We start from the raw sequence: 57,671 nt of genomic DNA, 5'->3' as shown, positions 1-57,671 counted from the left end.
ATGCTTCAGGCGGCAGCCAGTATGCCTGGTACGATAATCCAGGGTTTACCGGCGTTCCGTCCACATTGAACTGTAACGATTGCGCCGGCCCGCAGGCATTGCCCCCGCTGGGTGTCAACAATTACTATGTCGTGATCACCAGTTCCGAAGGGTGTAAAGACACGCTAAAATCGGAGATCACAGTCAATCCCAAGCCGACAATAGAATCTTTCCCTGTCGACACCACCATCAAATATGGCAGCAGCATTGCGCTGCAGGCTTTCGGCGGCACCTTCTATACCTGGACGCCCAGCGGTACCCTCAGCGACGGCTTATCTGCCAGTCCTATGGCCACACCTAAGGAAACGACCGCTTATGTGGTTACCGGCGCCAATGAATTTGGCTGCCTTGCGATGGACACGTCGCTTATCCGGATAGACTTCAGGAGCCCGGTGCTGGTACCCAATGCTTTTTCACCCAATGGTGACGGGCTTAATGATGTGTTCGGCGTACAGAATTTCAAATTCCAGAAGCTGCTTGAGTTCCGCGTCTTCGATCGCTGGGGCAAGCAGGTGTTTGAGACCACCAATCCTGCTAAAGGCTGGGACGGCACCATCAATGGCAAGCCTGCCAACCAGGACGTGTACTACTACTATATCCGGCTCGGGTATGCCGACGACTATGTCGAAACCTTCAGGGGCGATGTGACCCTGATCCGGTAAAACTGATATTAAGCCATGAGAACTGCCCTGCAGCCCGGTGTGACTGTGGGGCTTTTCTTTTGTTGCCACCTGCATACAGGAACCTACGGCCACCGTAAGGGGCAGGCTGCTAACGCTTCACAGATGATTCCCCGAGCAGGGCCTCAATTTTCTTTTTAAGTCAATAGCCTTATATTTGACGGCGTTAAAAAAACGGCACGCCGTTTTGTATTTCCATTCAAAAAATTAATTGCAGAAATGTATCAGACCCTTAAGACAGAACTGGCCGAAGGTATCTATATCATTACGATCAACCGCCCCGACAAGCTGAACGCCCTGAATAAAGACGTGATCAACGAGCTGGGACAAGCGTTGGAAGAGGTATATACCAATGCAGATATCCGCTCGGCCATTATTACCGGCGAAGGCGCCAAGGCGTTCGTGGCCGGAGCCGATATTACCGAATTCACTGATCTGGATGCTCAGGGTGGCTCAGCGCTGGCACAGGTGGGACAGGACAAAGTATTCAGCAAGATCGAAAACGCACCCAAGCCCGTGGTGGCTGCTGTAAACGGCTTTGCCCTGGGCGGCGGCTGCGAGCTGGCGATGGCCTGTCATTTCCGCACGGCGAGCGAAATGGCCAGGTTCGGCCAACCGGAAGTGAACCTCGGCCTTATTCCCGGCTACGGCGGCACACAGCGCCTGGTGCAGCTTATCGGCAAAGGCAAGGCTATGGAGCTGCTGATGACCGCCGATATGATCAAAGCCGACGAAGCCAAAAAACTGGGGTTGGTCAACCACGTATTCGGCGCAGAAGAGCTGCTGTCCAAAACCCGCGAGCTGCTGCTGAAGATCCAGGGCAAAGCTCCCCTGGCTATAGCCAGGATCATTGCTTTGGTCAATGAAGCGGCAACTGCCAGCAGCACCGGCTACAGCAACGAGATCAAGGCTTTCGGCGAATGCTTCGGTACGGAAGATAAAAAAGAAGGCACTGCGGCTTTTCTCGAAAAGAGAACGGCAGTATTCACCGGTAAATAAAGCGGCCTATAGCCCCTTATATATCTTATTTATCCTTACAGGAGCCGGCCGGGCAAAAAAGGCCGGCTCCTTTTGTAAACCGCCCGGGACAAAGGCTGCGGGAAACCCAACGACCACTACATTTTTCCTCGTCTTCCTTTGTACTTTAAACTTTTTTTTATAATCTTGAGAAAAATTTTCCAGTACATGCAGAAAGGATTTCTACCTTCCGTTTTATTGGCCTCGGCCGTTGCCTTAGTTACGTTACAAGGATGTAAAAAAGACAATGGGATCGGTGTAGATAACGATAAGGTGGTGAAGACGCCTTACAGTCTTTACGTTGCCGACGATAAGGGCTGGCTGGTGAACAGCTCGGATGGTACCACTTTTTCCAGCATATTTCCGCCTGACGGCTTTGCGCCCAACCTGATCCTCACCTCGCGCACCAACCTGCTGATGCTGAAGCAGAACCTGCACCTCAGCGCCAACAACGGGAAGAACTTCAATCCGGTATTCTCCGATGTGAAACATTTTCCCTGGCAGACCATGGCTTACGATTTTCCGGGACAGAATACCGTCTTTATCTGCAGCAATACCGAAAGAGGTATTTCCATAAGCAAGGACAACGGAAAGACCTGGCAGGAAGACCGCGCATGGGAAGACAACCCGCCGCCGGTGTTCAATATCTCCAGCTTTTCCGGGCTGGGTAACAATGCCGTGTTTGCCTACTCCAACCTCAACAACCTGATGTTCCGTAAAGACGCTCCAGACGCTAACTGGAGAACAGTCGTTATGGAAGGCGACTTCCTGCGGACAGAAGGCACAGAATTTTTCCTGACCTCCAATCCCAATACCCTTTTCCTTACCGACTACCTGGGACGCGGCGGTGTATGGTACAGCAGCAACGAAGGCCTGAACTGGACCCGTATCGGCCAGGGCGCCCTGCCCTTCTTTCATCACTGGAATTGCGCACTCTCACCTGATGGCGGCAACAGCCTGCTGGTGGGTACCGATACTATGGGCGTCTATCGTGTAGAGAACGGCTCTTTTGTTTCAGCTACGGTAGGCCTGGAAAAGAACACCAGCGTGTACCGGATGGCATTGAAAAAGAATATTTACAAGAATGACGCGGTACGCTCCTATGTGTTCATTGCAACCAACAAGGGTGTTTACCGCAGCGAGGACAGCGGCCGCACCTGGGATAAGATGACTTTTGGCTCATTCGACGCTTCCTACAAAGCAGCCTATTAAAACCAGATCTTTTCTGATAAAGGCCTGCCACCAGCGCAGGCCTTATTTTTGCCCGTTTTTTTGAAAAGATTTTGAGAATTAAAAACAGCCCCTTATCTTTGCACTCCTTTCGACAGAGAAAGGGAATAATTGAAACGTTGGATTGGTAGTTCAGTTGGTTAGAATGCCGCCCTGTCACGGCGGAGGTCGCGGGTTCGAGTCCCGTCCAGTCCGCGAAAGGCCTCACAGCAATGTGAGGCCTTTTTGTTTTTTTTCTCTCGCGGCGAAAATGCGGCAGAGCGATCCGCAGCCCCTATTCTTTGCGCCTTGACGCCAATGGCGGTTGCGGGGCAAACGTAAAACGTAAGTACTTCGGAAGAGGCTGAATGTAATCTTAGCACCTAAAATATTTGTTCCCGGTTTATAGCTGGTTAGTTATCGACCTGTCACGGGGTTCGAATCTCAATCTAGTGACAATTACCCATTTAGCCGTCCGGGCTAAATGGGGTTAAAATATAGGATTCTTAACTATGCCCATGAATTACAAGATTTAGGACACTATTTACAGACTAGCTGATGGGGTAGGGGCCGTCCGTAAAGCGCTCTGCATGATATCCTTTTGAGCCGGTTAATTGTGCAAGTGGGCTGTGTAAACTTTCTCCTGCGTTTATACGTGCTACTACGTAAGCGAAATCATATGTTGGCTCCCACCCTAGCTCTTTCCTCGCTTTCTCATTTACATATATCCGGTCTATGCTTTGGTGCATCTTCCATCCGCGATGACTATACGCTGTTGTATAAGCCGGTACGGTGCGCAGTACTACCTCCGGCGCATTGTGACGCAGGCCATGCAGATCTGCAGGGTTGAACGGCGTAGTAGCGCTGATAATATAAACGCCCCATCCTATGGAGGGAGCCTTTTCTGCCGCCAGCAAATGTGCATTTACCGCGTCTTCCAGCTCTACCCTGCGAAACAAGAATTCGTTGGCCTTCAGGTTCTCGTCCTGAAATGTTTCCCGCATATATTTGTCATCGTCTTTTTCAGGAAAGAAACGGGAAGTGCGGAGTACGATGCAGGACAGGCCGAAATTTCTGTAGAAGAGCTGACAAAGATCTTCCGCTGCTTTTTTGGTCACCCCGTAAATATTCTTGGGTTGTGGCTTTACTTCTTCCGTAATCCAGGCGGCAGGCGCTCCGGCAGGCGGCACTAAAGCATCCCCAAAAACACTGGTCGTGCTGGTAAAAACAAAACGCCGCACGCCAGCAGCCACTGCTTCCTGCAGGAGGTTAAGCGTGCCGGTAATGTTGGTCTCTACGAATTGCTGCATAGTATGCGTGGCCACATGGGGCTTATGCAGCGTGGCCGCATGTAAAACGGTGGTTACTCCTTTCATACAATCGCTGACAAAGGAGCGGTCAGTAATGGAGCCTACATTAGTCGTAAATGCAGAGGGCCGGATATCCAACCCGATCACTTCAGCAGAATTTTGTCTTAATGTGCGTACCAGCGCCTCTCCAAGATGCCCGGCGCTGCCAGTTACCAAAACTTTCATGTCTCTATTTTTATGGGAATGCTACAAAATTGAAAAAAAATCCCGCTCCTGGGCAGGACAATTGTCCCGCCAGTATTCCCTAAAACAACATTGAAGTATTGAATACGGCAGGCCGAAAGGCTACGCTCCAATAAGACGGCCAAAAGGAAAAAGATCTGTTTTTTTATTCGAGAGTATCAACATTTTACGGAAGAAGTCATCGGCCATGAAGGGAACATTAAATGTTGAACCAGGGAATCCCAGAGGTTCTGCCGCGCGCTCATTAAATACTTCACAGATAAGTGTCTGCAATTTAGATGTGAAAGCTCTGGTCGTAATCATCGCGATAACTGACACTGCCGTAGCCGATATTACCGAAGTATGCGGATGCAACCCATTACGGTCTCTTAGATCTGCTTAAAGCCGCGCTATCCTCTAGTTCAATGCGCGTAATAAAGGCATGATAGACCAACCCCAACAACTTGTACTTCCCCGTAGTATTTCCTCGACAAATCCCACTTCACATAATTTATCGATTAGTGCAACCTAATTTTGCGCCGATATTAAATGATATGACTATGAAAATCATCTTTCCTGCGACAATTTTTGTCACTTTATCTGCAATCACAGGCACATTGTATGGACAATCCCCCGTCACAGGCGTTTTTACAGATTACCACGGATTCTGGTCTTCCAGCGCTGCTTCAGTAAGTTCCGTACAACCGGATAGCAGTCACCAGCTGTTAGCTTTCACGTACAACGGAACTACTTTCGCTACCGGCGTCAGCAATGCTGTTCTGACCGATAACGCTGTCGCTTTTCAACCGGCAGTTTTCAATTCGTTTACATTGGCCAACAATTCCATTACACCTGGCACCGGCACGGTTATTGGGGTAGGTAATTTATATGGCGGCGGCAGCGGCAATGTACTCCCTTTGCCTGTTACCAATAATCTCAGCCAATATCTCAGCGATGGCGTCAACGGCCTGGACCTCGGGACAGCTATTTTCAACGTCCCATCGTCAAAGATGAATTATAATGTTTCCAGCTTAAATACAGGCTCTATTGGTGACAATACACCCGATATTATCGTAACACAGGTTGGACAACCGCCGGCAGCCGGCAGCCTCGATACCTTCTCCTTCGAAAATGCCTCTGGTGTAGTAGTAGGCCATCCCATAGCTGTAAGCCTCTCCAATATCAGTGTGGTCGCTAATGGCAGCTGGAAATTCTACGACCCGGGAAATCCGCCAACTTATAATGCAGGCCTCCAGGGCTTGCGGCCGCTGAGAATGGTTGGTTTCGATCTGGCTGATTTCGGTATTACCGGCGCCAATATCGGTTCAGTTGCCCGCTTTGTACATAAATTGAGTGGAAACAGCGATCAGGCTTTCCTGGCTTATAATACGGCGTCCTTTAATGCCAATACCGGTGTGGTGCTTCCTGTTACCCTTATAGATTTTACGGCCCGGAAGTCGGGAAGCTCGGTTCGCCTTGCCTGGAAGGCAGGAAGCGCCAGGCTCTTCTCTCATTTTGAATTACAACGCAGCGCTCCCGACGACAAGCATTTCGAAAGCATTGTCAGCATTCCGTTTCGCGAAGCAGACGGATGGCAGGAGTACGGCTATGACGATATAAACCCTGCTAAAGGGCTGAATTATTATCGCCTTAAAATGGTTGACCAGGACGGCGCTGCAGCCTACAGCACCGTTCAGCAGATAAGCCTCAGTAATGACAACAGCGATGTGATCATTTTTCCTAATCCCTCGACCACCAGGTTTTCGATCCGTGCCACAGATGTCATAACAGCGGTTACCGTTTATGATCTCAGTGGCAAAGCAGTACATCCTCTTATCACAGGCAGCGGTAATTCCATAACCATCGATGCAGCAAAGCTTTCACCTGGCAATTATACAATCCATCTGCAGGCAGGCAACACTACCGTTGTAAGGAAAGTAACGAAAAAGTAACCCTACACTGAATCTGAGCTTTCTAAGGACGCGCTCACTAATTGTCAAATATGAAATGGACGAGGTGATTGATCACCTCGTCCATTTTTACGAACACTATTATTTATTTGTTTAAACGAAAGATAAATTATTACGTCGGAACTTTCAAAAACGGAACATGCGGATGCGTATATCCCGGATCTTGAAGGTATCACTGATCATAAAAGAAATGATCAAACAACCATGATAGGATCAGGCAATAATGAACCATGATGCGAACTACCAACTTATAGACTTTCAAAATGCACTGAAATAGTGAAGAAACGTAACAGACTACACAGGACTGACCCCGTTCCCAGATAACCATTTAAAAATGCAAGGCCTTTTTAAATCAGGTGAAGCAAATACCCGAGCACGGCGCCGCCAGCTACAATATATGCTGTATTAAGATTTTTGAAAAGAAAAATAAGAGCAAGGCTAACGACTGCAATTAAGACGGTACGCCAATCCTGGATTGAATAGTTGAACAGTTCTGCACATACAGCAAAAACAATCGCTACCGATGCTGCATTTACAGCGTCCAGAAAGGCAGCCATTATTTTTGATTGGCGCAGTCGCGGCATAAAAGGGTTCACTAATGCAACAAACAAAAAAGAAGGCAGGAAGATCCCGACTGTAGCCGCTAAAGCACCGCCAATCCCTGACAGCTGCCAGCCGATAAAGGTTGCGGAGGAGAATACAGGACCAGGCGTAAACTGCCCGACGGCTATAGCATCTGCCAGCACTTGTTTTGTGATCATTCCTTTACGGACAAGCTCGGCGTCAAGAAAGGCAAACAGCACATAACCGCTGCCATATAAGATTGAACCGATCTTAAGAAAAACCCAGAATACCTGGGTATTCGTAAAGGGTGCGATTATCATAGGCATGATACTGTTCAAAGTATTTTTCGCCTGTACCAGGTGCAAACAAATGCCAGCAAGACCGGCGCCGAACAGAACGGCAATTTCATTAGCTCCCATCAAGACGGCAACCGTGCAAAGAATACCCACAATCCATAATACGGTTGTCTTGAATGCTTTCCTGCCGAGCGAATACATGGCCGATAGTACTACCGCAATTATTGCCGGTTTGATGCCATACAGGAAGGGGGCGACTTCCGGTAAGTTGCCGTATTTACGGTATGCCCAGGCAAATACAGCAGTTATGATCACTGCAGGAAGTATAAAACATAAACCAGCTATAATAAGTCCTTTCCATCCTGCACGTTCCTGCCCGCAATGCATGGTCATTTCAGTTGAATTAGGCCCCGGTATCAGGTTCGTTGCGCCCACCAGGTCAAGAAAGTGTTCCGGGCTCATCCATTTCTTTTTCCGGACGACTTCCTTTTCCATCATGGCTATATGGACGGCAGGGCCGCCAAAGCCGATGCAGCCAAGCTTGAAGAACAGCTTAGCCAATTCCCACAGATGGTTGTCTTTTTTCAACACGATACAGATTCTGATTTCATAGAAAAGTAAGGAATTCAAATACCTTTTAACCAGTTTTGGTGTTATCGTTTTTTGAATATACTGAGCGGGGCCAGGAAAGCGCCGACCGGTAATTTTCAGAAAGGCGGCTACCAGGAAGTGTATCTTCAGGAGCATCCCTCGAAACCTTCCGAATACTCACCGGCCACCTACAGAATTGCATGGTCTCAGAAGGCCTCCTTCAGCTCGAAGCTCATCCTGGCTCCGGATACCGGGTGTATAAATTCAAGACAGGCGGCATGCAGGTACAGCCTTTCGGCGGCAGTACCATACAGGTCATCACCCACAATAGGCGCATTAAGACCCAGCTCGTGCGCGGCATGCATCCGCAGCTGGTGCGTGCGGCCGGTAAGGGGCCAGAAGTGGATCTTAGTCCGGCCGTCTTTATGTTCTATCACTTTCCACCGGGTTACGGCTTTCTTACCCATCTCAAAACAGACCAGCTGCCTCGGACGGTTGTCCGGGTCGCCACGCAGGGGCAGGCTGATCTCGCCTTCCCGGTTTTGCACTTCGCAGTTGAGCAATGCAGTATAGCGTTTGGTCACGGTGCGCTTCAGGAACTGTTGCTGGATATGCTTGTGCGCCGCCCTTGTTTTGGCCACGACCAGCAAACCCGAGGTAGCCATGTCGAGCCGGTGGATCATCATCGGCTCGATGGTTTTAAAAGCCTGCTTCAACCGCAGGTAAACCGAATCGCGGATATGGATGCCGGGCACCGAAAGCAGGCCATGCGGCTTGTTAACGACCACAAAATGATCGTCTTCAAAGAGGACATCGAGCGCCTTGAGCGCGCCAGGATTGATTAACAAAGGGTCCTCGTCCAGCGCCATTCCTTCCAGCATATGCTTCAGTATGGGTTTGCATTTCCCGGTACATGCAGGATAAAACTGCCCATGCACCCTGATCTCCGATCTGGGTGATGCGCCCCACCAGAACTCAGCCATCGCAAGAGGCTTGTATCCCTTAAGGAAGGCATATTGCAGCAGCTTCGGCGTAGCGCATTCCCCGGCAGCTGAAGGCACGCCTAAAACCGTTTCGCTGAAAATATCCTGCAGGCTCCGCCTGTGTCCGTATTGATTGAGGAAAGTATATTGCTCAAAAAGCTGCTGCTGCAACGCTGCCGATTTTTCCTTACGCGCTTTCTTTAATGCTGCTATGCGGCCGTCATACGGCGCCATACGGCTGCGCAGCTGGCTTAACCGCGCTTCACATACCGCATTGAGCACCGCCAGGCGATGCTTATCGTGTAGGCTGGACTTGATCATCAGGGCCTCAAATCCGGCGTACGCTTCCGGGGACAGGCTGTTTCTTTGCTCTTCGCGTTGCCTTTTACGATCCAGCTTGTTGGCTTTGAGCAAGGTCTTAAAGCCGGATATTTCTTTTTCCACCTGCAGGATCAGGCCTTTCAGCTCCTGCTGCAGGGCGGTGTAGCTTTCGCTGGTCTCGATGTCCTTAACCTGGCGATTGATGTCGTTCAATATATACTGCTCCTTAAGGAAGAAGCTATCTTCTGCCAGCATATCAAAAACAGGCGGCACAAAGCGAAGATGGCTGTTCGAATTGCCCAGCTTCCCGGAAAAGGCAGATAAATAGCCCAACCTTCCCCCGCCATCCTGCACGACCAGGATGCCAAACATTTTGCCGATGGCCATGCCATGCGCATCCCTGTCAAGACCGAAATTATGATCAAGCCCGGTCTGCGTTTCCAGGAGGTGCTTCAGCTCCTCAGCCGCTATCTTGGCCAATGGGTGGGGCTCATAATAAAAAGGAAACGTAAAACGCTCCGGCATGGCTATGCCCCGAATGTCGTTTTCCTTAAAATAAATAACCTTGTCGGCCATATTTCTTCCTCTGATTTCCTGCAAAAGTAAATGAAGATTTTCTTCTGCACCGAGCCCTCTTACGGGTAGTTGCGCAACCCCGCAAAAGCAGAACAGGCCGGGTTGATACGACAAAGCTATCGTCAGTGCCGGTACGGCAAGGTGCAATACAGATTTTAACTACGGCAGAATCAGACAAATTGCAGCGTACAGGGGTACGGTATTGGTACTCTGGAAAGGCTATGCCCATAATTGCTTATATTTGTTTACATGAAATGGCTGTCCCTGGTCCTGGCAATACTGGTACTGACCTTAAGCTGCATTCCCTGCAGCGACAGGCAGACCCTGGGACAGGAACAGCAGCTGCAGCCGCTGCACAGGATAACCGGACATCCGGATGCTGCCGCACATAACGATACTTGTTCTCCTCTTTGCCAGTGTGCCTGCTGCGTTGTCGCCTTTACCCTCCCCGCGCCCGCTTTGCCCGGCGCTCTATGGCTGCCACCAGAGCAGGATATTCTTTTTCCTCTTCACCGCGATCGCTTTCCCAACAATATTATGCTGTCCATATGGCAGCCGCCTCGCTTGTCCTGATCTGCTTTAAGGGTACCGGGCAGACCTGCGGAAAAGAGTCCCGCACCAAAGTGGCCTTTCGCCGGTGATGCCTGCTTTTCTCATTTCTTTACAAGACAATCATGCAAAAAATAAAAATAGCGCTGGAGCTGGTACTACCTGGTGTTCCCGATGAAAAGGATGCTTGTATCCGGCGGCTCGTTACAGCCCTGCAAGAGCGGAAAGGGCTTGAAAAAGTACACCTTGCCAAAGGCGGGGACAAAGAACCCGCGCAGCTGTGCTTCCACTTCGATCCTTTGGTCATCAGCCTGGAGCAGATCAGGGGTATAGCCCTCAAAGAAGGCGCTGCGATCACGCAACGTTACGGCCACCTGCTTACCGAGGTCCAACGGATAAGAGAGATCAACGAAGCCACAGCGTTGGAAAACCTGCTCAGGAAACATCCGGGCGTGCTCGACATATCGGTATCGGCCACGGGCAATGCCCGTATAGAATACGACAAGACCCTGACCGATGCAGGTCGCATCTTGCAAGCCATACAGCAAAGCGGATTCCCGCTTCTTTCTACAAAAGGTAAAGACCATGGACATGAAGGGCATGACCATAAAGACGGCCACCAGCATGGGGCAGCTGCCGGCGAAAGGGCAGCCTGGAAAATATATGCGCCCACGGCGGTCAGCCTGCTTATGCTGCTGCTGGGCGTTGCCGCCGACAATTTTATACACCCTGGCTTTTTCAAAGGCTGGACGCGTCCCTTGTGGTACGGACTGGCCTATCTTCCTGTCGGCCTGCCGGTAGCCTGGCAAGGGGTAAGACTGATCGTAAAGGGCGATGTGTTCACCGAATTCCTGCTGATGACCCTGGCCACGGTAGGCGCTTTTTTCATTGGCGAGTATCCTGAAGGGGTGGCTGTCATGCTGTTCTATGCGATCGGGGAATTGTTCCAGGATGCCGCGGTAAACCGTGCCAAACGCAGCATCAAGGCCCTGCTGGATATACGGCCTGCCTCGGCCTGGGTACAGCGGAACGGCAGTTTTGAAGAAGTGCCGCCGGACAACGTGTTGGTCGGCGATATTGTACAGATCAGGGCCGGGGACAAGGTACCGCTGGATGGCGAGATGCTGAGTCCCGGCAGCGTCTTTAACACCGCAGCGCTCACAGGCGAAAGCAAGCCCGCCAGCATCAGCAAAGGAGAAACCGTATTGGCCGGCATGATTAACCAGGACAAGGTAGTGGAGCTGAGGGTAACCAAGTTGTACAACGACAGCTCCCTGGCCCGCATCCTGTCTATGGTGCAGGAAGCCACTACGCGTAAGGCCAGAACGGAACAATTTATCCGGAGGTTCTCCCGCATCTACACGCCGGTCGTGGTTTTCCTGGCGATCGGCATCGTGCTGCTCCCCTACTTTTTCGTGCAGCCCTATAATGTTAACCAATGGCTGTACCGTGCGCTCATCTTCCTGGTCATCTCCTGTCCCTGCGCTCTCGTGATCTCTATTCCCCTGGGTTACTTCGGCGGCATCGGCGCTGCTTCCCGCCACGGCATTCTTTTCAAGGGCTCCAATTATCTCGACCTGATGCAGAAGGTCAATATGGTCATTATGGATAAGACCGGCACGTTGACCAAAGGCGTTTTCAAGGTGCAGGAAGTCAAAAGCCTGGTGCTGCCCGAAGCCGACTGGCTGCCGCTGGTCGCCGCGCTGGAAGCGGCATCCACCCACCCTGTCGCCCGGGCCGTGGTCGCCTATGCCGGCGATGCAGCCAGGGAACTGCGCGTCGAAGGGCTTGAAGAGATCGGCGGGCATGGCATCAAAGGCCTTATCGGCAGCAGGACCGTACTGGCCGGCAACCTCAAGCTGATGGATAAAATGGGTATCGGCGACACAGATGCGTTGCGCGACATCAGCGATACCATCGTGATCGCTGCTGTTGACGGCCGGCTGGCCGGCTATCTTACCATTGCCGACGAGATCAAAGAAGATAGTCTCCAGGCCATCGCAGAGCTGCAGCGGGAAGGGATCGCGACGATGATGCTTTCCGGTGACAAACAATCGGTCGTTGATAAGGTTGCCCGGGCATTGCATATCGACAAGGCTTTCGGCGATCTGCTGCCCGATGGCAAAGTGCAGAAGGTAACGGAGCAGCAGCAGGATAAAAGTAAAGTGATCGCCTTCGTAGGCGATGGCATCAACGATGCACCCGTACTGGCCCTCAGCGATGTGGGTATGGCTATGGGCGGACTGGGCAGCGATGCTGCTATCGAAACAGCGGATGTCATTATCCAGACCGATCAGCCCTCCCGCATTCCGAAGGCTATCCGGATCGGCAAGGCGACCAACCGGGTGGTGTGGCAAAACATTATCCTGGCTTTCTTGGTCAAAGGCATTGTGCTTATCCTGGGCGCAGGCGGACTGGCTACGATGTGGGAAGCCGTCTTTGCCGATGTTGGTGTGGCGCTGCTGGCCATCTTCAATGCAATGCGGATACAGCGGATACGTTTCTAAGTCAAGCCGGAAGTGCTTCACAACGGTACGCTGCCGGGTCTTCTCTCTGAAGTTTATTATTACGTCGGCAGCAGCATACTGAGTCCCCGCCAGTCCTTCAGCGCTCCCGGAATGCCCAGCTGGTTGCCGATCAGGGTAAAGACAGCCGAAGGTGTTTTCCCCTCCCGGCGCAGGTAGCGCACAGAAGTGGCGCCGGCCGATTTGGATAGCTTGCTGCCATCGGGCAATATCAGCAAAGGGTGATGGTAAAACAAGCTGCGTTGAAAAGCATCATTACCCAATACACATGCAAGGTAAAGCTGCGCTATGGTAGACGCATAAAGGTCCTGTCCCCTTACGATAAAGTTGATGCCGAAATGGGCATCGTCCACTACCGACGACAATTGATAGGCTGGACAACCGTCCTTTTTCCGTACAACAAAGTATTGCTGATCTTCCGGTAAAGCAACAGCAACGGCCCCTTGCAGTGTGTTCATCATAAGCGGTTCCGGCTTCCTGGTATCGAGCCGCCAGGAAAGGCCGGGCTGACCGGGATCCAGGTTGCGATCCAGGCAGGCGCCGGTGTACCGGCCTGAGATGTCGAGCTGCAGGATGTCCTTGCGGGAGCAGTTGCAGGCAAATGCCTTGCCCCGGTCCTTTAGCTGCTCTAATGCCTGCCTGTATAAAGGCATGCGGTGCCGCTGCGCATATTCGCCGGCAAAGGAAGCGGCATCGCGGGGGCCTTCGTGCCAGGGCAACTCCAGGAAATTGAGGGTATCGAAGATATCCTGTACATATTCCGGACGTACGCGCTGTTGGTCCATATCGTCTATGCGCAATACAATGGTGGCCTGGTAACGTTCGGCGAGCAAAGCTGTCAGCGCAAAGGAAAGAACATTGCCCAGGTGCAGGAAGCCGCTCGGCGTCGGCGCGATCCGGGTCTTATACCGTAGCGGAGGCCTGGTAAGCGATGCGGCGTGCGGCGTTTGCTCTTCTGTGCTGCTGGTCATACGGCAGTAAAGGTCGGGAAAAATCGGCTTGGGCCTGGCCTATGTGAAGCACCTCTCGCGAGAAAAAATTATTTCGATATTTGTTCTTTTTCAGAAAACATATTACCTTTGCGCTCCCGAAAGGGGAATGGATTGGTAGTTCAGTTGGTTAGAATGCCGCCCTGTCACGGCGGAGGTCGCGGGTTCGAGTCCCGTCCAGTCCGCGAAAGGCCTCACAGCAATGTGAGGCCTTTTTGTTTTTTCTCTCGCGACGAAGATGCCGCCGAGCGATTCCGCAGCCCCTATTCTTTTTGCGCCTTGATGCCAATGGCGGATCAAGCGAAAAATAGCGGTTGCGGGGTAACCGTAAAACTATTGTATCCATGTTCAGACAACAATCACCCTGCGTTGGCGATGCCGGATATCAGCGTCTGTTATCCCGCCACTGGCTGGCAATCGCTTCTAAAAATCTTTCCTTCCGGGAAGCGGCAACATCGATCGCCCCTCCGTCGTGCAGCATCAGGTACCCCCCTCTTCCTTTGACATACTGGTCAACATAGGATAGGTTGACAATATAGGAATGGTGTATCCTGAAGAATGCCGGCGCCGGTAATAGCTGCTCGCAGGCGCCCAACCGGATGCTTACCAGGTCGCTTCTGCCATCCGCAAAGAAGAGAAGCGTATAGCTCCCCGAGGCTTTGCAATAGACAATATCACCCGGCCGTACAAACTTATAGCCTTCCAGAACCGGAAGAGCGATCTTCCCTTCGTTATTATTCTTATCACTCCCGTCCATCAGCTCCTGCAACAGGGTGTTGGCCTGTTTCAGCGCTATTCTTTGCTCAGCTTTGTATACGGCGGCTTGCAGCTCATTGATACCTATTGGTTTGAGCAAGTAATCCAGGGCCTGCAGCCTGAAAGCGTCCATGGCATACTCACTGCAAGTCGAGGTAAAAATGATCTCAAAACAGGGATTCTTAATTTCTTGTACCATGTTAAAGCTTCGCCTGTCATTTAGCTCAGCACCAAGGAATACGATGTCTGGCCTGAAAGCCTGAATGGCAGCTTGGCCAGAATCCGCATCTCCTGCAGCAGCAACAATAGCGATACCCGGGCAATAGGTATGCAAAAGCGATTCGAGGTATTTTATGTCCGTGTCGTTTTCATCAATGAGTATGGCGCTTTTCATAGCTTGGGGGATCGGTTTCAGATACAGCAAAGCCTGCCAGGCAATAGCTTACGGAGGTATTGCCTGCAATAGATGCGGTATCAAAAATAGGAGCACGACGGAATGGAGGTATAGTAAAAAGGCGACATTTTTCAGGTGCCGCGCTCGAAGAGGTTTACCAATTTCAAAGAGCCGGGAAGTTCTTTGTCGATGGCAGAAGGATTATGTCCTGTAAATTGCTTGAATTCATGGATGAGATGCATCTGGTCGTGGTAACCGAATTCATGCGCGATCTTTATCCAGGATAATTGCGGGTGCCCTTCTTTATACATATACGCCTTGGAGAAACGGATAAGCCTTGCAAATAATTTAGGAGACATACCCAGCCTCTCGATACATTTCCTTTCAAATTGCCGCTTGCTCAGACAGCTTAAGGCAGCCGTTTTTTCGACGCTTAAGTTGCCATGGTGCTTCACCAGCTCGTTGATCGCCTGGTCGAAGGGGAGCAAAGCTTTGGCCCTGGACAGGCGCTGCAGCAGGAACTGCTCCAGGATCGCCGCCTGGGCCGCCGGTTGCCAGGCGTCTCTTAATTGCCGTTCCACAAGCGCAATTTCAGTTCCGAAGATGTCGACGGCATCCACCTCCTTATTGGTAAGCTCACCTATGGGAATACCTGTGAGCCTTTGCAGCCCGCCGGCCCGAAAGCTGACCGCCACTGTGAGCGCTCCTTTTCCAAAGTCCAGATAAGTGTCCGTCAATTGCGGACCTACCACGAAACTGGAGCCCAGCGTAGTAAAAGGATCCTGCGCTTTTTTCTTTACGCCGATCAGGTCGCCCTGGATATAGAAGCATAGCCGTATCTGCGCCGACCACGGATAATGATAAGAAGAGGGAAGCCCGGCGCTGGCAAAGTCGGCATCCATAACGCCAATAGAGCTTATGATTGACCTCAATGCCGGATGAGGCTCAAAAAAGAATTGTTGCATAGTATCTGGTATTGAATTTTCATCTGTACAATCGTGTCGGTAGACAGTTGTGATTCATCTTCGTTTACGGATCAATAAAATATCGCCAGGCCATCCTCATTGTTATAGCTTTTTACCTCAGCTGAGCACTCCATATTGATCAGGTGCTATTGGTCATAACGATACCGAAGCTAAAAAAAGTAATTGTTAATTCTTGCGAATGTAAAGTGACGCAGAAGCTAATCCCGCATTGCGGCAACGATTAAATCCTGTGCAAACTTGTACGTTCATGTCAATATTAATATTCCGGAACATTCAATACATAATATAATTCGTTCTACTTTTGCTGCGATAACCATTAACCATTTTTTCCGCGCAGGCATCCTGCATATTTTTCAAGCCATGAACAGTTCATTGACGCTTTTGCGAAAAATTCGCTTGTCCGCTTTACTTTTATTGCCTGTTGGTTGCTTAGGCCCAATGTCCTTCGGACAGTTAACCTACAGCAGCCAGACACCCCTCTACGACTTTGCCGGCACAGGATTTGCACTGGTGCAAGTCGCAGACTTCAATGGAGACGGCTATGTGGATATTGCTGTCGGCTCGGGCGTTGGAGGCGGCATCACCTACCTGCAGAACAATGGTACCGGCTCTTTCAGCACACCGGCCGCTAATCCTTTTGCTACCTTTACTACCAGCACACCCGCAGGATTTACATTGAATACTGCCGGAACCACTGTCGCTGATTATGACGGCGACGGAGACCTCGATATATGGTGCCGCGTCAATGGTGCAGGTGGCGATGTTTACCTGAGAAATGACAATGGCCTTTACAGCAGCCAGACGCCCCTCTACGACTTTGCCGGTACGGGGTTTGCACTGGTGCAAGTCGCAGACTTCAATGGAGACAGCTATGTGGATATTGCCGTCGGTTCGGGTGTTGGAGGCGGCATTACCTACTTGCAGAACAATGGTACCGGCTCTTTCAGCACACCGGCCGCTAATCCGTTTGCTGCCTTTACCGCCAGCACACCCGCAGGATTTACATTGAATACTGCCGGAACCACTGTCGCTGATTATGACGGAGACGGAGACCTCGATATATGGTGCCGCGTCAATGGTGCAGGTGGCGATGTTTACCTGAGAAATGACAATGGCCTTTACAGCAGCCAGACGCCCCTCTATGACTTTGCCGGTACAGGGTTTGCACTGGTGCAGGTCGCCGACTTCAACGGAGACGGCTATGTGGATATTGCTGTCGGCTCAGGCGTTGCAGGCGGCATTACCTACTTGCAGAACAATGGTACCGGCTCTTTCAGCACGCCGGCCGCTCATCCGTTTGCTGCCTTTACTACCAGCACACCCGCAGGATTTACGTTGAACACTGCCGGGACCACTGTCGCTGATTATGACGGCGACGGAGACCTCGATATATGGTGCCGCGTCAATGGTGCAGGCGGCGATGTTTACCTGGGAAATTCCGGTGAAGCGCCCCGGCTGATCTCCAGTTTGCCCGCCAATAATGCTACCAATTTTGCCGTCGATGGCAATATTGTATTGACCTTTAGTGAAGCTGTCGCAACGGGTGCTGGTAACATCTACATCCGGCGGCTCTCCGACAACGTTGCTGTACAGACGATAGCGGCTAATAGCGTCGCTGTAGCGGGGTCGGGAACAGCCGCTATTACGATAAATCCGCCTTCAGATCTTACCCAGAACACAACCTATTATATCACTTTTGACCAGGATGCTATTGCCGACGTTGATGAAGGATTGATATTCGGCTATATTGATACCAGGAAGAACAACGTAAGAGCGCCTTACACACAAAATAATTTTCTTCGCTTTACCACGGCAGTACCCTTACCTGTAACATTAACTCAATTTACAGTCAGATGCTCTAATGAAAAGGCGCTGCTGGAATGGCAAACCGTTACCGAGCGCAATAGCCGTGATTTTACCATCCAGTACAGCAACGATGGTAAAAGCTGGACGGCTATAGGCCAGGTTAAGGCAGCCGGCAATAGCGACCATGTCGTTAACTATCAGTTTTGGGATCCCCAGGTTCTTCAGGAAAAAAATTATTACCGGCTGATACAAACAGATAGGGATGGGCTACAGATGGTCAGTCCGGTACAGTCGTTGCAAATAAATAAGACTGCGGGTATTATCGTATATCCCAACCCGGCCGCGGATAACGTAACCGTAAGACTTCCGGAAAGCGGTGCTGGGACGATAGTCATTTATAACAACATGGGACAGGAGGTGTACCGGAACCTTGCCCTTTCCGCTGCTGTTCGGCTTTCCCTGGCGAACTTGTCATCCGGCAGCTACCATCTCATCCTGACTCAAAACGGCAAACGATATGCAGTACAGCTACAGCACCGGTAATCAGATTTCTATTTGAGTGTAGGAATTCATTCAATTTGCGTCCTACCTTTTCAACAAACGACAGAACCCGCTCTGGTAGCGGGTTCCGTCATTTATCATATTCAATAGCTTGTGCCGGTCAAAATCAACTTGTCGCAGCGACCGGCACCAATACCAAGCCGGCATGATACCGTCCGGGCCGGTTCAATTTTTCAGGATTTTCTTAACACTTATACGGTCGTCGTGTTGGTATACTTCCAGCGTGTAAATGCCAGGAGCATTACGGATTTCCATTTCTAACCGGCTGCCATTATGGACAGGTCGTCTATCTGTTATCTGACCTAGTACATTTTTTAAGACGAGTACACAATCACTACACTTGCTCTTAAGTTCGACAACAAACTTTCCATTTGTCGGGTTTGGATAGACTTTAAACATATCAAAAAAAACGAATTCCCTAATACCAACAGGTTCCGGTTTCAATTTTTGTATAAAAACATCATAACTTCCTTTGGTGGCAACGAGATTGAAACTTGCGGGTCCGGGGTCGAAATCTGCCGTGTCGTTGAAATAACCGATGGTACATACATTATCATTACCCCGCACTGCCAGGGATTGACTCCAAACCTCCCGTGTTCCTCCAAGTTTTTTTGCCCATATAAAATTGCCCGCTGAATCCAGCTTGCTGATATAAGAATCAGCATTGCCGCCGGTCAGGTTAAAAACACCTGCCCCCGGGTCAAAATCTTTTGTTCCGAAAAACTGGCCGGTATTATAGACATTATTATCTGGGTCCACAGCAACGGACCAGCACCAGAAGCCCCCGGTTTCTTTTATCCAGACAAGACTTCCTGTGGGGCCGAGTTTGAAGATTACCGTACTATCATTCATGTAGTTACCACAGGCATATACATTGCCTCCCTTATCCACAGCTATTCCGTTTCCCTGCTGGGCCCCTTTTATTTGGGTTGCCCAAACGAAGTTGCCCGATGCATCCAGCTTGCTCACGTAAACATCTGTTAGATCGGTTATTGACGTAGATCCTATTGGCATAGGTCCGTTGAGCATAAATGTTCCTGGCCCGGGATCAAAATCTACCTTCCCGTTGAAAAATCCTGTCGAATAAATATTGCCCAGGTTATCAACGGTTATAGCATATCCTGCTTCAAAACTGGTATCGGGTCCACCCAATCGCCTGGCCCAAACAAAATTACCAGACGCATCCAACTTGCAAATAAAGGCATCCGTTGTGTAAAAGATACCTACTCGCCCGGGACTAAGATGAAAAGTGTCTATACCAGGATCAAAGTCAGTCTTTCCATCGAAAGAGCCGGTAATACAGACATTACCAGCTTTATCAACAGCAATGGCATTCGACATCACCGGATACGGATACATAAGACTTATTTCTGCCTCGCCGAATTTCTTCGCCCAGGCAAAATTGCCTGATGCGTCAAGCTTGCACACGAAGGCATTGAGAGACGGTGACGAGGTCAGGTTAAAAACGATCGGCCCCGGATCAAAATCGGCAGTTCCCAGGAAATTGCCAGTGATACAGACATTGCCATCGCCATCTACAGCAATAGCCGTGCAACGTTGGTCGCCGGGGCCTCCTATCTGCTTTACCCAGATAAGATTACCGGCACCATCCTGTTTGACTATGGCAACGTCATAACCTCCGCCAGAAACAAGGTTGACTATTCCCGGGCCAGGATCGAAATCTGCTGTGTCTGGGAAGTTAGCAGCGCTGTATATATTGCCGCTGGCATCTGTCGCTATGGAGACTCCTTCCGCTACCCCGAAATGTTTAGCCCAATCCAGCGATTGGCCGAAAGCGCCGGTATGGCCGACTACAATCATCGCCATACCCATCAAACCCCTGCACATCGTTTTGATTCGTTTCATATTTCAGTTATTTAAACAACACGGATGGACCCGATAGCTTGCATGGATATAATCCAATCAATAAGGATAGACATTGCTTTTGGTCATTTGGATAGCCCGGTGAATGTTAAATACAAGTATTCTGCCAGCACTACTCCCGGAATACCCTGCCAGCCAGACGGGAAGGTGAACAAGTGCTTTGACTTAAAAGCCCCCCTTTTTGTCGCAGGTTGCCCTCATTACATTTAATACCAGTACCTAATTTTGACTTAGCTTTTTAAGAACAACTAAAAATCATCAAAATGAGAACAGTAACATTTGGTATGAATATCAGCATTGATGGCTATTGCGACCATACTACTTTTAATCCCGGTGAAGCGCTTCATGATTACTTCACACACCTGATGGAGGATGTCGACCTGCTTTTTTTCGGCCGTATCATGTACCAGCTTATGTTTCCCTATTGGGCCGATGTCGCCAGGGATCAATCCGGCACAGCAGAAGAGAACAGGTTTGCCGAAAGGCTGACAGCCATCGATAAAGTAGTTGTCTCCCGGACATTGGACCAAGTGCCGGGAAATACGCGGATTATTCGGAGTCATCCAGCAGAAGCGCTGGCGAAGCTGAAGCAGCAACCCGGCAAAAAAATATCGGTGGACAGTGTAAGCATGCTCCCGGAGCTGATCGCGGCAGGCCTCATTGATGAATTCCACCTGGTTGTTCACCCGGTGTTTGTGGGGAAAGGAAGACGATTACTGGATGCCGGCAGCCTCCAGGAAAACTTTAATCTGAAGCTGGTCGATACCATAACATTCAAATCCGGCTGTGTGGCCCACCATTACCGGAAACAGTGATAGGAAATGTTTTTTCCCGAAGCAGTACAGGGATTAAGGACCGGCAATTAGCCATAGCAAAACGGTTGCAGCAAAGACATTATTTCATCAGCTCAATTTTCATCATGGGCTTCAAACCCGTAACGTATGGCCGCTTCTAGCACCTCCATGTTTATATCCTTCAACGCTTTGAACCGGATACAATAACCGGTTACGCTCGCCTTCCCCAGCGCTTTTCCATAAGTCTGCGCTAAGTAGGTCTTATCCTTGATACCAAGAATATAGACGGATATCCCGGTTTTGTTCGCACTCAAACCAACCTGGTAGAAATCCCTGGTGGTGCCATCGGCATATTTAATAGTGTAAGATCCATAGCCGACATTAGGGTTGGCCACAATTTTACCATCGCTGTCCTTACCATCCAGGAACCACAGCTTAGCCATGGGGAACAGGTGAATGATGCGCAGGTGCAAGGCCTCCAGCCCCTTGCGTTTGGGTTCGGCCTGGCCGGCTATATACTGTTTGATCTGCTCCGGTATGTTCATATATTCCATCAGGAATCGTTTACCCTGCCATTTCAAATCTAGCGCTTTTCCTTCACCTTCGTTTACTTTTCAATGTAGAAAGAGCTGTACCTATCGGGCTGCCAGTTTCTTAAACACGGTGCTCTTTTGTATATCCATGTCAACCTCCGTTATTGACCCTTTATTATCGACCGGGAAATTGAGCTCGAAATCGGGATCCATCTGCTGTGGGATATCTTCGGTCAGCCGGAACCGGAAAGTATTGTACTGCCGGTGCTCCAGGCGGAACCGGAAGCCGGGGAAAAGCGCGTAAAGCTGCTGTCCTTCCTTTTCCACTTCAAATGTGCCATAGCCTTCGTTATGGTATCGCCCGCAAAAATCTTCCAGGGGATGCGTCGGCTTCTTATCATCATTCACCGGCTTAATTACTTTGTCAGGCTTAACGATATCGTATCGTTCCATCTCATAAGCATAAGCCTTGCCGCTATCGACCCCAAGCATCCGGTTAGCAATCATATTAGCAATGACATAAGGCAGGCTGCTGTTTTGCTGGTTCGTCAGCACAACAATACCAAACTGCTCCACGGGAAATAAAACCACGTTGGAAGAGAAGCCGGAGACCGCGCCGCCATGGTCAACCTTGTAATGCCCTTTGTACACGCTCGTATTCCAGCCATAACCATAACCAAAGAGATAGCTCTTTTGCTGAGGCCCATCAGGCGGTGTCCCTTTAATGATCGCCTTCATGCTCATAGCATTCTTTACAAAATCTTCCGAGAGCAGCTTCTGCTGCCGGAACACACCCTTATTCAGCCATAGCATCATCCAGCGTGCCATATCTTCGGCCGTGCTGTTTACCGCCGCTCCCGGCTTGTCATTATCCGGCTTCTGGTACAAAATCTTTTCAATCTTATCCTGGTAAACACCATAGGGCAAGGAATACTCCTTTGCCTGGAACAGGGCTTCCAGCGATGTGCTGGAATGGGCCATCTGCAAAGGTTTAAAGATACGGCCGGCTACCAGGCGATCCCAGGTGTCGCCATACACCTGTTCGGCTATCGTTCCCAGGATAATATAGCCAAAATTGCTGTAGATCCAGCTATTCTCAGGCGCTCCTCCCGGCTTTAGAAACGGAAGCCGGTTCATCAGCGCCATCCTGTCGGCAGCAGGAAAAAGAACAAAAGAACCATCTGCGCCGCCGATGCCGCTCCTGTGATCCAGCAGATCTTCTACCGTAACCACCTCATTCATCCGGTCGTTGAAAAACTGAAGGCGGGGAATATAAGCCGAAGGCTTCGCCTGAACCGATACTTTATGTTCATCCTGCAGCATACCGATCAAAGCAGCAGTAAAAGATTTGGTATTGCTGCCTATAGGAAACACTGTTGCACCAGTAACAGGTAGCTTCTGCTCATAGTCCCTGTAACCAAATCCTTTCGTATAGATCACCTGCCCCTTATCGACTATGGCTACAGAAGCGCCTACAGCTTTATAGGCTTTCATGATATTCCCGATCTCCTCCTCCACCCCTTTCAGGCCCTGGCTGCCTTGAGCATACAATAATGAAGGCAGTAATAATACCGGCAGCAGCACCAGCTGTGCGCATATCTTTTTCATTCGTTATCTTTTCAAAGTTTGGTCAGGAACAATTTTCCGGAAACGAATATAGCATTAAATATAGAAGTGTAACAGCTGTCTGCCTACCTGGTTTCCCGGCGGTGGCCTGCACCAATTTATGAATGGGAATGCTCCTTATTTAACGAAAAGGAAACACGGGTTCCGCCGATCCTACAGGAAGCTTAATACAATATGTACATTGGCTTCTGAGGCTATTTTTCCAAAAACGTATGCTGCAGCACACTGAATTCAATCAGGACATCTGCAGCCATGCTGAAAGCAGACTTCAGCTCCCCTCTTTTGCATAAGGTAAATTTAAAATATCCTGTCGGCGCTTAAACCATTACCAATCCCATTATCCGGATTACGTAGTTTTAACGGCATTCCCTGATATTTCCCCTAACCCTGTCATGTCCGGGAAGATGAAGATATTGAAGTAGTACATTCACTAAGCTGGCGGTAATTGCGCTGCCAGCTGCGCATTGGACTGTCCGTCCTTTTGATTTATCCGGCAGGTCGGATGAGCAGCAGTTCAATTTAACAATGTCCGGAACATTTTAAAGCTATTAACCCGGCAGCAATTATCAAAGCGATATAAGACTCTTACAGACAAGTTTAATTTCAAAACCAAACCAAAGCAAGCCGATTTATGAAAACCAGAATTTACGCACTGATCGCCTCCACGTTCATTGCCGGGACCGCCATGGCACAAACCAAGATCAAGGACGGAACTGTCGGTGGTTCCTCCACGCTGCCGAACAATGATGCTATTCTAGAGCTCGAAAGCACACAGCGCGGCTTTTTATTACCCCGTCTGCCGCTTCAGGCAACGAATAACCCCGCGCCGCTTACGGCCCATATCGCCGGCATGACCGTGTACAACACAGCCACGGCCGGAACAGCACCGGCCAATGTCTCTCCGGGCTGGTATTATAATGACGGTACACGCTGGGTGCGCTTGGCAGTCGCCTTTGAAGGACAGACCCTTTCCTATGGCAGCGGTGCACCCACAGGAGCCTGCTCCGGCACCGGTTTATATACGGATACCAGCATGGTCAGTCCTACCGTCGGCCAGCAATGGACCTGCAGCAGCGGAAGCTGGGTTGCTTACACCGCGCCGTCCCAGACGGAGTGGACCTATTGGGGTTCCAACAACGACGCTGGTGGCGATAAAGTGGCGATGATAGAACGCAAAGGACATATTGCGATCAATAACGGTAATCCGAGAGTATACCTGAAAACAGACAACGCGACTACCTGGAGCAACAGGGTAATCGATGTATCGGATGGTCGCTTCCGGTTTTATAAGGAAGGCGGCCCTGAAGGAACACAGGAATTCATCAATATCCTCCCCAACGGTAATGTCGGTATCAATTCCGTCGCACCCGGCGCCACACTCCAGGTCGATGGCAGCCTTAAGTTCCCGTCTGCCGGAACACCTGTCGCCGGGAAAGTGCTCACTACCGACAATGCAGGAAATGCCACCTGGCAGGCATCTACTTCCTTCGGCAACACCAAGATAGCCGCTACGGGTACGTATACCTGTCCTTTTAACGGTGCAGCAGGAGGAGCGGGCCTGGCTACGGGTCTGAGCATTACGATACCATCTGCAGGCTGGTATTATTTTGAAACAGGGCTTACCCTTAACACCGACTGTAATGACTACTGGATGTATATCAATACCGGAAGCGGCACCGCTGATATCTGGCGCGTTTATTGCGGGGCCTCTGTGCCTGTCTATATTGTACCCCGCGATCAGGGCCGCATGCTGTTCCTGAATCCGGGTACCTACCCCATACTGGCCGGCAAGACCAATGGCGTGGTCCCGGCCCAGTGCGATGCAGGCAACCCCAGTGTGTATGTATTGGCAACGAAGGTGCAGAACTAGCAGAACGGAGGAGAAAGCAGAAGTAGCACAGCGCATCACTGCAGCACTTTCCACCGCACGTTATCGCAGCGGCCCCGGCATAAATGCAGAAGTGATTACGGTGTGGCCACTCCGCGGGACTTCCCCGAATTCCACAAACAAACCAAAACCATTTATGAAACGATCCTATAAAATAAGGGCCCTTTCTGCTCTTGCAGCACCATTGCTCATGAGCGGGATAGCGCAGGCCCAGGCGCCGGGCTCGGCAGAGACTATGGGAGGAACAGCCGGTTCCAGTGCGCTGAGCATGGTGGCGGGCGATACGACATCCTCGGTATCTGAATCTTTATATATTGGCGCAGGAAACTACCAGATCGACGGTCAATGGAATATCTATAGCAAGAATATATGGATCAGCCCTGAGGCTACGATTACGGGAACCGGCACAATTAGCCTGTTCAATCCGGCAGCAGCTGGCGGCGCTTCCGGCCCGACCTTTCTAGACGGGAACAATAACGCAGCATCCATTGCAGTGAACATTGCGTTACATAATGCAGCCAACCTGGTGCTGACAGACCTGGCAGGTCCCGGTGGATCCTGGACCGACTCTGCAGGCAAAGCTAACCTGGCCATCAGCAAGGAATTTAATTTCGCTGTTGCCAATGGAAATGCCGTGCTGGGCAACTACGACATGATAACCGCTGCCACGGCTACGCTAACCGGCTACCAGCCCGACAGGTTTGTTGTTACCAACGGGACAGGACACCTGGTGCATCTTAATTATACCGGCCTGTTTATCTATCCGGTAGGTATTGCCCAGGGCGACTATACCCCCGCTTCCGTAAACAATACGGCAGCCAATACCATCCATGTCATGGTCCAGAATTATGTCGTTTCGGTTTCTGCCGAATCGGGTGCAGATGGCATTAACCGCACCTGGAATATTTACGCTGATAATGCGGCCGTCAGCGCTGTGCTGAATCTTCAGCACAACATGGCCACCAATAATGCCAGTTATAATGATGCCATTTCCTTTGTAACCCGGTACAGCGCCACAGCGCCCAACAGCACGGGCCAGACAAACCTTTCCCAAAGCAACTGGCAGAGCAATAACCCGGGACCGGGTACCGGATCGGGTACGCTGACTACAGGCGCAACGATTGCGACGGCGTCGGAACGTGGTCTTTCCTATGCCACGCTGGCTGCAGCATCAGGTGCGCCGGAAGCTTATTACACCAAAAGCAGTAACCAGGTTACTCCGCTACCCCTCGACCTGATCAGCTTTAGCGGCCAGACCATCGACTGTTCGGCTTTATTGAGCTGGACGACAGCCGGGACATCCGGAATGAGCCATTTCGATTTACAGAAAAGCATAGATGGGGCGTCCTTCAAGCCGGTAGCGAGGATTGCGATCCAAAGTAGCAACAGCCATTACACCTATACAGATCACGAAGCCGTTGGCGGAAAACGTTATTATCGCCTGCGCATTGTATCGATGGATGGAAAAGAAAGCTACAGCAGCACGCTTTCCCTGAACATGAATTGTATCAGCGCCGGTGACATCCTTGTCTATCCCAATCCGCTGAACAGCAAGATAACCATAGCAGGAACCCATTTCGGCGATCAGCTTTATATCGCAGATATAACCGGCAGAACGCTGAAGAGCACGGCCGCCAGCAATGCAGTGACACAAGTGGATATGAGCGATCTTCCCAATGGTATGTATTGGCTGCGCATCATCCGCGATAAGCTACCGCTGGAAAATGTGAAGCTGACAAAACGTTAAGCAACTGCCTGTTGAAGGCGCCAACGAAAAATGAATATGCCGGAACTTCGCTCCGGCATATTTCATTAAAGACCTGAGAGGCCTTATTGCCTGACAATTTTATAATGCATCCGCGTTCCTGCTTGCGTTTGGATCACGACGGCATAACCAGCCGGGACAGTATGCGACAAATCCAGCTGCAGTATCAACGCTGCTGCTTTCACTTGCTGTACCAGCACTCCTTTCAGATCATACACCGACACCAGCTCTTCCGCCAGCAAGCCTTCTATAGTTATCTGTCCGTTATGCACCGTAGGGTACACCTTGATACTCCGCTGGGAAGCGCATCCCGGGTTGGCCGATACAATATGGCTATAGCGATAGCCCCCATCAAGATCGATCATCTTCAGGCGGAAGTAATTCAGGCCCTTTACGCCGTGGCGGTACCAGTAGCTGTAACTGCTGCCCGCACCTTTGGCGGCCACTGACGCCAGCGATACAAAGCTTGCGCCATCAGTGCTCCATTCGACATCAAAATGATCGAACTGAAGCTCAATTCCGGTGAGCCAGGAGAGCATTACCTCGCAATCTGTTTCTGCCCGGGCCTCCAGCGATACCAGGTCCACCGGGAGGTCGGTGCCTATACTGATTCTGCTTTGGGCCGTATCGCATTGCATCGGTGTACCACTGCCACAGAGCACATAGCTAAAAGTATCAGCGCCGGTATAACCGGGATCAGGTGTATAAATATAACTACCGTCCGCACTCACCGCAACGCTGCCATGCCCAGGCGTGCCGGAAGGCAGCAGGCTATAGCTGCAGGGTCCCATACGGCAGGTATCATTGGCCGCTACACTGCTGCTGAGCGGCGTGTTCATCATTGTGCTGCCGGTATCATTAACTGCAACAGGGGGCAGATCATTCAAGCCGAAGTTTATGCCCGTAACGGCGGTGCTGCTTACAGCTGTTGTAGTGCTGCCATCGGCGGGTGTGGCATCCGTGCTGCTCACATGCTGGTATCCGGCAGGGGCAGTAACGCCGATCACATAGCTGGCATTGGTCGGGGCATAAAAAGAGTAGTTTCCTGACGCATCTGTAGTATCCGTCGCAATAACCGTAGTGCCGGCAGCATCATACAGGGTTACGATCGTATTCGGCATGGCAGCTCCGTCAACCCCGCCGGCAACGCCATTCTGATCATGTCTCACGACACCGCTTAAGGGCACAAGAATACTGGTGTAATTGATATTCCCTACCATAATTGCCTGGTCATTCAGGTTCCCGTTGCTAAAATTGAACGTGTTAAGGGCGGCCGGGCATACGCTATTGAATTTGTAATAAGAAAAGTAGCCGCCATCATAATTCTTATACAGGATTGTAATGCGGGTTACCGGTACAGAAAAAGTTGCTTTGATGTCCAGGCTCACCAAATTGAGGCCCGGGTTGGTTGTCACATTGTTATTACTGCCGTTAATATTGATATAGCCGCCGGTCACATACGCCTGGTTGCCAGATACGGAAACGATATCGGCCACAATGTAAGAAGGGTTATCGACAGCATCGTAGACGCCATTATTATTGGTACCCCTGGCCAGCTCGACCAGCACAGGACTAACGACATTACCATTGACATCCGTTCCGGTAATCACCACCATATCGTTATAGATGGCAGCAGTATTCGCCAGTTGGGTGCAGGAGAGCGCCGGACTGGTCAGATCGTACAGGGGGAAACTGACTCCCCCGATTGCCCGGTCGAAAGCAATGGCAACCCGGTTGCCAGTAATAGCATCAGTATAATTAGTACCGTAATCCAACCTTATCCCTAATCCCGGGGTCGGCGCCGGGGCGGTAGAGCTGATCGCGATGCCAAGCGCACCGGCAGTTGTGCCTTGTACCTGGGTCAGGTTAACCGGCGTCCCCGTTCCCGTGCCGTAGGTCCTGGTCACAGTGACCTGCACACCATTAGGATCGGTATAGGCAGTGGGACAGTCGTTGATGGGACAAGCTACCGGCCAGGATATGGTACCGGATTGCCCTACAGCAACGAGTGGTAAAAAAACAGTAATCAGGAATGTGTAAAGTAACTTCATAAGCTTTGAGTTTGGTGGTAACGAACCTCGTTTTAAATTCAGAACATTAAAACAGTAACATGGAATGATTTTGTTGTGGCAGATGATTTATATTTCAAAGTGCTAAATTAGTATAAAATATGCAAATGAAAAATTACACAATGTTAATTCATTGATAATTAATAATTTGCAATATTTATAACAACAAAAATAGAAACCAATATGCCGGAGAAACCCGCAGGAAAAAGCACATTATGCATAAAAAAGTACAGCACTTTAACTACAAGGGCTTTTTCATGCCGGAAGCAATAGAGAAAGGAACGACACAGGCCATAATATCGCGGGAAACGCTTGTATCGCATTGAGGACCGGGATAGAGAAACAGGCATTTTGCCAGATTAGCGCTAGTCCAGATCAAAGGCCAGCAGCCATTTCAGGGCCAGCGGACGAAAGTTCAGAGAAGCTTCGTCAACAGCCCCAGGCGATCCCAGCTCAAGATCATTTTCCAGGCGCTTCAGTATATAATAAGTAAAGTGCAGACCGGTGCTGAAGCCGCCACCCAAAGGGTATACAAAACCCGCTTCCAGACCGGCGTTCAGCTTACGGATACGTTGCCGCACCTCCGCCTCAAGCGTCTCCGTACGTTGCCCCCAATGCGTAAACACGCTGCCCTCTGTGCGCAGCCATATCGTGTTGATGACATTGACCGAAAAATTAATGCCGGCATAAACAGCAAGCCTTTCATTAAGCCGCTTATGCATCTGGAAAGAGCTGACCAGGTCCCGGAAAGCAAAGTCCTGCTTAATGTTGCCGAATACCGTATAGGTCTGAAAATCGTTCTCAAATGTCAGCCGGCCATTGAAATAGACCCGCATGGGATCGTCGGGATCGGCAATAGTCAAATGCCCGCCCACACCACCGTTCCCTACCGGCGTTTTATAGGATGCTGCATCCAGCGTATTGTAATGCACGCCAAGAAGACCATCCAGGCCGAAGTGCATCCATTGGGCATGAAGTGTTGTACTTACCAATAACAAGGCCAGGCTGAGTATGCGGGTGAACAGGATCATAACCCATTAACGGGATACTACCCTGTTTATTGCCACAGGATTCGCTTTCCAGGTTATGGCTATCAGCCGGAACTGTCGTAACTTGCTGCAGGAACAACACACTATGACCAGCAGCAATCCAACCGGCAACGAAGAGATCTACAAAGGCATTTTCGAGATCGCGCGCCGCATTCCCAAAGGCCGCGTGACGACATACGGCGCCATTGCCAAAGCCATGGGCCTTAAATCGGGCGCCCGCATGGTGGCCCGCGCCATGGGCTATACCGCAGGCCTGAAACCTGCCGTGCCGGTACAAAGAGTAGTAAGCGCCTCGGGTCTGCTCAACGGCGATGAGCAAGGTAACCGGAAGAAGAAGCTGGAAGCCGAAGGTATCGTGATCAACGGCAACCGCATCGCCGACTTCAAAAACAAATTCTGGGACCCGCTGCAGGAGCTCGGCTTCTAGCCGCCTCATACATGCAGGAACGAATGCCCTTATCTTCTGCCCAGCTGCGTAAGAATAAGATCGGTAAGATCGAAGCGGGGAAAATCGCCCGTGTTGTTCAGCAGGATCACCAGATCGCTCCTGCCCTCCACCTGGGCAAACATGCTGTAGAAGCCGAGGTCGGTGCCGGGATGATAGCGCACTGTTTCGTTCGGAGAACAGGCGAACAGGCCCTGGTCCGTCATCCAGCCATAACCATAACCCGCATGCCAATCCGTATACTTTGCCCTGGGCTCGTACATCATCGCCTGCTCCTCAGCAGTAAGCAGCTTACCATTCTTCAGGCCCTGGTACCACAGCCACAAGTCCCATGCCGTGCTGGTCACACCGCCGGCGCCGGCCAGGTTGGTTACAGGATAGCTATGTTCCGCAACTTCGTAAAGATAGCCCTTCGCGCTGTTCTCCTGCTGCGGCTGCCAGCCCAGGTACGTATCTTTCATACCCAGCGGATCGAAGATGCGTTCTTTAAGTATGCTTGCAAAATCCTTATGCTCCAGCGTTTCCGCCAGGTAAGCCAGCAGCATGTATCCCGAGTTGGAATAATGTAGTGTGGGCACACTGTCGGCCTCTAAAGTATCGCTGCAGAAGCGATCAATGATCTCTTTCCGTGGCAGAAGTTTGTCCGTAAGCGCAGCCAGATATGCTGTGTTAACCGTGCAGTTGGGCAGGCCTGAAGTATGCGTCAGCAGCTGCGCTACGGTAATGCCAGGGTACCTGTAGCCCGGAAGATAGCGTCCTACCGGGGCATCCAGGGCCAGCCTCCCTTCCCTGGCCAGCTGCAGGATCACGATCGCTGTGAACGGCTTGGAGAGCGAACCGATACGGTAGCGGGTATGCTTGTCCGCCGCAATCTTTTTTTCACGGTCGGCATAGCCATAGCTTTTGTCCAGCACCGGCTGCCCCTCCCTTACAATCCATGCCGTTCCATTGAACTGTCCCTGCTGTGCATAGAACGACAGGAGCGAATCGATCGAACCGGGCTGTCCCCGCCAGCGTTTCAGCTGCTGCTCCGCTCTTTTTTTCAGGCTATGACTTTCATTGGCCGCATTGATCTTCCTGATCACCGCTTCCACCGGGAAATCGGGCAGCACAATCGTATAATTTTTCCAGAACTGCGTATCCGGCTCCAGGTTCTGGTGCTCGATAAACTTAGCATTGCCCAAGGTCTCAGTCCCGGCAAAAGGCCGGCTACGGACGGTATCGATCCCCGTAGTCACATAATCCACAGTGACATCGGCAGTAAAGTCGAACTGCTTGCGCTTGCTGCGCAGCCGCAGCACCGTATTGCTGCGTACCGCCGACAATACCCATTGGCCACCCGATTGCCGGTAGGCGATATGATGCTCTTCTTTTTTTATCCGGACAGACAGGTCCATAAGCTTCAGCAGCGCCCGCTGCACCAGGTTGCCATATTGTGCATAGGGCAAGCCTTTGGGGCTAAGCCCGTAGTCCATAGCCACAATGATATCGTCCTGCTTCAGTACATAGATCGTACCGCGATAAAGCGACTCGTGCAAACCTTCAACCTGGTCGAAATCGATCTTATAAGCTTCCTGCCCCTGGTACGAAACAATGCCTTCGAGCGTGAACCGGTGCTTGCGCAGCCCTTGCGGGCCCAGCACCGGATGCTCTTCCACACACTTTACTGCATCGTACCCAAAAAGTGACTCCGGCTTCAACCCCAGCTCGACGCCATGCGATTGCCGTTCGTCGCGGAGCGCCCGCATCCTGGCCAGCCGCAACTGGCTGGTCCTGGATTTACCGTAGCCATAATTAAAGATGTCGAATACCGCCTCGGATAGTTGGATACAGTCGCCATCTCTCAGTGTGGCTACCCGGTAAAATCCCTGCTGCACGTGCCCCTGCGCACGGTAATGCTCCGGGATACCCTTTACTGCCCGCTTCAGGATGGATAAAGCACTCTCCGCCTGGATCACAACTTCGGTGAGCATAGCCGGATCGGTTGCCAGCGCGATTTGCTGCTCCCGCCCAGCCGACTGCAGGGAAATAGCCGTCTTTTTCGATGCGTAGCCCAGCATGCTGTAGTAAAGGGTACCCGTTGTCGCCGGCAGGTAAAGAGAAAACCGGCCGTCCCTGTTGGTAAGGGTGCCATTGCCCTCCTGGTCTGTGACGCTGACACCCTCCAGCGGACCAGCGGTGGCGCTATCGGTAACAACACCCTGCACCCGCAATGTCTTTTGCTGGCTAAAAACAGGGACAGCTAGAACACTAATCCAGGACAACAACAGCAGGCAACGAACGCAGATCATAGGAAAGTTTTAGCCTGTATCGCCGGCAGGCATAAAAGGTTACAGGATTACCGGGAGCATCGGCCTACCACAAAAGGGGGGATATTTGTCTGCCCGTTAAACTTTTTTTAATTGCATTGATCCAAAAAACAACGACCAATTATCCCTATAATATGAAACGCTTCACCTTTACCCTTTTGTCTTTGTTGGCGCTGTTGAGCACAGCCCATGCTCAGGCCACCGATACTGCCGCCTATACCGATACCGCCATCTACGCCGACGACTACCAGGCAGAGGACGAGTATACCGATTACGAGCAGCACAATATGTTCCGCCCGCTGGACAGCCTTAAAGGACAGATGGGCTTTTTCGCGCTTACGACACCCTTTATGCAGCAGCAGTCCTATGGCGGCGGCCTCGACCTGCAGGCCTGGTATACCGACAATCTTTCGATAGGGATCAGCCTGTCTGCTTCCGGCCGTAAGGTTACCCCCACCTTCGGCTATGCGATCGGGCAATCGCAGCTCACCTACTACGACATCAGTCTGTTCAACGAATTTAAAGTGCAGCAGTGGAACCGGCTGGAAGCCGGCTTAAGGCTGTATACCGGCTTTTCCGCATTTCACCTGGCCGATAAGTCGATCATGGTGCCCTATACCTGGTACGATGAATATGGCATTGCCTATGAAGGAGAAAAACCGCTACCCATCGACAACAACTATTTCCTGCGCGTAGCGCCTGCCTTCGTGCTCCGCTACCGCGTGCACTCCCATGTGCTGATCGAAGGCAGCATGGCTTACAATTTCTTTATCGGCAACGCCCGTTTCGGCAGCAGCAAAGATTTCAGCAACTATGTCGTACAGCTGGGCGTGAAGATCGACATGCAATAGGCCGGCGCCGCATTAGGGAGAAACAAAAGCATTTTTTTTATTATTTTTGTCCGCTCAACCCGCAATAGTCCTTGAAAGCTGTTTTTTATTATCTGTCGCTGCCCTTTCTCTACCTGCTTTCGCTATTGCCTTTCCCGTTGCTGTATGCCCTCTCCGACCTTTTTTTCCTGATCCTGTTCTACCTGGTCGGCTACCGTAAAGGGCTGGTGCTGCTAAACCTGCGCCGTTCTTTCCCGGGAAAGGAAGAAACAGAGCTGAAGCAGATCCGCCGGAAATTTTACCGCCACCTTTGCGACCTGTTCCTGGAAACCTTCAAAACATTGACGATAAGCCCCCAGGCGATGCTGCGTCATTGCAGCTTTGAACCGGCGTCGAAGCAATTGCTCAACGACTTTGCCGCACAAGGACAAAGTGTGATCCTCGTTATGGGACACCAGGGCAACTGGGAATGGGCAGGCAATACCTGCAGCCTCGAGGTGCCGGGATCGCAATTGTATGTGATCTACCACCCGCTGGCCAATCCCTATATGAACGGCCTGATCACAAAGATGCGCCGGCGCTTCGGCACCAGGCTGATCGCCATGAAAGATACCTTCAAGGAGATGGTGGCGCACCGGGCCGAGACAACGACTACGGCCTTTATTGCCGATCAGACGCCGCATCCCGACCATGCCCACTGGATGACCTTTCTCCACCAGGACACGCCGGTATTCCTGGGCACAGAGCGTATTGCGCGTAAGCTGAAATATCCGATTGTGTATGCCTTTGTAAAAAAAATAAAGCGGGGTTATTACCAGATCCACGTAGAAAAGCTGGTCGAAAACCCCGCAGCTACCGGCGATGGCGAGATCACCGAGCGGCATACACACCGCCTGGAGCAGGATATTATCGGTCAGCCGGAAACCTGGCTCTGGTCACACCGCCGCTGGAAACACAAACGGCCATAATTTTCATGTAGGGTAATTAAGCTGTGAATTGTCTAATAAAAACAGCATCTTTACCGTTTATACAGTTTAGACCAATATAACAATAGTATCATGTTAGCTGAAGCGACGGAAGTGAAGCCCTTTCGTAAGGGGAAAGAATTGATCCTGGCCACCAAGGTATTTGCCAAAGAAGACCGCCCGAAGAGCTGGTGGTATATGTTGTCCACGTTTGCCCTGCTGCTGGCAACCATGGCGGCAGCGCTATTTGCGCCCTGGCTGTGGCTGCAGTTGGCAGCCGGTATCGCCCAGGGATTGATCATTGTCCGTTTTTTTGTCATCTATCACGATTACCTGCACCATACTATTCTTCAGAAATCAAAGTTGGCCAATGCGATTATGACCGCGTTCGGCATCTATATCCTGGCGCCCAAAAGTATCTGGAAACGCTCGCACGATTATCACCACAGCCACAATTCCAAGCTCTTCAGCGCCAGCATCGGCTCCTATCCCGTGGCCACGCGCCGCAAGTTTGAGAACATGAGCAATAAAGAGCGCCGCGAGTACCTGATGATCCGGCACCCGTTCACCATCCTGCTCGGCTATTTCTCCATGTTCATGTTCGGCATGTGCGTCAATTCCCTGCTGAGCAGCCCGCGCCGTCACCTGGATTCCCTGCTGTCCCTTATCCTGCATGCCGCCTTCATTACCCTTACGATTGTATTCCTGGGATGGCAATCCTGGATGGCCGGCATTATGATCCCCTTCTTCATTTCCACCGCCATAGGCGCTTACCTGTTCTATGCCCAGCACAACTTCCCCGGCGTGATCTTCAAATCCAACGAAGATTGGGCCTACGAGACCGCCGCGCTGCAATCGTCGAGCTATATGAAGACCAACCGCTTCTGGCGCTGGGTTACCGCCAATATCGGTTACCACCATATTCACCACCTCAATTCACGTATACCCTTTTACCGCTTACCCGAGGTGATGCAAGCCCTGCCCGAGCTGCAGCACGCTACAATCACCACTCTTTCTGTAAAAGATATCGCCGCCTGCCTGCGCCTGAAGATATGGGATCCGGAGCAGCAGCAAATGGTAGGCCTTAGCCCAACACCTGCATGCGACCTGGCAGCCAAGGAGGCTGGCGCCACCATCTGATATAGTCGCCTGGCAAAAAGCCGCCGCATAACCCCGCTGTCTTTGCTCCTAATGTTTTTCTCACAAAGGCGCCAGGACACCAAGTCCTTGTTTTGTGAATGTATCCTCGCAGGCGGCGCCGGTCGGGACGCGATAGCGACCTGAACGGTAAGCCTTATGATACAAGCATACACCGGCAAGGGCTGTGTTTTTACCGGCTGCAATGCTATACACCCCATTATCATGCTGAATATAGCTTGCGCAGCATGCGGTATGAAGCGTCTCAATTGCTTTATTGGCGGGACTTGAGATACTTCGGTTGCTGCGCAGACCTCAGTACGACATCGAGAGTGCTACAATGTGTAGCGCCGCTCGCGGCACGGTGGTGCAACCAGCTGCTGACATTGAACCTGGAGAAGGCCTTAACTGCTCCGTAGGCGCAAAAGGTTTGTAACAAAGCGACCATCCATGTAATGGCGCCGTAGTATGTGCAGCGCCGGTCGGGGCGCGATAGCGACCTGAACGGCAAGCCTTATGATACAAGCACACCGGCAAGGGCTGTGTTTTTACCGGCTGCAATGCTATACACCCCATTATCATGCTGAATATAGCTTGCGCAGCATGCGGTATGAAGCATCTCAATTGCTTTATTGGCGCGACTTGAGATACTTCGGTTGCGGTGCAGACCTCAGTATGGCATAGAGAGTGCTACAATGTGTAACGCCGCTCGCGGCACGGTGGTGCAGCAGGCCGCTGACATTGAATCTGGGAGAAGGCCTTAACTGCTCCGTAGGAGCAAAACATTTGTAGACGCCTCGATTGCATCACCGGCGCGCCATCCCGGCATCATCAATTTCAATCGTCCCGTTTCCCCCGCTATCCGTATTTTTGAGCAAAATAAAATGCGGATGAAAGGCATTCTTTTCGGCATACTTTTCCTGACCGGCCTGCAGGCTACAGCGCAGCAAAACTACGAAGCTTCGTTAAAGCAGCATCGCCGGCAATACACCCACGATCTGTACGACATCATTAAAGGCGATACCGCCTACCTTTCCTTTTTCCCGGCCAACAAACAAATGATCGTCACAGCCACCGTGGAGCGGCTGAACAACGAGCAGCCCTTTAAGCTGACCACCTCATCGGGCAAGAAAAAAGAAGCGCAGAAATACGCCCTGCTCCGGTTTTTGCTCAATGGCAAACCTTACCAACTCTACACCTACCAGCTATTGGCGCTCAAGGAAAAAGCGGAGACCGCCGACGAGCTGTTCCTGCCTTTTGTCGATCGTACCAGCGGCAACGAAAGCTATGGCGGCGGCCGGTATATCGACCTGAAGCTGTCGGATATCCACGACGGGAAAGTGGTGATCGATTTCAATAAAGCCTACAACCCTTACTGCGCCTTTACCACCGGCTACAACTGCCCGATACCCCCCAGGGAAAACAGCCTGCCCATTGCCGTGAAAGCCGGGGAGCGCTACCGTAAGGAGCATTTTAAACATTGATTCTTATGTATCAGGTATTAGGTACCAAGTATCCGGAACCAAGTACCAAGCACCAAATCTCAATACCCAATACCCAATACTTACAATTTCTAACATCTAATATCTAAAGTCTAACAATCTAAACATGAATATACTGCTGCATCCCTTTCAGACGCCATTTGAGAGCTTCCCTTTTGACCAGGTGAAAGAAGAGGATTTTCAACCTGCTATCATTACGCTGATAGACGCTGCAAAACAGGAGATCCAGGCCATCGTCGATAATAAGGCCGCTCCTGACTTCGCCAATACGATCGCTGCGCTGGAAGGCGCGGGCAAACAGCTGAACCGGGTAACGGAAGCCTTCCACAACCTTACGTCGGCTGAAACGACAGAATACCTGGAAAAGGTGCAGCAAGAAATATCGCCCCTGCTGGCAGCGTTCGGCAACGACATCACCCTCAACGAAGGACTTTTTCAGAAAGTAAAATACGTGGTGGAGCATACCGATCAAAGCACTCTGAGCGGTGAAGAGCGCCGCCTCCTCGACAAGACCTACAAAAGCTTCACCCGCAATGGCGCCCTGCTGGATGATGCCGCCAAGGAAAAGCTACGGGAGATCGACAAGGAGCTGGCCCAGCTGAAGGTGAAATTCTCGCAGAACGTGCTGCAGGAAACCAATGCCTACATGCTGCACCTGACCAGCGAAGCAGACATTGCCGGGCTGCCGGATTCCATTAAAGCACAAGCCCGGCAGGAGGCAGAAAGGCGCAAGCTGGAAGGCTGGGTAATTACCCTGCAATATCCCAGCCTGGTGCCCTTCCTCACCTTTGCCGCCAACCGGGAAAGAAGGAAAGAGCTGCACCTGGCCAACGGCCAGAAGGCATTTAAGGCCAATGAATACAATAACGAAGAAAACATACGGCGCATTGTACAGCTGCGCGACGAAAGAGCCAGGCTGCTGGGCTTCGCCTCCCATGCCGCCTTCGTGCTGGAAGAGCGCATGGCTGCGCAGCCCGGTACCGTATTCGATTTCCTGAACGACCTGCTGCACAAAGCCAGGCCGCATGCCGGCAAGGATGTGGAAGCGCTGAAACCCCTGGCGGCAAAGGATGGTATCGATACCCTGATGCCCTACGACCATGCTTACTACGCCGAGCGCCTGCGCGAGCAGCAATACGATTACTCCGAAGAAGAGCTGAAGCCCTATTTCCCGCTGCAGCAGGTATTGCAGGCTGCCTTTAATGCGGCAGGTAAGCTGTATGGCCTAAGCTTTACGGAGCGTAACGACATTGCAAAATACCATGATGAAGTAACCGTATATGAAGTGCTGGAAAACGGGCGGCACAAGGCCTTGCTATACACCGACTGGCATCCGCGGGAAGGCAAGCGCGCCGGCGCCTGGATGACGGCCTTCAAAGGGCAGAGCAAAAGCAACGGCGCCGATCACCGGCCGCATATCTCTATCGTGTGCAACTTCTCCAGGCCTGCAGGCGAAGTACCTTCGCTGCTTACTTTCAACGAGGTGACCACGCTGTTCCATGAATTTGGCCATGCCCTGCACGGCATGCTGGCCGATACTGTATATGAGACACTAAGCGGCACCAATGTGTATTGGGACTTCGTTGAGCTGCCTTCGCAATTCATGGAGAATTATTGCTACCAGAAAGAATTCCTGTCCGCCTTCGCGCGTCATTACCAGACCGGCGAGGTCCTGCCGGAAGAAAAGATCGATAAGATTGTCGCTTCTGCTAATTTTATGGAAGGCTATCAAACCATGCGCCAATTGTCCTTCGGCCTGCTCGACATGGCTTATCATACCGGCAGGCTGCAGGCCGGCGAGACGATAGAGGCCTTCGAAAAGCAGACTACGAAAGAAACGCAGCTCTACCCCACCATCGACCATACCGCGCAAAGCCCTTCGTTCTCCCACATTTTCCCGGGCGGCTATTCCTCCGGATATTACAGCTATAAATGGTCGGAAGTGCTGGATGCCGACGCCTTCGCCTATTTCAAAGAGACCGGCATCTTCAATCCGGAAACGGCCGCTAAGTTCAAGACCCTGCTGAGCAAGGGCGGTACTGAAGATCCCATGGAGCTGTACGTAGCCTTCCGTGGCCGCAAACCCTCTGTGGACGCGCTGCTGGAACGCGCCGGCTTGAAATAGGCAGATATCTTTGCTTTCTGTCCCCTGCGGTGTCATACCACAGCGGGATTTTTTATTTGCTCGTGGCAATGCGATGTTGCCACTGGCCGGTCGGAACGCGCCAGCGGTCTGAACGGTGAGTGCGGAGCTTATGTCTCGCAACAGCGCGACGGGCCGGTCGGAGCGCGGTAGCGATCTGAACGGCAAAGACAAAACATATGTCTCGCAACGACGCAGCGCCGCGGCGAAAATGTGTAAGCTGTATGATCAGGATTCTTCATTCCACAAGCTACGCAAGTTGCATTCAGAATGACAATAGGGAATTTATAATTCAATCACCTGCGCATTCCTTTGCACATAAAGCCGATGTTTCTGTTCCACAGCCCGGTCATGAAATAAAGCCCGGGTGCGTCGGCTACACAAATTCAGCGGAGCTTTTGAATTTGTGTCGCCTTTTTGCTTCTTTTTTATTTCAGTATTTGTTTATTGTTCTGTTGGATTCAATGAGGGCTTCGCCGTTGGCGAAGCAGAAAAGAAGGAGAAGTTTTTTTGCTCATCGCTATTCAAAAAGCATACGCCGCAACTAACCGGTCGGAACGCGCCAGCGGTCTGAATGGTGAGTGCGGAGCTTATGTCTCGCAACAGCGCGACGGGCCGGTCGGAGCGCGGTAGCGATCTGAACGGCAAAGACAAAACATATGTCTCGCAACGACGCAGCGCCGCGGCGAAAATGGGTAAGCTGTATGATCAGGATTCTTCATTCCACAAGCTACGCGAGTTGCAGTCAGAATGACAGCAGGGAATTTATAATTCAATCACCTGCTCATTTCTTTGCAGCAGGTAAGGTTCGGTAATTGACTGCCCCTGCCTTTCCTTTCAGCGAAAAGACGTAGCCACTATCCCTTTCATCAATGGTCATTACCAGCGGTATGTCTTTCAGCGAGGATGGCTGTATCAAAGGCAGGCTTACCCTCTCTTCTTTTGCGAAATTCAGGTTATGCCGTACTCTTCCAGGTTCAGCCGAGACAAACAGGAATTGCAGGTATTTCGTCTCCGGAACGACAGTCAGCCTGGGATCTTCCTGGTGAAAAGTCAGTATCATATCCATATTGTGCTCCCGCTCGGGCTGTATACCCAATATATCATGAGACCCTACAGTGACATTGGATACATTACCTGCGCTGATCAGATCGACCTTGATCCGTTCCCGGGTATTGTTGACCAGGGCTACCGGAGACAGGCCGTCGCCGGGCCAGTTTTCGAGAAAAAGATAGACCGGCTTATCGGAGAAGACGACATTTCTCAGGCTTTGTTTCCTCCCCCGGGCAGGCGGTTGACCAGTCCCGTACTGGTGATTAAAAAAAAGCCGGATGCCTTGGTAGGCGAGGCCTTCCATCGTTGCCTGGTATTCACCCTCCGTATTGTTTCCCGAACTGCTGCTGGAAAAATCCATACCGGACAGCACACGGATCAGGATGATCAATCCTACCACAACCGGGTAGAGCGACGGCATATTGAATACCCCCCGGTTCAGCTTCTTCCTATAGATCTCATGGTTATTCCTTATCAGTCCCCGCAGCGAATAATTCACCTGCTGCAGGCCCACCAGGCCCGAGCTCAGCTCAAAGCACAGCTTTCGGTCGGCCTTCTGTATCCGCACCGTAAAATTGATGATAGCATTGGCCAGCTCATCCGCATAAGGCATCAGCGAACGCGGTAGCTTATCGATAAACAGGCTCCAGGAATCGTCGCGCCACACCTTCAGCTCTTCCATCCGGTCGCGGTAAGAAGTATCGTTCAGGTTGCGGAACAGCTTCAGGGCATCTTCCAGGAAAAGCCGTACGCTGCGCAGGGCCCGCTCTTCATCTTCGGGCAGTACAAAGGCCAGGTAATCGATCCAGATCGACGCATTGTAGAGATCCTTATTGCCCAGCAAAGAAGTCATGGCGCTGTGAAAAGCCGTGGCAAAATAGGACGATATAAAATTGCGGAAGCCCACATCGTAACACAGGCCGCGCCACTGGTCCATACGGTCCATGTTCAGATGATCCTGCTCCAGCAGTTCCAGCAGATCTTTATGTTCCCACAGCAGGAGGTGGCAGCGCAGCCGCTGCTGCACATCGGGATGGTCCAGCTCCTGCAGCACATCATTGCTGGTAAAGCTGATGCCCTCCAGCGTAATGATGCCGCCGGGCTGCAAGGCAAATTCAGCCTGGGCCAGCTTCTTCATCCGGGTGATGCTCGTCGTAGCCACGGCTTCCGGCGCTACGCCCGCATAGTCAAGAAAGCGGATCAATGATTGGTACGCCATATTATCCTATTCCCGTGCCTTTAAAGTCAGTAGTACCCGCCATGGATTGCGCGTTGTGCAGCAAATGGGAGAGATTGTAGACATGCTGCCGGAACTCGAAGAAACGTTCCTGCTCCAGCGCCTTATCCGCCATACGCACGATGCTCTGCGCCGCGCCATAATTGGTAAAGGCATCGGGCCCGGCCGCCTTCAGCCGGTGAAAGTAAACGATAAGATAGCTGGTGGTATTGGTCAGTATCTCCCAGATCAGGTCGTTCAGCTGGCCGATCGCTTTCTGCAATATAGAAGGGTTGCGCGTACGCAACACCTGGCTTTCGTTTTGTACCAGCTGCGCAAATCTGGCCTTCAGCCGGTCCTGCTCAAAATCGCAGGCCGGCAGCTGCTGTTCGGCATAGTCGCGCGCATGCAGGTATTCGGCCTGCAGCTGCTGCAGGCGCTCGTTACCGCCGATCTTATCGTATTCCTGTGAGATGCGGCCTATGGCTTCCGCGATCACATATTTCTTATCCGAGCGCTCCTTGTCTTTCAGCTTGTGCAAAGATGCTTTATGGCTTAGCAGCCCGTCGAGCAGGCTGTTGGCCTGTATCGCCCATATCTCGTTCTCTTCGTAATTAAAGCCCTTTACCGTCTTCCGTATTTCCGCTTCCAGGTCGTTGAACTGCTCGCGCAGGCGGGCGACGCTGATGCACTTTTCCGAAAGCGCGAAGACATTCTTAAACTCCTGCCCGGTCATTACGAGGTACACTTCGGTGCTCAGTTCGCGGTTATCCGAAAGCAATAGCTGTATCTCAATGTCGGAACCTTTGATCAGGTCGGACTTCAGGTCCTTGCCCTGTATTTCGATACAGCCTATCGTAAGGTTGGACAAAGGCCGGGCATAGCGGTCGCCTTCCTGTATATTGATGATCACCTTATCGTCGCTGCCTTTCTTGATCGTCTTGGATATTTCCCGGTACAAGGTTTTCTTCAGCGGCAGAATGCTGTTTTTCTCAAACACCAGCTCCAGCTTCGTCGTATGGTTTTCCCGGTCGTCCACCTCTATGCAGATGTCTTTGGGCAGCGGCTGACCGGCTATGCTGTATTGCCCGTGCGTGATCGTCAGCTCCTGTCCCAGCGCCGGCAGCTCACGGTTCTGTCCATCATACAGTGTCAGGCGAAACACATTAGCAACACCGGGCAACAGCGGCAGGAACTCCGTGAACTTGGCCTTCAGGGCCATAAAGCCGGTATCGAAGCCTCCGTCGGCACGCACAATACGGTAGCTGTAGTTGAATACATTGCCATTCACCTTTACCAGCAACACCTCTTCCGGTTCCTTGCTCATTTTGCTGTACGACAGCACCAGCTGCACTTCAGGCTCCTCCGGCTGCTCCGGGGCCGCCACGATGTTATCGAGCAGCGATCCGATATCGGCATGCTCCTCCACCGGCGATACCGATGGCGTATAATACTTGTTCGCAGCATAGTAAGCCGCACCTACCGCTACCGCAGTGGTCGGGTCTACGCTTTTGTTCACCGGTATACCCGTACCCAGCTCCAGCCTTTCCTGCACATAAGGGATAAAAGTGCTGCCGCCGACCAGGATCAGCTGGCGAATGTCGGCAGCCGCCAGCTGGTTACGCTCCAGCACCTGCCGCAGCATGCTCAGCGTCTCTTCCACCCGCTTTTCCAGCAATTGGTTAAAAGCCGCTCTGTCAATCGTCACATTGAAATCATAGCGGCGATCGCCTATTGTCGTGCTGAACTCTATCTCCGTCGCTTCATACGACGACAGCTCCTTCTTGGCTTCCTCCGCTTTGTACAGCAGCTCGTAGTACAGCTTCTCATAAGGACCGTAGGCGGTGCTCAGCTCTGTTTCAAAATCGGCTATACCCGTCTGGCGCACGATCTCCGGCACGATCAGCTGCTCTACGATCATCAGGTCGAAGTCCAGGCCGCCCAGGAAATTGTTGCCCTCATGATCGACCACCTTCATTTCGCCCTCTTTGATCTGCACCAGCGCCACGTCGAAAGTGCCGCCGCCAAGGTCGTACACGATCCAGCAGCCTTCATGATCTTCGCCGGGCGCCTGGTTGAAATAGGCCAGGCTGGCGGCGATGGGTTCCTGCAGTAAAAAGACCTCCTTAAGACCCGCTTCCCTGCCGGCCGTATGCGTAGCATTGCTCTGCATGGTATCGAAAGAAGCCGGGATGGTGATCACCGCCGCTTCGGGCTTTTCCCCACCATGCACAAAACGCTGCAGCTCCTGCAGCACATAAGCCGACAGCTGCACCGGCGTCACGTTCTCATCCAGGTTCACCACATAATATTTTTCATCGGTGCCCATGCGACGCTTAAAGCCGCCAAACACATTGACCGCATCTTTAAGCATATACTCACGGGCCTTATCGCCGACAAGAATGCGGTCGCTGCGGAAGGCGACCACCGAAGCCAGCGTCTCTTTATGCCCGATGGGATTTTGGTACACGGTCACGCTACCGTTATCGAACCGGCCGATCAGCGAATTGGTCGTGCCCAGGTCGATACCGAAATTTACAGGTCTCATCTCTTTTTATTTTTTTCTTTCCACGATCACGATACCCTTTTGCACCAGGCTGAGGGCGCCATCCTTCTTTTGATAGATCACCGGCTTGATCACCTGTGTGATCACCATATCGCGGCCTTCGGCCCCGGCGATGCTGGCAGTGCAGTCGGTACGGGCATCGGTGTATTTTTCACCGAGCGGGTTGTTGCAGATAAAACCTTCTTCCTCGAAGATATTGTTCAGCTTGTTGAAATTGCGTTCAAAGCGTGATGAAAGGTGCTCCTCTTCCAGCTTCCGGCTGATCTCGAATACCTGGTTCATCACTGCGATCAGGGCATCCATGGTGTAGAATTTTGGTAAAGATATTGTGTGTCTCCGAAATACGATCACCGGGGCCGGGAAAAACGATAAGACCGTTATTTTCAGCCGGTGCAGCATAGCGCAAAATTGCAGATATCCGTTTTGAAAATACAAAAAAACAGCCTGTGGATAACAGCGTCCGGAGCCCCCGCTTTAGCTTAATGCACCACGTACAGCGCCATAAATACGCCTTAAAACGTATTGGCGCGGTAGCATACAGCGCTACCTTTGTGCTATCCTTCTCCGCTTTCCTCATCACCGGGAGAAAAAACGCCCCTATCTGATCCCTACCTGTAAACCCTTAACGAACGCACGCGCTCTCCTGTCCCACTCCCGCACGCATTACCGGACTTAATCTTTCCCAAACGATACTGCGTTTGAGGCCCGCAGGCAGGAAATCTTTTCCTGTCCGCGACGAGGTATCCGTTACCCGTCCTTACCCGGTTATGCCTTTCATCATCCACCAGGAGGAAGCCCAAAATCCTTTAAAAGAGTAAGCGCCCGGAAGCCGAAAAGGGAACAGAGTAGGCATGCGTTTCAAATTTACCCATCCTATGAAACACCAATTCAGAGGCAATCTTAAAGCCTATTATTGCGGCGATTGCTCCGACCCGCTTTATCATGCCAAAGTAAAGCTGTACCAGGCCGACCCCAGGGCCGAAGTCACCGTGCTGGCTGTCGCCAGCGAAAAAGATACCTTTCACCAGCGCAGCGAAGAAGAATTAAAGGCTTTGGATAAACGCCTGATCGCCGAAGCCGAGACCGATGATCAAGGTAACTTCTCCTTTGTATTCGACGCCGAAAAAACCGGCTACAAAGGTGGTCCGCTGGAGATCGATTTTGCCTGCGACACCCTGCCCCTCGACATTAAGCAAAGAGAGACGCTGAAGCCCAAAGCAGAAGGCCCCTTGCAGTTTCACATCACTACGCTGCAGCCCGCATGGAAAGGCGGCATCCGCGAGCAGCAGGCCCCGGCAACAGCTTATTGGGAATACGCCATCCCGCATCGCTTCTGGTGCAATATCCTCCGCCTGTTTGGCCTTCACGTGATCTGCGGCCATGTGCACGACTGTAAAGGCAAGCAGCCGGTAGGCGGTGTTAAAGTGCTGGCCTTCGATGTCGACCTCATCCAGGACGATCCCCTGGGCTACGGCATTACCGCCAACGACGGGCATTTCAAGATTTACTATACCGTAGCCGATTACAGCCATACCATCTTCAGCTGGCTCAATGTAGAATGGCCTGCCGGTCCCGATGTGTATTTCCGTATCGAAGCCGCCGACGGCACCCTGCTGCTGAATGAGAACCGGCAGCGCGGGCACGACCGCGACCGTTCCAACCTGTCCAACTGCTTCTGCATCGACTTTTGCGTGGAGTGTCCCAAAGGCTCGCTGTCGGCCGGCCTTACAGCCCCTGCCGGCTGCTACGACGGCAGCTTCCAACTGCTCAGCGGCAAGTATATCCCCATTACCGGTACCGCCAGCGGCTGCGGCCTCGAGCGTTACGAGCTATCCTTATTGTGGAACGGCACAGATACCATCGCCAACAGCATCGTCTACGCCAATACCGCAGGCAATCCCGATACCGGGCTCAGCCAGGGCGATCACAGTGTCTTCAACGGCCCGCTGGGCTTTATCGACGTGCAGCAGGCCATCGAGAATGCCGGCGCACGCGTGGCCACCTCCACCAGCTTTACCGTGCACCTGCGCGTGTACAGCGGCAACGGCAGCACCGCCGACGCCTGGATCAGCTTCCAGCTGGACACCGCCGAAGTCTATATCAAAAATATAGGCGGGCGTACCGCACCCGATGTGCTCGACCCCAACGAACAATTGCACCTCAGCGACAGCGCCGCCTCTGCATTGGGCACTATCGGCGGCACGGTGGGCGTCTATGGCGCCGCCAGGGTATACGGCTGCAGCAGCGAGCAGATCAAAGAGTACACCCTCTACTACAAGCACGACGACTTCAGCAGCGCGCAGCCGCCCACCGGCCCGCAATACAATGCCCCGGCCAACGGCTGGACGCAGATCTGCCGCGCCGATTACAGCAGCTATTCGACCTTTACACCCGCCGAGATCATCAGCAACAACGAGCTGCCCGGCCCCTTGTCGCGCCTCACCAACAACGGCTTCTACACCTACCAGATGCCCGTCTACATTCCCCTGCTGCATACCTTCATCTATATCCCCACGCCCAAGCTCAATCCATCTTCCTGGGGTACCGGCGCCAGCGGGCGCTACAGCGTGCTGCTCGAAGTGGTCGATACCGAAGGTACTTACTACTATGACATTCAGAAAGTGTGGGTCGATAACGAGAACATTACCGGCATCATCACCAAGATCGGCGATCAGCCGCCCTGCACCGACCTCTATATGCGCGACAGCAGCGGCAATTTCAAGACCATCGACATCAAGGGCATCGCCTTCGACCCGCTCATCATCCCTGCCGATTTCACCGCCCCCACCAGCGACAACTTTGATTTCTATCGTATGGTGATCCAGAAGCAGAGCTCTGTATCCGCAGCGCCGCAGCTGGTGCACAGCACCAGTCCCGTGCCCGCCAGGCCGGCGCTGGTACCCGCCGAAGGCACCCTTACCAGCTTCAACCTGGCCAACCTCGATATGGCTACCAATCCCGCCGGATGGCCCATGGATCAATTGCTCGCCGAAGGTACCAGCTGCAATTACAACTTTATCCTCTACGTACAGGACAAGACCATCGTAAGCGAATACACCAACCACAACAACGGCAATTACTACTTCCCCGTGAAGATCATCAACGGTAATGAACCCTAGTGGAGATGTTAGATGTTAGATGTTAGATGTTAGATGTTAGATAAGTCCAAAGGCTAAGCATCTGGACCCGGGGATTACCCGATGTAAAAAAGCCGGAGACGGGTTAAGGCCTGCTCCGGCTTTTGTTGCTTAGTACCTTGTATCCTTCGCGGTCTGCCTTTTGCGCCCATTGCGTAATCCTTTGCGCTCTTTGCGGTTTTTTTCTACCCAGCTCTTTCAGTTACCGCAACTTAATCCCTTGCTCTGCGTTATCAAATTATGGGACAAAAATGCCGCAAGTACCGTAAAGCCCTCAAGAGCCGCAGCATACCGCCCCGCCACAGCGACAAGGGACAGGAGCATTTGCGCATAGCTTGTAAACAGGGGAAGGAGAAGAAAGAAAAAGAGCAATAGTCGAAGAGTCCCTTAGCTCAAAGTGATTTTTGGGAGATGCTTCGGTTGCTCCGCAGACCTCAGCATGACAATGGGGTGTATAAGGTTTCGAGCCAACCCACCTAAAAACATCACACAGTCATCCTGAACATAGCGAAGCGAGTGAAGGATCCCGATAAATAGCCCCAAAGTACACTTGCCTCAGCCCCATCCCTATTCCAAAAGCCCGGGTGCGATGGCCACCAAAAACACCACACTGTCATCCTGAACGCAGCGAAGCGGAGTGAAGGATCCCGATCGTACAGGAACATCTTCTGTTTACACTGTTACATAGCGGACCAAAAGCCCAAAGTACACTTCCCACAGCCCCATCCCTATCCACAAGCCCGGGTGCGCTGGCCACCAAAAACACGCGGAGCGATTTGTTTTTGGGCTCCTTTTTTGGTTACTTTTTTGGAGACGCAAAAAGTGACAAAAGATCATCAACCTTACTTCAGCATCCGCAAAATATAACGATCAAGATGCTTCGGTTGCTCTGCAGACCTCAGCATGACAATGGGGTGTATAAGGCTTCGAGCCAGCCCACCAAAAACACCACACAGTCATCCTGAACGCAGCGAAGCGAGTGAAGGATCCCGATCGTACAGCAACATCTTCTGTTTACACTATTACATAGCAGACCAAAGCCCAAAGTACACTTCCCACAGCCCCATCCCTATCCAAAAGCCCGGGTGCGCTGGCCACCAAACACGCGGAGCGATTTGTTTTTGGGCTCCTTTTTTGGTTACTTTTTTGGAGCAGCAAAAAAGTGACAAAAGATCATCGACCTTACTTCAGCACCAGCAAAATATACGATCAAGATGCTTCGGTTGCTCCGCAGACCTCAGCATGACAATAGGGAGTATAAGGCTTCGAGCCGGCCCACCTAAAAACATCACACAGTCATCCTGAACATAGCGAAGCGGAGTGAAGGATCCCGATCGTACAGGAACATCTTCTGTTTACACTGTTACGTAGCGGACCAAAAGCCCAAAGTACACTTCCCACAGCCCCATCCCTATGCAAAAGCCTGGGTGCGATGGCCACCAAAAACACGCGGAGCGATTGTTTTTGGGCTCCTTTTTGGGTTACTTTTTTGGAGAAGCAAAAAAGTGACAAATGGTCATCAACCTTACTTCAGCACCAGCAAAATATACGATCAAGATGCTTCGGTTGCTCCGCAGACCTCAGCATGACAATGGGGTATATAAGGTTTCGAGCCAGCCGTACCTGTAAACACCACGCTGTCATCCTGAACGCAGCGAAGCGGAGTGAAGGATCCCGATAAATAGCCCCAAAGTACACTTCCCACAGCCCCATCCCTATCCAAAAGCCCGGGTGCGTTAGCCACCAAAAACACCACGCTGTCATCCTGAACGCAGCGAAGCGGAGTGAAGGATCCCGATAAGCAGGCCGAGATGATAGAGAAGCTGGAACGGTTGATAAAGGAGAAGTGATCTTAAATAGAAAAAGCCCCGGTTGGGGCTTTTGCAATGAGCTATTTCTAGAGCATTATTAAACCTATAATGCAGCCGAAATCTAAAAATATTAGTTTAACGATTATAGTCTCTTTCAACTATATTAGCGATAGCTTGAGTTTCCTGAAAATTAGTTCCTGTGGTTTCAAGCATAATGGCATATTGTTTACTTGTCTTATATAGCACTACTTCTATTTTGCCATCATCGTGAATCTTACGGATGAAGTTTTTACCACCAAACCTATCAGATCTTCCTTTTCTAATAAATGGACAAAATTTAATAATATCCCAAAATTCGCTCAACTCTTTTTTTCCGTGATGATCTGCAAAATGATTTTCTTTCTCGTTAGGATGTATTAAAGTCTCAGTAAGCAAATATTCTTTATCAGGTGAGTATCTGAAGCACCAGTCTCTATACTTTAGCTCACAGTCAACTTGCTTATTAATATTAATTTTACTATTTGAAAAATCAAATCCTAAAAATCCGTTAAACGTTGAATGACAATAGTCATTAGCTTTACTTTCATTATCTACATAATCCTCTGAATAGGAGGTCAATTGCTCTATATAACGCAAAATTTCCTGTTCCAGCTGTCCATTAAATTTAGTATATATAAACTCATCAAAAACTGAAATTTCGTAAATGGAATTATGTTTCAAAAATCTATGATTTTCATATTTATTTATTCCCATTAGGCGAAGCATTCCCTCCTTAAAGTTCTGTTCATCTTTAGCTACGATAGCTTCATTAAGTAAAAATAATTGCCCCATTTATTCCCTCCTCATTTTAAATAATTCGGTCAAATCTATTTGACTTTGATCAAAAAATCCTTTAGGCCAACTTTGCAACTCGCCTTTTTCATTAATGGGAATTGTTTTTACTTCTGGCTGACGATCTTGATCTCCCTGACAAAAGAAATTAATAGTACACTTCTCAAAATCAATATTTTTTCTTGCAACTGCTAATTGTATCCCATTGATAATATGATCACTATGAGTCTCTATTATTATCTTAACTCCTGCATTTGCAATAACGGCAAGAAAATAACCCATACGTGATTGGGCAGAAGGATGCAAATGAGCTTCTGGATTCTCTACTATTAAAAAACGATCTTCTTCTGCAATAAGTGCTGAAACAATTATTGGCAAAACATAACTGATCCCGAAACCCGTATTGGTTGGAAATGTAGACTTACCTTTTGAGAATTTACTTTCAACTACAATTCTTGACGTGTGTGTGTGATCATCTCGATAAGGGATAATGGTGGCTCCGTCAATTATGTAAGAAAGCCAAGCATTAATTTGATGCTGAAATCTGCTTCCTTTTAAATATGTTGGATCCTTCAATTGACGCTTTTCGTCTACGCGGTAATGATAATTAGAATCTATATCTGAAATTATTTGTGCTGTGTTCTCTCCTTTAGCGCCAACATTGGGATAATCATAAAATTTAATAGTTTGTGTAATTCTTGGTCCGATTCTTTCAGCATTTAAATAATAAAATTCTTGATAAAAAAGTGGGTTATCTTTTAATTCGTTAATGATATTTTCCGGTGTAATCCCTAATTCTTGTCCAGTATTTGTACTGAAATCAATTTGAAAATTTCCTTCATTAACCGAAATCCCCAATATGATTTTAGGTTCATCATAATCCGTAGGTAATATATTTTCACTATTACCGAGATTTAAACAATACACACCATTTAATTCGACACTTAATCCATTTATTTTGTTATAAGTATATCTTGTGTCTTCCCAACTGCCACAATGTTCAATTGTTCTTCTCAACAATAACAAAGATTGAATTGCAGTACTCTTACCATTACCATTGGCACCTGTCAAAACAGTAAGCTGATTGACTGGTATACTAGTTGCACGAAAGCATTTGAAGTTTTTAATGATTAGATTAATCATGATTAATAATCGATGTTCTTATTAAAAAGTTCTTTTAATGATTTGAAAGTATACAATAGGTTAGCTTTAGCATTTGTCCCATATGATAGATATGCAAAAAGCTCATCATCTTCTTCTATCATCATTGCAATTTCAGATCGCAAAGAATCTCGTTCATTAAAATCCACAATAGTTTCATGGCCGAACTCAGCTAAAAGTACCGAGGTGCAAACAAAAAGTGACTTATTGATTAACTGTTTATGAGCATTAGGAGATATATCTTTTGGAAGTATCTTTCTAAAAGCATGACGTTTACCAAAAAGATATTCCGCGTTTTTCATAGCATTAGAAAAAAGTACAACATAATGTTCTAAGTCCTCCTTTTTTGTCTTTATGTTTAGTTCAGTAAATTCGTCGAGTGTGGCATCCATATAACCATTATAACTATTTATATTTCTATTTTTCTCATACATAATAAAAAAAACAAGGAATCTCAAAGCTATTTCCTGATCATCCATTCTTGTACTTTTTATACTATTATCCGTTGCAGATTTAAATTCTGGTAATGCAGTCATTTCCTTTAAAATATCGCGTAAACCCTGTCCTGTCAAACAATTCCTGATTTCTTGGTTATTTAAAGGCCTACCTCCGGTATTTATTCTGCGAAAAATATCATATTTAACTTTATACGGAGACGTAGGATCTATAATGTTGGCAGATATTGTAGTAAGGTTAAACCACCTAAAATACTTTGGATCTAACCCTTTTTTTATCCCTTCGTGTTCATAATATTTCCCATAACAAGAATCCGTTAAATACTGTAGGTCCCTCAGAGAAAATTTATTATCCATAAATTCCTTGATAGCTGTAAGTCGCTGTAATCCATCAACTACAGAAAGTTTCCCTTCATCGTCTTCAGCGAAATAGAACATTGGAAGGGGAATTCGTAGGAGAATTGATTCGATAAGTCTGGACTTCTGAAAGTTGTTCCAAACCAAATTTCTTTGAAAATCAGGATTCATGTCAATATCTCCGCTTTCTATCATGTTGCTAATAAGGGTTACAGATATTTTATCACTACGAACTTTTATTTTATCTGGGTCGTATGGATTAAGTTCTGTACTATCTCCTGCTTCGCTATATTCATCAGTACCTGAGCGTTCGGCTTCGATAATAGAGTGAAGTAACAAATCCAACTTTGAATCTATTGTTTCCGCATCATCAATAATATCTGTCGATTGACTTATAATATCAAGGTTTTTCCCAGTAAATCGTAACTCCATCCAGACAGCTTTATCGCTATCGATTAGATTATATTTATTTTCATCATTAGCTTGTTTCTGAACTACTAATATTATAGAGTTACCATTTTTTACGTCAAATTCTAAGTTCATTTTAATACATTATTTTACTATTCTTATTCGAAAGTAGTATTCTTTTTTCTTATTATCAATCTAATGATTAGCATCTAAACGCCGGTTTACTAAATACTGAAGAAATCCGTTGATGTTATCACCAACAACTTTACTTTAAATCTCACCAAAGATTAAAATTCTCCCTCACTTCCACAACCCCACAATCGTCCCCTCGCCACAATCACCCTAACAGGTGATTTTTCCCCGCTTTCACACATCTTTCCTGTTTTTGGCACAGCGCTTGATCCGCTTTGAGTATTGTTCATTCTTTAAAATCAAGCATCATGGCAAAGCATTCAGAAAGTACCTATGCCAAAAACCTCACCCATTTCTCCGCCCTCCTCGACCTGCTGCAGAGCTTTGGCCCTCTTATCAGCCGGCCAATCTCCAGCTGACACTGCCCGCCCTGCAGGCGCAGTTGCAGCAAGGCCTCGATATCCAGGATCTGCTCAACCAGCGCAAGTCGGCCTACAGCCTCGCGGTAGACCAGCAGGAGATCGAGTTTGCCGATCTTTCCCGCCTCACCACCAGTGTAGGCTATGCCTTTAAGGCCTGCGGCGCTTCGGACCAGGCGTTGGCTACGCTCCAGTCCGTATCGCGCAGGGTAAAAGGCCAGCGCACTGTCAAGCCAAAGGCGGCCGGTACCGCACCGGCAGATGCCGGGGCAACACCCGATGCAACCGCGCAAGCCACCACCGTATCGACCACACAAATGAGCTACGCCAACCGCATCGACAACTTTGCTCTCCTGATCGAAACCCTGAGGCCCGAAGCCTGCTACCGGCCTAACGAGATCCACCTTAACCTGGCCGCCCTCGAGGCAAAGCTGGATAATATGCGCCAATGCCACCGCACCGTATCCGCAGCCCTGGCAGCCCTGCAGGAGGTGCGCGACGAGCGCAACCGGCTGTTCTTTCATCCGCTCAAAGGCATTATCGTTAACGTAAAAGCGGTAAAAGCTTATGTAAAGAGCGTGTACGGCGCCGGCTCGGGCCAATACAAGCATATAGCCGGCCTCAGCTTTACCCAGCGCAGCTAAGCCCTTATACGCTTCACACCTGTGCCGGCCGGCTCTTCTCTCTCCCTGTTGTCCTGTATCGCTACATTGCCTGCTACAAGCCTCCGGAGGCTTATATTAGGGGCCATACCCACGCTCTGTTAAAAGACCGCGCTCCCTGTTCCGCTACGTTGTATACCACGCTACGCCGCCCCTGTTCCCCACGTCCTTTGTCTCGCTGCAAAAGTTGCTGTTACCGGCTTCATATCCTGTCCCTGCTTACCATAAAGAAAGCCGGGGCCGCGCTGTCCGGTACAGCATCTGCTGCAAGCCTGCTCCTCTTGTAAAAAAGCTTACCCCTCCGGTCGATAAACCAGCCCTTCGCTTCGAAAGCCGGAGCATGCCCTTCGATAAGGCATGTGGTCATGTCGTAAACCTTGGTCCTGGCATCGATAAACGAGGTTCACTTTACGAGAACGAAAGTTATGTTTTCAACAACGCATGTTGTGTTGACGACAACGCATGTCGCGTTAGCATTAACGCATGTTTTGTTTTCTACAATGCATGTCAAATACTGAAAAGCCTACCCGCATGTTTTCAACAACGCATGTCATGTTTGCAAGAACGAATGTTTTGTTTCCGACAACGCATGTCGGGCGAGCAACAAAGCATGTCGGGCGAGCAACAAAGCATGTCAGGTGAGCAACAAAGCATGTCAGGTGAGCAACAAAGCAGCTGCACTCAGCGATAGGAAATGTTGTTCCCTCCATAAGGCATACCCTTCGCCGGATATCCGACCCGGCACACCATTAGCTGAAGCGCTTCCGTTGCAGCTGCCCTTGCCCGCCCGCAATATCTATTGACATACCCCGCAGGTGCCGCCCTGCTTGCTGCAGTGCTTACAATACTTACAATTCTTACAGGCCGTGCAAGGCTTGCTGCCGGTACAGCGGCCGCCATAATAGGGTACCGGTTCTTTATCTTCTTCCACCACCGTTATCGAAATGTCGGCACTGTTCCCGTTACAGGCACAGAGGTAGCAAAGCAGCAGCAGGAAGAGCAAGTTGCGGGTCATGGGTTCGGTATAGGGACAGGTTGTAAAGGTTGGCTTTTCCCGGCAGCGCGGGTATCCCTACCGCTCGGTATTTTTGGGCATAGAGAAGACCGGTGTAGGATAGGGCGACCGATGCAAAAGCCGCTGTTTCGCTGTTACCTTCACGCTTCCGGAGCTATTCCGGGGTAAAAAACCTACGCGATTTTACCCCCGTCGATCACCACCCATTTTTCCCGGCAATTACCCCCCGGCAGCCTCCGGGTATAACTGCTTGCGCACTGATTTATAAAAGCTTAACGGGCCAGGATCCAGTCCTGCAGGGGCTTTGAAAGGACGACCCAAAACGGAAGGCTCTGTTAAAGTAGCCAGGCACGGGGTGCAAGGGCCTGTGCGCGGTATATCTTTAAGCTACACTAAACACCTGCAAAATGCAACAACAATTTCCCCGCTGGAAAGCGCTGCTGCTGGGCCTTGGCCTGGCGCTGCCGCTAGGGGCCATGGCCCAGTCAGCCGCCTTGCCCATTCATCCCATGCAAGCCCACGACATTGCCGCGCACAACCTGACCAGGGTGCTGGAATGGCTGCCCCCCGATCACCTGGAAGTATACGGCTTCTCCGACCAGGACGATTTCTCTGCCATCAGCATCGGCGCCCCTTTGTATGTAACCGCCTTCTCCGACGAGTCGGTGATCAGCGGCAACAACCCTGCCACACGCACACAAATGGTGATGCTGCCCCTGGTATTGAAGGGTACTGCCCGCTGCTTCATGTACCTCAGCGCCAACGAAGAAGGCCAATGGATCACCGCGGGTCTTGGCGGCCACAACGAAGCCATGAATTGGGATGCGATAATGAAGGGTAAAGAAGCCACCACAGCCGGCTACTTTACGCTGCTGCATATCCCGCAAAACAATGCCGACTACCTGTGGCAGCCGGAAGCACAACGCTGGCAGGACATCAGCGTAGGCCCCGGCCACCAGAACGGGCAGGTATTGCAGCCCGATCAGGCTTTCCGTGAGGCGGTACGCATTGCTGCCGAGGCACGGGCTACCGTAAAAGAAGATGCGGGCAGCTGATTCATTCATTTTCACCCAAATTATTCCAAACATGAAAAGGATCTATACTTATTTCTTCGGGGCGGTATTGCTGCCCCTGAGCGGCGCGGTAAACGCGCAAACCACCGGCTCCTATGTACCGGTATATGTACAGGAACAAACCCAATGGTGCTGGGCGGCTTGCAGCGCGATGCTCTACTGGGCTTACGGCTCAGGCACACAAAGCCAGTGTACCCTGGTAGGTGTATCGCGCGATAAGGAGAACGGCAATATCTTCGGCGGCTGCGGCAACCTGAGCAGCAGCACAGCCAGCCCCTGCACCAGTCCGGCTACCTTCAACTCACCGCAAAGCATCTATGGCTGCGATGGTTCGATAGAAAGTATCCTCGACAATTATGGCATTCCTTCTACCGGCTATGGCTATGCTTTCTCGGCCAGCCAGGTGGCCACGGCTACGGCCTCCCGCAAGCATATGGTGGCCCGCTGGGGCTGGAACAGCGGCGGCGGTCACTTTGTGGTGATCAACCGCTACAAAGATGGCAATGTCTATTTCAACAATCCCCTGTCGAGCAGCGCTTATATCTGGAGCTATGCCAACTTCAGCACCTCCTACGGCAGCGCTACCTGGACACATACCCTGCGCATGGACAACAGCGCGGCATATGGCACCATATACAACAGGGGCACGGCGCCGGAGGACAACAGTAATGTCATTGTCTCTTTAACCGAGCCCAGCCTGAACTGCTATCCCAATCCTGCCAGCAGCCGGCTCAATACCATTGTCAACCTGCCCCGGGGCCAGCAAGGTATCCTGAGCCTTTGCGATGCTACAGGCAGGCAGGTGTACAGCGCTGCGCTGGTCAGCGGCAAAAACACCCTGAGCATCGATGTTTCTTCCTGGGCCAGGGGTGTGTATTTCCTGCAGCTGAACGGCACACCGCTGCGCCAGCGGGTAAGCATTCAATAGCAGCGCCCTTCCGCCAATGCGCAAAAAGCACAAAGCCTTCTGTCGGGAAAGACAGAAGGCTTTGCATTTATAGCAGGCTAAGATTAGCGGCTTCAGCTGTGCCATACTCTCGCTTTAGACAGCGCCAGTTCGATGATCAGTACAACCACAGCACCCAAAGCATAGCAAAGAATATCGAGCCAATGAAAGGAGTTACCTATAACAATGGTCCAGAAGCGGCTCTTTTGCAGGCCGAGATGTTGTACCAGGTTAAAATATTGTGCCGCCTCTACTGCGCAGGCGAAAAGAAAAACGGCAATCACCAGGGGTACAGGCTTGACCCCAACAAAGGCTTTGACGAAATAATAGATGAGCACGACCACGAGCAGATCACCGCCATAGGGCCTCACCAGGCGATCGTGTACATATAGTGCTATGAGGGACCTCTGCCAGCAGCAGCAAAAGAAAGGCGATAAAGGCAGGAAGGTGGAAGCGGAATGTCATGGGCCAAAGATAGGGTGTGAGATCTTTACGATCAGGTAGAAAGCATTCTGTTGGTCGGGACGCGACAGCGGCCTGAACGGCGGCTGCCGGAATGCTTACAGGCGCCTATCCTGTAAAAAGCCCGCCTGCAGGGCCGGGTAACCAGCACAGCTATCTATAATATATACAAGCACACGCGAGACGCGTGTGCTAACCCAAATCTCTACCAGCAGCAGCAAAAGAAAGGCGATAAAGGAAGATGAAAACGGAATGTCATGAGCCCAAGATAAGGTATGAGATCTTTACGATCAGGTAGAAAACATTCTGTCGGTCGGGACGCGTCAGCGGCCTGAACGGCGGCTGCCGGAATGCTTACAGGCGCCTATCCTGTAAAAAGCCCGCCTGCAGGGCCGGATAACCAGCACAGCTATCTATAATATATACAAGCACACGCGAGACGCGTGTGCTAACCCAAATCTCTACCAGCAGCAGCAAAAGAAAGGCGATAAAGGAAGATGAAAACGGAATGTCATGAACCCAAGATAGGGTATGAGATCTTTACGATCAGGTAGAAAGCATTTTGCCGGTCGGGACGCGTCAGCGGTCTGAACGGCGGCTGCCGGAATGCTTACAGGCGCCTATCCTGTAAAAAGCCCGCCTGCAGGGCCGGATAACCAGCACAGCTGTATATAATATATACAA

41 protein-coding genes and 2 tRNA genes (1 of these 43 running past the window's edge) are annotated in these 57,671 nt (G+C 50.7%); 22 read left to right on the top strand and 21 right to left on the bottom strand.

Going from position 1 to position 57,671, the window contains the following annotated elements; genetic code table 11:
- The 4 genes from DZC79_RS20275 to DZC79_RS20260 all read left to right on the top strand — a co-directional run.
- Nucleotides 1-701, top strand: partial view of a gliding motility-associated C-terminal domain-containing protein gene (locus DZC79_RS20275; protein ID WP_118953449.1) — the final stretch only. The gene continues 1,597 nt to the left of window position 1, outside the view; the window shows 701 of its 2,298 coding nt (coding positions 1,598-2,298); the start codon falls outside the window, past its left edge; it ends in the stop codon at nt 699-701.
- Nucleotides 702-938: 237 nt separating this feature from the next.
- Nucleotides 939-1,718, top strand: coding sequence for an enoyl-CoA hydratase/isomerase family protein (locus DZC79_RS20270; RefSeq protein ID WP_118953448.1), 780 nt, complete (start codon nt 939-941; stop codon nt 1,716-1,718).
- Between the two features lie 186 nt (nt 1,719-1,904).
- Nucleotides 1,905-2,948, top strand: a complete 1,044-nt coding sequence (locus tag DZC79_RS20265) for a WD40/YVTN/BNR-like repeat-containing protein (RefSeq protein ID WP_118953447.1) — start codon at nt 1,905-1,907, stop codon at nt 2,946-2,948.
- Nucleotides 2,949-3,087: 139 nt separating this feature from the next.
- Nucleotides 3,088-3,161, top strand: a tRNA-Asp gene (locus DZC79_RS20260).
- 335 nt (nt 3,162-3,496) lie between these two features.
- Here DZC79_RS20260 and DZC79_RS20255 read toward each other — a convergent pair.
- Entirely contained in the window at nt 3,497-4,480 is a 984-nt protein-coding gene (locus DZC79_RS20255) for an NAD-dependent epimerase/dehydratase family protein (protein WP_118953446.1), read from the bottom strand.
- A 557-nt stretch (nt 4,481-5,037) separates the two neighbouring features.
- On the opposite strand from DZC79_RS20255, the gene DZC79_RS20250 reads away from it, so the two are divergent.
- Nucleotides 5,038-6,429 (top strand): T9SS type A sorting domain-containing protein, encoded by a 1,392-nt coding sequence (locus DZC79_RS20250; RefSeq protein WP_157977305.1) that lies wholly within the window; start codon nt 5,038-5,040, stop codon nt 6,427-6,429.
- Between the two features lie 365 nt (nt 6,430-6,794).
- Here DZC79_RS20250 and chrA read toward each other — a convergent pair whose 3' ends face one another.
- Both chrA and DZC79_RS20240 read right to left on the bottom strand, forming a co-directional pair.
- Nucleotides 6,795-8,054 (bottom strand): chromate efflux transporter, encoded by a 1,260-nt coding sequence (gene chrA, locus DZC79_RS20245; RefSeq protein ID WP_118953444.1) that lies wholly within the window; start codon nt 8,052-8,054, stop codon nt 6,795-6,797.
- A 50-nt stretch (nt 8,055-8,104) separates the two neighbouring features.
- Entirely contained in the window at nt 8,105-9,778 is a 1,674-nt protein-coding gene (locus tag DZC79_RS20240) for an RluA family pseudouridine synthase (protein WP_118953443.1), read from the bottom strand.
- Between the two features lie 249 nt (nt 9,779-10,027).
- Here DZC79_RS20240 and DZC79_RS20235 point away from each other — a divergent pair, with 249 nt between their 5' ends.
- Nucleotides 10,028-10,351 carry a DUF6660 family protein gene (locus DZC79_RS20235; protein ID WP_118953442.1) on the top strand — a complete coding sequence of 108 codons (324 nt, stop codon included), beginning with the start codon at nt 10,028-10,030 and terminating at the stop codon, nt 10,349-10,351.
- 101 nt (nt 10,352-10,452) lie between these two features.
- Nucleotides 10,453-12,834 (top strand): heavy metal translocating P-type ATPase, encoded by a 2,382-nt coding sequence (locus DZC79_RS20230; RefSeq protein ID WP_118953441.1) that lies wholly within the window; start codon nt 10,453-10,455, stop codon nt 12,832-12,834.
- A gap of 59 nt (nt 12,835-12,893) precedes the next feature.
- On the opposite strand, the gene DZC79_RS20225 is transcribed toward DZC79_RS20230, so the two are convergent.
- Nucleotides 12,894-13,823, bottom strand: coding sequence for a glutamate--tRNA ligase family protein (locus tag DZC79_RS20225; protein WP_118953440.1), 930 nt, complete (start codon nt 13,821-13,823; stop codon nt 12,894-12,896).
- Nucleotides 13,824-13,952: 129 nt separating this feature from the next.
- On the opposite strand from DZC79_RS20225, the gene DZC79_RS20220 reads away from it, so the two are divergent.
- A tRNA-Asp gene (locus tag DZC79_RS20220) sits at nt 13,953-14,026 on the top strand.
- Nucleotides 14,027-14,226: 200 nt separating this feature from the next.
- Here DZC79_RS20220 and DZC79_RS20215 read toward each other — a convergent pair.
- Both DZC79_RS20215 and DZC79_RS20210 read right to left on the bottom strand, forming a co-directional pair.
- A complete protein-coding gene (locus DZC79_RS20215) occupies nt 14,227-14,991 on the bottom strand; it encodes a LytR/AlgR family response regulator transcription factor (protein WP_118953439.1) in 765 nt (254 codons plus the stop codon).
- Between the two features lie 131 nt (nt 14,992-15,122).
- Entirely contained in the window at nt 15,123-15,956 is an 834-nt protein-coding gene (locus DZC79_RS20210) for a helix-turn-helix domain-containing protein (RefSeq protein WP_118953438.1), read from the bottom strand.
- Nucleotides 15,957-16,415: 459 nt separating this feature from the next.
- On the opposite strand from DZC79_RS20210, the gene DZC79_RS20205 reads away from it, so the two are divergent.
- A complete protein-coding gene (locus DZC79_RS20205; RefSeq protein WP_198666974.1) occupies nt 16,416-18,326 on the top strand; it encodes an FG-GAP-like repeat-containing protein in 1,911 nt (636 codons plus the stop codon).
- A 183-nt stretch (nt 18,327-18,509) separates the two neighbouring features.
- Here DZC79_RS20205 and DZC79_RS20200 read toward each other — a convergent pair whose 3' ends face one another.
- The gene (locus DZC79_RS20200; RefSeq protein WP_118953436.1) at nt 18,510-20,210 is read right to left on the bottom strand and encodes an SBBP repeat-containing protein; all 1,701 of its coding nucleotides are present in this window, start codon (nt 20,208-20,210) and stop codon (nt 18,510-18,512) included.
- Nucleotides 20,211-20,491: 281 nt separating this feature from the next.
- Here DZC79_RS20200 and DZC79_RS20195 point away from each other — a divergent pair, with 281 nt between their 5' ends.
- The gene (locus DZC79_RS20195) at nt 20,492-21,043 is read left to right on the top strand and encodes a dihydrofolate reductase family protein (protein ID WP_118953435.1); all 552 of its coding nucleotides are present in this window, start codon (nt 20,492-20,494) and stop codon (nt 21,041-21,043) included.
- Nucleotides 21,044-21,135: 92 nt separating this feature from the next.
- On the opposite strand, the gene DZC79_RS20190 is transcribed toward DZC79_RS20195, so the two are convergent.
- Nucleotides 21,136-21,576, bottom strand: coding sequence for a DUF1801 domain-containing protein (locus DZC79_RS20190; RefSeq protein ID WP_232831890.1), 441 nt, complete (start codon nt 21,574-21,576; stop codon nt 21,136-21,138).
- An 81-nt stretch (nt 21,577-21,657) separates the two neighbouring features.
- The gene (locus DZC79_RS20185) at nt 21,658-23,163 is read right to left on the bottom strand and encodes a serine hydrolase (protein WP_118953434.1); all 1,506 of its coding nucleotides are present in this window, start codon (nt 23,161-23,163) and stop codon (nt 21,658-21,660) included.
- A gap of 649 nt (nt 23,164-23,812) precedes the next feature.
- Between DZC79_RS20185 and DZC79_RS20180 the strand changes: the two genes are divergently transcribed.
- Both DZC79_RS20180 and DZC79_RS20175 read left to right on the top strand, forming a co-directional pair.
- Nucleotides 23,813-25,051, top strand: coding sequence for a hypothetical protein (locus DZC79_RS20180; protein ID WP_118953433.1), 1,239 nt, complete (start codon nt 23,813-23,815; stop codon nt 25,049-25,051).
- A 154-nt stretch (nt 25,052-25,205) separates the two neighbouring features.
- Nucleotides 25,206-26,816 carry a T9SS type A sorting domain-containing protein gene (locus tag DZC79_RS20175; RefSeq protein ID WP_157977303.1) on the top strand — a complete coding sequence of 537 codons (1,611 nt, stop codon included), beginning with the start codon at nt 25,206-25,208 and terminating at the stop codon, nt 26,814-26,816.
- An 83-nt stretch (nt 26,817-26,899) separates the two neighbouring features.
- Here the strand turns inward: DZC79_RS20175 and DZC79_RS20170 are convergent, their stop codons facing one another.
- Nucleotides 26,900-28,885 (bottom strand): Ig-like domain-containing protein, encoded by a 1,986-nt coding sequence (locus DZC79_RS20170; protein WP_118953431.1) that lies wholly within the window; start codon nt 28,883-28,885, stop codon nt 26,900-26,902.
- Nucleotides 28,886-29,268: 383 nt separating this feature from the next.
- Complete coding sequence (locus DZC79_RS20165) at nt 29,269-29,934, bottom strand: outer membrane beta-barrel protein (RefSeq protein ID WP_118953430.1); 666 nt, start codon at nt 29,932-29,934, stop codon at nt 29,269-29,271.
- A 55-nt stretch (nt 29,935-29,989) separates the two neighbouring features.
- On the opposite strand from DZC79_RS20165, the gene DZC79_RS20160 reads away from it, so the two are divergent.
- A complete protein-coding gene (locus DZC79_RS20160) occupies nt 29,990-30,379 on the top strand; it encodes an MGMT family protein (RefSeq protein WP_232831889.1) in 390 nt (129 codons plus the stop codon).
- Nucleotides 30,380-30,408: 29 nt separating this feature from the next.
- Here the strand turns inward: DZC79_RS20160 and DZC79_RS20155 are convergent, their stop codons facing one another.
- Complete coding sequence (locus tag DZC79_RS20155) at nt 30,409-32,604, bottom strand: serine hydrolase (protein WP_198666973.1); 2,196 nt, start codon at nt 32,602-32,604, stop codon at nt 30,409-30,411.
- Between the two features lie 200 nt (nt 32,605-32,804).
- On the opposite strand from DZC79_RS20155, the gene DZC79_RS20150 reads away from it, so the two are divergent.
- The 5 genes from DZC79_RS20150 (at nt 32,805) to DZC79_RS20130 (ending at nt 39,265) form a co-directional block, all read left to right on the top strand.
- The gene (locus DZC79_RS20150; RefSeq protein WP_118953428.1) at nt 32,805-33,557 is read left to right on the top strand and encodes a hypothetical protein; all 753 of its coding nucleotides are present in this window, start codon (nt 32,805-32,807) and stop codon (nt 33,555-33,557) included.
- 71 nt (nt 33,558-33,628) lie between these two features.
- Complete coding sequence (locus DZC79_RS20145; protein ID WP_118953427.1) at nt 33,629-34,504, top strand: lysophospholipid acyltransferase family protein; 876 nt, start codon at nt 33,629-33,631, stop codon at nt 34,502-34,504.
- A 90-nt stretch (nt 34,505-34,594) separates the two neighbouring features.
- Nucleotides 34,595-35,641, top strand: a complete 1,047-nt coding sequence (locus DZC79_RS20140) for a fatty acid desaturase family protein (RefSeq protein WP_118953426.1) — start codon at nt 34,595-34,597, stop codon at nt 35,639-35,641.
- A gap of 887 nt (nt 35,642-36,528) precedes the next feature.
- Nucleotides 36,529-37,122 (top strand): DUF1684 domain-containing protein, encoded by a 594-nt coding sequence (locus DZC79_RS20135; RefSeq protein ID WP_157977302.1) that lies wholly within the window; start codon nt 36,529-36,531, stop codon nt 37,120-37,122.
- A gap of 124 nt (nt 37,123-37,246) precedes the next feature.
- Nucleotides 37,247-39,265, top strand: a complete 2,019-nt coding sequence (locus DZC79_RS20130) for a M3 family metallopeptidase (protein ID WP_118953424.1) — start codon at nt 37,247-37,249, stop codon at nt 39,263-39,265.
- An 802-nt stretch (nt 39,266-40,067) separates the two neighbouring features.
- Here DZC79_RS20130 and DZC79_RS20125 read toward each other — a convergent pair.
- From DZC79_RS20125 to DZC79_RS20115, 3 genes are read right to left on the bottom strand one after another with little or no spacing between them, the layout of a single operon-like run.
- Nucleotides 40,068-41,555, bottom strand: a complete 1,488-nt coding sequence (locus tag DZC79_RS20125; protein WP_118953423.1) for a hypothetical protein — start codon at nt 41,553-41,555, stop codon at nt 40,068-40,070.
- Between the two features lies 1 nt (nt 41,556).
- Nucleotides 41,557-44,100 carry an Hsp70 family protein gene (locus DZC79_RS20120; protein WP_118953422.1) on the bottom strand — a complete coding sequence of 848 codons (2,544 nt, stop codon included), beginning with the start codon at nt 44,098-44,100 and terminating at the stop codon, nt 41,557-41,559.
- A 6-nt stretch (nt 44,101-44,106) separates the two neighbouring features.
- Nucleotides 44,107-44,421: a hypothetical protein gene (locus tag DZC79_RS20115; protein WP_118953421.1), complete on the bottom strand. Its 315-nt coding sequence runs from the start codon at nt 44,419-44,421 to the stop codon at nt 44,107-44,109.
- A gap of 572 nt (nt 44,422-44,993) precedes the next feature.
- Here DZC79_RS20115 and DZC79_RS20110 point away from each other — a divergent pair.
- Nucleotides 44,994-47,237: a hypothetical protein gene (locus DZC79_RS20110; RefSeq protein ID WP_118953420.1), complete on the top strand. Its 2,244-nt coding sequence runs from the start codon at nt 44,994-44,996 to the stop codon at nt 47,235-47,237.
- A 1,964-nt stretch (nt 47,238-49,201) separates the two neighbouring features.
- On the opposite strand, the gene DZC79_RS20105 is transcribed toward DZC79_RS20110, so the two are convergent.
- From DZC79_RS20105 to DZC79_RS20095, 3 genes are read right to left on the bottom strand one after another with little or no spacing between them, the layout of a single operon-like run.
- Complete coding sequence (locus DZC79_RS20105) at nt 49,202-49,897, bottom strand: hypothetical protein (protein WP_118953419.1); 696 nt, start codon at nt 49,895-49,897, stop codon at nt 49,202-49,204.
- Nucleotides 49,898-51,040: an AAA family ATPase gene (locus DZC79_RS20100; protein WP_118953418.1), complete on the bottom strand. Its 1,143-nt coding sequence runs from the start codon at nt 51,038-51,040 to the stop codon at nt 49,898-49,900. It abuts the gene before it with no gap.
- A gap of 2 nt (nt 51,041-51,042) precedes the next feature.
- Complete coding sequence (locus DZC79_RS20095; protein WP_118953417.1) at nt 51,043-52,413, bottom strand: DUF262 domain-containing protein; 1,371 nt, start codon at nt 52,411-52,413, stop codon at nt 51,043-51,045.
- A 439-nt stretch (nt 52,414-52,852) separates the two neighbouring features.
- On the opposite strand from DZC79_RS20095, the gene DZC79_RS20090 reads away from it, so the two are divergent.
- Nucleotides 52,853-53,473, top strand: coding sequence for a hypothetical protein (locus DZC79_RS20090; RefSeq protein WP_118953416.1), 621 nt, complete (start codon nt 52,853-52,855; stop codon nt 53,471-53,473).
- 220 nt (nt 53,474-53,693) lie between these two features.
- Here the strand turns inward: DZC79_RS20090 and DZC79_RS21395 are convergent, their stop codons facing one another.
- Both DZC79_RS21395 and DZC79_RS20085 read right to left on the bottom strand, forming a co-directional pair.
- Nucleotides 53,694-53,858, bottom strand: coding sequence for a hypothetical protein (locus DZC79_RS21395; protein ID WP_157977301.1), 165 nt, complete (start codon nt 53,856-53,858; stop codon nt 53,694-53,696).
- A 429-nt stretch (nt 53,859-54,287) separates the two neighbouring features.
- The gene (locus DZC79_RS20085) at nt 54,288-54,506 is read right to left on the bottom strand and encodes a hypothetical protein (RefSeq protein ID WP_118953415.1); all 219 of its coding nucleotides are present in this window, start codon (nt 54,504-54,506) and stop codon (nt 54,288-54,290) included.
- A 407-nt stretch (nt 54,507-54,913) separates the two neighbouring features.
- On the opposite strand from DZC79_RS20085, the gene DZC79_RS20080 reads away from it, so the two are divergent.
- Nucleotides 54,914-55,561: a hypothetical protein gene (locus DZC79_RS20080; RefSeq protein ID WP_118953414.1), complete on the top strand. Its 648-nt coding sequence runs from the start codon at nt 54,914-54,916 to the stop codon at nt 55,559-55,561.
- Between the two features lie 31 nt (nt 55,562-55,592).
- A complete protein-coding gene (locus DZC79_RS20075) occupies nt 55,593-56,507 on the top strand; it encodes a T9SS type A sorting domain-containing protein (RefSeq protein WP_198666972.1) in 915 nt (304 codons plus the stop codon).
- A 92-nt stretch (nt 56,508-56,599) separates the two neighbouring features.
- Here DZC79_RS20075 and DZC79_RS20070 read toward each other — a convergent pair whose 3' ends face one another.
- A complete protein-coding gene (locus tag DZC79_RS20070; protein WP_262607369.1) occupies nt 56,600-56,899 on the bottom strand; it encodes a ribosomal maturation YjgA family protein in 300 nt (99 codons plus the stop codon).
- Between the last annotated feature and the right edge of the window lie 772 nt (nt 56,900-57,671).

The sequence above is a fragment of the Taibaiella helva genome, assembly GCF_003545695.1.
GTDB classification, from domain to species: Bacteria; Bacteroidota; Bacteroidia; order Chitinophagales; family Chitinophagaceae; genus Taibaiella; species Taibaiella helva.
This window is presented reverse-complemented; position numbering and strand designations above follow the sequence as displayed.

Coding starts and splice junctions, on each gene's coding strand:
- DZC79_RS20130 (WP_118953424.1), top strand. CDS start 37,247: ATGAATATACTGCTGCATCCCTTTCAGACGCCATTTGAGAGCTTCCCT.
- DZC79_RS20195 (WP_118953435.1), top strand. CDS start 20,492: ATGAGAACAGTAACATTTGGTATGAATATCAGCATTGATGGCTATTGC.
- DZC79_RS20100 (WP_118953418.1), bottom strand. CDS start 51,040: ATGATTAATCTAATCATTAAAAACTTCAAATGCTTTCGTGCAACTAGT.
- DZC79_RS20135 (WP_157977302.1), top strand. CDS start 36,529: ATGAAAGGCATTCTTTTCGGCATACTTTTCCTGACCGGCCTGCAGGCT.
- DZC79_RS20125 (WP_118953423.1), bottom strand. CDS start 41,555: ATGGCGTACCAATCATTGATCCGCTTTCTTGACTATGCGGGCGTAGCG.
- DZC79_RS20230 (WP_118953441.1), top strand. CDS start 10,453: ATGCAAAAAATAAAAATAGCGCTGGAGCTGGTACTACCTGGTGTTCCC.
- DZC79_RS20200 (WP_118953436.1), bottom strand. CDS start 20,210: ATGAAACGAATCAAAACGATGTGCAGGGGTTTGATGGGTATGGCGATG.
- DZC79_RS20250 (WP_157977305.1), top strand. CDS start 5,038: ATGAAAATCATCTTTCCTGCGACAATTTTTGTCACTTTATCTGCAATC.
- DZC79_RS20240 (WP_118953443.1), bottom strand. CDS start 9,778: ATGGCCGACAAGGTTATTTATTTTAAGGAAAACGACATTCGGGGCATA.
- DZC79_RS20190 (WP_232831890.1), bottom strand. CDS start 21,576: ATGGAATATATGAACATACCGGAGCAGATCAAACAGTATATAGCCGGC.
- DZC79_RS20170 (WP_118953431.1), bottom strand. CDS start 28,885: ATGAAGTTACTTTACACATTCCTGATTACTGTTTTTTTACCACTCGTT.
- DZC79_RS20210 (WP_118953438.1), bottom strand. CDS start 15,956: ATGCAACAATTCTTTTTTGAGCCTCATCCGGCATTGAGGTCAATCATA.
- DZC79_RS21395 (WP_157977301.1), bottom strand. CDS start 53,858: ATGACCACATGCCTTATCGAAGGGCATGCTCCGGCTTTCGAAGCGAAG.
- DZC79_RS20140 (WP_118953426.1), top strand. CDS start 34,595: ATGTTAGCTGAAGCGACGGAAGTGAAGCCCTTTCGTAAGGGGAAAGAA.
- DZC79_RS20105 (WP_118953419.1), bottom strand. CDS start 49,897: ATGGGGCAATTATTTTTACTTAATGAAGCTATCGTAGCTAAAGATGAA.
- DZC79_RS20255 (WP_118953446.1), bottom strand. CDS start 4,480: ATGAAAGTTTTGGTAACTGGCAGCGCCGGGCATCTTGGAGAGGCGCTG.
- DZC79_RS20080 (WP_118953414.1), top strand. CDS start 54,914: ATGCAACAACAATTTCCCCGCTGGAAAGCGCTGCTGCTGGGCCTTGGC.
- DZC79_RS20185 (WP_118953434.1), bottom strand. CDS start 23,163: ATGAAAAAGATATGCGCACAGCTGGTGCTGCTGCCGGTATTATTACTG.
- DZC79_RS20270 (WP_118953448.1), top strand. CDS start 939: ATGTATCAGACCCTTAAGACAGAACTGGCCGAAGGTATCTATATCATT.
- DZC79_RS20225 (WP_118953440.1), bottom strand. CDS start 13,823: ATGACCAGCAGCACAGAAGAGCAAACGCCGCACGCCGCATCGCTTACC.
- DZC79_RS20205 (WP_198666974.1), top strand. CDS start 16,416: ATGTCCTTCGGACAGTTAACCTACAGCAGCCAGACACCCCTCTACGAC.
- DZC79_RS20120 (WP_118953422.1), bottom strand. CDS start 44,100: ATGAGACCTGTAAATTTCGGTATCGACCTGGGCACGACCAATTCGCTG.
- DZC79_RS20235 (WP_118953442.1), top strand. CDS start 10,028: ATGAAATGGCTGTCCCTGGTCCTGGCAATACTGGTACTGACCTTAAGC.
- DZC79_RS20110 (WP_118953420.1), top strand. CDS start 44,994: ATGAAACACCAATTCAGAGGCAATCTTAAAGCCTATTATTGCGGCGAT.
- DZC79_RS20115 (WP_118953421.1), bottom strand. CDS start 44,421: ATGGATGCCCTGATCGCAGTGATGAACCAGGTATTCGAGATCAGCCGG.
- DZC79_RS20075 (WP_198666972.1), top strand. CDS start 55,593: ATGAAAAGGATCTATACTTATTTCTTCGGGGCGGTATTGCTGCCCCTG.
- DZC79_RS20160 (WP_232831889.1), top strand. CDS start 29,990: ATGGCTATCAGCCGGAACTGTCGTAACTTGCTGCAGGAACAACACACT.
- DZC79_RS20175 (WP_157977303.1), top strand. CDS start 25,206: ATGAAACGATCCTATAAAATAAGGGCCCTTTCTGCTCTTGCAGCACCA.
- DZC79_RS20265 (WP_118953447.1), top strand. CDS start 1,905: ATGCAGAAAGGATTTCTACCTTCCGTTTTATTGGCCTCGGCCGTTGCC.
- chrA (WP_118953444.1), bottom strand. CDS start 8,054: ATGCTCCTGAAGATACACTTCCTGGTAGCCGCCTTTCTGAAAATTACC.
- DZC79_RS20165 (WP_118953430.1), bottom strand. CDS start 29,934: ATGATCCTGTTCACCCGCATACTCAGCCTGGCCTTGTTATTGGTAAGT.
- DZC79_RS20085 (WP_118953415.1), bottom strand. CDS start 54,506: ATGACCCGCAACTTGCTCTTCCTGCTGCTGCTTTGCTACCTCTGTGCC.
- DZC79_RS20215 (WP_118953439.1), bottom strand. CDS start 14,991: ATGAAAAGCGCCATACTCATTGATGAAAACGACACGGACATAAAATAC.
- DZC79_RS20095 (WP_118953417.1), bottom strand. CDS start 52,413: ATGAACTTAGAATTTGACGTAAAAAATGGTAACTCTATAATATTAGTA.
- DZC79_RS20180 (WP_118953433.1), top strand. CDS start 23,813: ATGAAAACCAGAATTTACGCACTGATCGCCTCCACGTTCATTGCCGGG.